46 protein-coding genes are annotated in these 52,127 nt (G+C 65.3%); 21 read left to right on the plus strand and 25 right to left on the minus strand.

Going from position 1 to position 52,127, the window contains the following annotated elements:
- Window positions 1-126 precede the first annotated feature (126 nt).
- The 4 genes from V8U06_RS26625 (at window position 127) to V8U06_RS26640 (ending at window position 3,830) form a co-directional block, all read left to right on the plus strand.
- Window positions 127-927, plus strand: a complete 801-nt coding sequence (locus V8U06_RS26625) for an aldolase/citrate lyase family protein (RefSeq protein WP_427143247.1) — start codon at window positions 127-129, stop codon at window positions 925-927.
- A gap of 177 nt (window positions 928-1,104) precedes the next feature.
- Complete coding sequence (gene phaZ / locus V8U06_RS26630) at window positions 1,105-2,394, plus strand: polyhydroxyalkanoate depolymerase (RefSeq protein ID WP_427143248.1); 1,290 nt, start codon at window positions 1,105-1,107, stop codon at window positions 2,392-2,394.
- Between the two features lie 128 nt (window positions 2,395-2,522).
- On the plus strand, window positions 2,523-2,957 hold the full coding sequence (locus V8U06_RS26635; protein WP_226921466.1) for a DUF2852 domain-containing protein: 435 nt from the start codon (window positions 2,523-2,525) through the stop codon (window positions 2,955-2,957).
- 111 nt (window positions 2,958-3,068) lie between these two features.
- Window positions 3,069-3,830 (plus strand): M48 family metallopeptidase, encoded by a 762-nt coding sequence (locus V8U06_RS26640; protein WP_427143249.1) that lies wholly within the window; start codon window positions 3,069-3,071, stop codon window positions 3,828-3,830.
- Window positions 3,831-3,857: 27 nt separating this feature from the next.
- Here V8U06_RS26640 and V8U06_RS26645 read toward each other — a convergent pair whose 3' ends face one another.
- Complete coding sequence (locus V8U06_RS26645) at window positions 3,858-4,052, minus strand: YqaE/Pmp3 family membrane protein (protein WP_119257967.1); 195 nt, start codon at window positions 4,050-4,052, stop codon at window positions 3,858-3,860.
- Between the two features lie 142 nt (window positions 4,053-4,194).
- Between V8U06_RS26645 and V8U06_RS26650 the strand changes: the two genes are divergently transcribed.
- From V8U06_RS26650 to V8U06_RS26670, 5 genes are read left to right on the plus strand one after another with little or no spacing between them, the layout of a single operon-like run.
- Window positions 4,195-4,869, plus strand: a complete 675-nt coding sequence (locus V8U06_RS26650) for a phosphoribosylanthranilate isomerase (protein WP_427143250.1) — start codon at window positions 4,195-4,197, stop codon at window positions 4,867-4,869.
- Window positions 4,866-6,086 (plus strand): tryptophan synthase subunit beta, encoded by a 1,221-nt coding sequence (gene trpB, locus V8U06_RS26655; protein ID WP_427143251.1) that lies wholly within the window; start codon window positions 4,866-4,868, stop codon window positions 6,084-6,086. Before V8U06_RS26650 ends, trpB begins: the two co-directional genes overlap by 4 nt.
- 1 nt (window position 6,087) lies before the next feature.
- A complete protein-coding gene (gene trpA / locus V8U06_RS26660; protein ID WP_427143252.1) occupies window positions 6,088-6,927 on the plus strand; it encodes a tryptophan synthase subunit alpha in 840 nt (279 codons plus the stop codon).
- A 42-nt stretch (window positions 6,928-6,969) separates the two neighbouring features.
- The gene (accD, locus tag V8U06_RS26665; protein ID WP_226921446.1) at window positions 6,970-7,875 is read left to right on the plus strand and encodes an acetyl-CoA carboxylase, carboxyltransferase subunit beta; all 906 of its coding nucleotides are present in this window, start codon (window positions 6,970-6,972) and stop codon (window positions 7,873-7,875) included.
- A 4-nt stretch (window positions 7,876-7,879) separates the two neighbouring features.
- Window positions 7,880-9,223 (plus strand): bifunctional folylpolyglutamate synthase/dihydrofolate synthase, encoded by a 1,344-nt coding sequence (locus V8U06_RS26670; RefSeq protein WP_427143253.1) that lies wholly within the window; start codon window positions 7,880-7,882, stop codon window positions 9,221-9,223.
- A 56-nt stretch (window positions 9,224-9,279) separates the two neighbouring features.
- Here V8U06_RS26670 and trxA read toward each other — a convergent pair whose 3' ends face one another.
- From trxA to V8U06_RS26730, 12 genes are all read right to left on the minus strand, one after another.
- On the minus strand, window positions 9,280-9,600 hold the full coding sequence (gene trxA, locus V8U06_RS26675) for a thioredoxin (protein ID WP_226921442.1): 321 nt from the start codon (window positions 9,598-9,600) through the stop codon (window positions 9,280-9,282).
- A 107-nt stretch (window positions 9,601-9,707) separates the two neighbouring features.
- Entirely contained in the window at window positions 9,708-13,280 is a 3,573-nt protein-coding gene (gene addA, locus V8U06_RS26680) for a double-strand break repair helicase AddA (RefSeq protein WP_427143254.1), read from the minus strand.
- The gene (addB, locus tag V8U06_RS26685; RefSeq protein WP_427143255.1) at window positions 13,273-16,455 is read right to left on the minus strand and encodes a double-strand break repair protein AddB; all 3,183 of its coding nucleotides are present in this window, start codon (window positions 16,453-16,455) and stop codon (window positions 13,273-13,275) included. The genes addA and addB overlap by 8 nt, the downstream gene beginning before the upstream one ends.
- Window positions 16,452-17,186, minus strand: a complete 735-nt coding sequence (locus V8U06_RS26690) for a nucleotidyltransferase family protein (protein WP_427143256.1) — start codon at window positions 17,184-17,186, stop codon at window positions 16,452-16,454. The genes addB and V8U06_RS26690 overlap by 4 nt, the downstream gene beginning before the upstream one ends.
- 12 nt (window positions 17,187-17,198) lie before the next feature.
- Entirely contained in the window at window positions 17,199-18,695 is a 1,497-nt protein-coding gene (tsaE, locus tag V8U06_RS26695; protein WP_427143257.1) for a tRNA (adenosine(37)-N6)-threonylcarbamoyltransferase complex ATPase subunit type 1 TsaE, read from the minus strand.
- Between the two features lie 7 nt (window positions 18,696-18,702).
- The gene (locus V8U06_RS26700; RefSeq protein ID WP_427143258.1) at window positions 18,703-21,153 is read right to left on the minus strand and encodes an ATP-binding protein; all 2,451 of its coding nucleotides are present in this window, start codon (window positions 21,151-21,153) and stop codon (window positions 18,703-18,705) included.
- 291 nt (window positions 21,154-21,444) lie between these two features.
- Window positions 21,445-22,845, minus strand: a complete 1,401-nt coding sequence (gene ahcY / locus V8U06_RS26705) for an adenosylhomocysteinase (RefSeq protein ID WP_427143259.1) — start codon at window positions 22,843-22,845, stop codon at window positions 21,445-21,447.
- Between the two features lie 107 nt (window positions 22,846-22,952).
- Window positions 22,953-23,225: an HPr family phosphocarrier protein gene (locus V8U06_RS26710; protein WP_427143260.1), complete on the minus strand. Its 273-nt coding sequence runs from the start codon at window positions 23,223-23,225 to the stop codon at window positions 22,953-22,955.
- 15 nt (window positions 23,226-23,240) lie between these two features.
- Window positions 23,241-23,642: a PTS sugar transporter subunit IIA gene (locus tag V8U06_RS26715; protein WP_226921428.1), complete on the minus strand. Its 402-nt coding sequence runs from the start codon at window positions 23,640-23,642 to the stop codon at window positions 23,241-23,243.
- A gap of 151 nt (window positions 23,643-23,793) precedes the next feature.
- Window positions 23,794-24,249 carry an HPr kinase/phosphorylase gene (locus V8U06_RS26720; RefSeq protein ID WP_427143261.1) on the minus strand — a complete coding sequence of 152 codons (456 nt, stop codon included), beginning with the start codon at window positions 24,247-24,249 and terminating at the stop codon, window positions 23,794-23,796.
- The gene (locus V8U06_RS26725) at window positions 24,246-26,063 is read right to left on the minus strand and encodes a stimulus-sensing domain-containing protein (protein ID WP_427143262.1); all 1,818 of its coding nucleotides are present in this window, start codon (window positions 26,061-26,063) and stop codon (window positions 24,246-24,248) included. The genes V8U06_RS26720 and V8U06_RS26725 overlap by 4 nt, the downstream gene beginning before the upstream one ends.
- 58 nt (window positions 26,064-26,121) lie before the next feature.
- Complete coding sequence (locus tag V8U06_RS26730; protein WP_226921423.1) at window positions 26,122-26,853, minus strand: response regulator transcription factor; 732 nt, start codon at window positions 26,851-26,853, stop codon at window positions 26,122-26,124.
- Window positions 26,854-27,167: 314 nt separating this feature from the next.
- On the opposite strand from V8U06_RS26730, the gene V8U06_RS26735 reads away from it, so the two are divergent.
- The 4 genes from V8U06_RS26735 (at window position 27,168) to V8U06_RS26750 (ending at window position 30,573) form a co-directional block, all read left to right on the plus strand.
- Window positions 27,168-28,778, plus strand: a complete 1,611-nt coding sequence (locus V8U06_RS26735) for a phosphoenolpyruvate carboxykinase (RefSeq protein WP_427143263.1) — start codon at window positions 27,168-27,170, stop codon at window positions 28,776-28,778.
- Window positions 28,779-28,893: 115 nt separating this feature from the next.
- Entirely contained in the window at window positions 28,894-29,328 is a 435-nt protein-coding gene (gene arfB / locus V8U06_RS26740) for an alternative ribosome rescue aminoacyl-tRNA hydrolase ArfB (protein WP_226921419.1), read from the plus strand.
- A gap of 106 nt (window positions 29,329-29,434) precedes the next feature.
- Window positions 29,435-29,950 carry a peptidoglycan-binding protein LysM gene (lysM, locus tag V8U06_RS26745; protein ID WP_226921417.1) on the plus strand — a complete coding sequence of 172 codons (516 nt, stop codon included), beginning with the start codon at window positions 29,435-29,437 and terminating at the stop codon, window positions 29,948-29,950.
- Window positions 29,950-30,573, plus strand: a complete 624-nt coding sequence (locus V8U06_RS26750) for an alpha-ketoglutarate-dependent dioxygenase AlkB (RefSeq protein WP_427143264.1) — start codon at window positions 29,950-29,952, stop codon at window positions 30,571-30,573. Before lysM ends, V8U06_RS26750 begins: the two co-directional genes overlap by 1 nt.
- Window positions 30,574-30,579: 6 nt before the next feature.
- Here V8U06_RS26750 and coaA read toward each other — a convergent pair whose 3' ends face one another.
- The 7 genes from coaA to hisB are packed head-to-tail and all read right to left on the minus strand — an operon-like array spanning window position 30,580 to window position 35,154.
- Entirely contained in the window at window positions 30,580-31,575 is a 996-nt protein-coding gene (gene coaA, locus V8U06_RS26755) for a type I pantothenate kinase (protein WP_427143265.1), read from the minus strand.
- A complete protein-coding gene (locus tag V8U06_RS26760; RefSeq protein WP_427143266.1) occupies window positions 31,575-31,895 on the minus strand; it encodes a phosphoribosyl-ATP diphosphatase in 321 nt (106 codons plus the stop codon). Before V8U06_RS26760 ends, coaA begins: the two co-directional genes overlap by 1 nt.
- 9 nt (window positions 31,896-31,904) lie before the next feature.
- Entirely contained in the window at window positions 31,905-32,681 is a 777-nt protein-coding gene (gene hisF, locus V8U06_RS26765; RefSeq protein ID WP_427143267.1) for an imidazole glycerol phosphate synthase subunit HisF, read from the minus strand.
- The gene (gene hisA / locus V8U06_RS26770; protein ID WP_427143268.1) at window positions 32,678-33,421 is read right to left on the minus strand and encodes a 1-(5-phosphoribosyl)-5-[(5-phosphoribosylamino)methylideneamino]imidazole-4-carboxamide isomerase; all 744 of its coding nucleotides are present in this window, start codon (window positions 33,419-33,421) and stop codon (window positions 32,678-32,680) included. Before hisA ends, hisF begins: the two co-directional genes overlap by 4 nt.
- A gap of 1 nt (window position 33,422) precedes the next feature.
- Window positions 33,423-34,064: an imidazole glycerol phosphate synthase subunit HisH gene (hisH, locus tag V8U06_RS26775; RefSeq protein WP_427143269.1), complete on the minus strand. Its 642-nt coding sequence runs from the start codon at window positions 34,062-34,064 to the stop codon at window positions 33,423-33,425.
- 4 nt (window positions 34,065-34,068) lie between these two features.
- Window positions 34,069-34,536, minus strand: a complete 468-nt coding sequence (locus V8U06_RS26780) for a DUF2628 domain-containing protein (protein ID WP_427143270.1) — start codon at window positions 34,534-34,536, stop codon at window positions 34,069-34,071.
- Window positions 34,537-34,560: 24 nt separating this feature from the next.
- Window positions 34,561-35,154 (minus strand): imidazoleglycerol-phosphate dehydratase HisB, encoded by a 594-nt coding sequence (hisB, locus tag V8U06_RS26785; RefSeq protein WP_427143271.1) that lies wholly within the window; start codon window positions 35,152-35,154, stop codon window positions 34,561-34,563.
- Window positions 35,155-35,489: 335 nt separating this feature from the next.
- Between hisB and hslV the strand changes: the two genes are divergently transcribed.
- The 5 genes from hslV to V8U06_RS26810 all read left to right on the plus strand — a co-directional run bounded on the left by hslV (window position 35,490) and on the right by V8U06_RS26810 (window position 40,497).
- On the plus strand, window positions 35,490-36,050 hold the full coding sequence (hslV, locus tag V8U06_RS26790; protein WP_226921400.1) for an ATP-dependent protease subunit HslV: 561 nt from the start codon (window positions 35,490-35,492) through the stop codon (window positions 36,048-36,050).
- Entirely contained in the window at window positions 36,037-36,531 is a 495-nt protein-coding gene (locus V8U06_RS26795) for a GNAT family N-acetyltransferase (RefSeq protein WP_427143272.1), read from the plus strand. The genes hslV and V8U06_RS26795 overlap by 14 nt, the downstream gene beginning before the upstream one ends.
- A gap of 14 nt (window positions 36,532-36,545) precedes the next feature.
- Window positions 36,546-37,850, plus strand: coding sequence for an ATP-dependent protease ATPase subunit HslU (gene hslU / locus V8U06_RS26800; protein ID WP_427143273.1), 1,305 nt, complete (start codon window positions 36,546-36,548; stop codon window positions 37,848-37,850).
- Window positions 37,851-38,034: 184 nt separating this feature from the next.
- A complete protein-coding gene (locus V8U06_RS26805) occupies window positions 38,035-38,982 on the plus strand; it encodes a DUF1402 family protein (RefSeq protein ID WP_427143274.1) in 948 nt (315 codons plus the stop codon).
- Window positions 38,983-39,087: 105 nt separating this feature from the next.
- Complete coding sequence (locus V8U06_RS26810; RefSeq protein WP_427143275.1) at window positions 39,088-40,497, plus strand: cytochrome P450; 1,410 nt, start codon at window positions 39,088-39,090, stop codon at window positions 40,495-40,497.
- On the opposite strand, the gene V8U06_RS26815 is transcribed toward V8U06_RS26810, so the two are convergent.
- A complete protein-coding gene (locus V8U06_RS26815) occupies window positions 40,442-40,987 on the minus strand; it encodes a hypothetical protein (protein WP_226921390.1) in 546 nt (181 codons plus the stop codon). The two genes, V8U06_RS26810 and V8U06_RS26815, sit on opposite strands and share 56 nt — an antisense overlap.
- Before the next feature lie 124 nt (window positions 40,988-41,111).
- Here V8U06_RS26815 and V8U06_RS26820 point away from each other — a divergent pair, with 124 nt between their 5' ends.
- Window positions 41,112-43,118: a hydantoinase/oxoprolinase N-terminal domain-containing protein gene (locus V8U06_RS26820; protein WP_427143276.1), complete on the plus strand. Its 2,007-nt coding sequence runs from the start codon at window positions 41,112-41,114 to the stop codon at window positions 43,116-43,118.
- A 238-nt stretch (window positions 43,119-43,356) separates the two neighbouring features.
- On the plus strand, window positions 43,357-45,525 hold the full coding sequence (locus V8U06_RS26825; RefSeq protein WP_427143277.1) for a malate synthase G: 2,169 nt from the start codon (window positions 43,357-43,359) through the stop codon (window positions 45,523-45,525).
- A gap of 148 nt (window positions 45,526-45,673) precedes the next feature.
- On the opposite strand, the gene V8U06_RS26830 is transcribed toward V8U06_RS26825, so the two are convergent.
- Window positions 45,674-46,336: a L,D-transpeptidase gene (locus V8U06_RS26830; RefSeq protein ID WP_226921384.1), complete on the minus strand. Its 663-nt coding sequence runs from the start codon at window positions 46,334-46,336 to the stop codon at window positions 45,674-45,676.
- Window positions 46,337-46,708: 372 nt separating this feature from the next.
- On the opposite strand from V8U06_RS26830, the gene V8U06_RS26835 reads away from it, so the two are divergent.
- Window positions 46,709-47,239 carry an MmcB family DNA repair protein gene (locus V8U06_RS26835; protein WP_427143278.1) on the plus strand — a complete coding sequence of 177 codons (531 nt, stop codon included), beginning with the start codon at window positions 46,709-46,711 and terminating at the stop codon, window positions 47,237-47,239.
- On the opposite strand, the gene V8U06_RS26840 is transcribed toward V8U06_RS26835, so the two are convergent.
- From V8U06_RS26840 to hrpB, 3 genes are all read right to left on the minus strand, one after another.
- Window positions 47,240-47,809 carry an ActR/PrrA/RegA family redox response regulator transcription factor gene (locus tag V8U06_RS26840; protein WP_226921378.1) on the minus strand — a complete coding sequence of 190 codons (570 nt, stop codon included), beginning with the start codon at window positions 47,807-47,809 and terminating at the stop codon, window positions 47,240-47,242.
- A 76-nt stretch (window positions 47,810-47,885) separates the two neighbouring features.
- A complete protein-coding gene (locus tag V8U06_RS26845) occupies window positions 47,886-49,187 on the minus strand; it encodes an ActS/PrrB/RegB family redox-sensitive histidine kinase (RefSeq protein WP_226921376.1) in 1,302 nt (433 codons plus the stop codon).
- A 120-nt stretch (window positions 49,188-49,307) separates the two neighbouring features.
- Window positions 49,308-51,779, minus strand: a complete 2,472-nt coding sequence (hrpB, locus tag V8U06_RS26850; RefSeq protein ID WP_427143279.1) for an ATP-dependent helicase HrpB — start codon at window positions 51,777-51,779, stop codon at window positions 49,308-49,310.
- Between the last annotated feature and the right edge of the window lie 348 nt (window positions 51,780-52,127).

The raw sequence follows: 52,127 nt of genomic DNA on the forward strand, positions 1-52,127 counted from the left end.
CCAGGTACGGCATCGAGGAGTTCACCGAGATCAAGTATGTCTGCCTCGGCGGCATCGCCTGAGCCGACAATGCTGAAAGACCCGGCCGGCATTTGCCGGCCGGTTTCGTTTCGAGAGGAAAGATCCGTGGCAGCACCGAAAAACACCTTCAAGGCCGCGCTTCGCGACGGCCGGTTCCAGCTTGGCCTGTGGGCGGCGCTCGGCAGCGCCTATGCGGCGGAAGTCCTCTCCACCAGCGGCTATGACTGGCTGCTGATCGATGGTGAACACGGGCCGAACGACATGCCGCTGATCAGCGCCCAGATCGGCGCCCTGCGTCATTCGCCGACCCATGCCATGGTGCGCCCGCCGATGGGCGAGGCCTGGATCCTCAAGCAATTGCTTGATCAGGGCGCCCAGACCTTCCTCATTCCCATGGTCGAATCGGCCGAGGAGGCGAAGGCCCTGGTGCGTGCGTTGCGCTATCCGCCGCACGGCATTCGCGGTGTCGGCGCCGGCCTCGGCCGCGCCAGCGATTTCGGCCGCATTCCGGATTACATCACCACGGCCAACGAGGAGGTCTGCCTCATCGTGCAGGTGGAAAACCGGGCCGGGCTTGCGGCGGTCGACGAGATCGCCGCCGTGGAAGGCGTCGACGGCATCTTCATCGGCCCGTCGGATCTTGCCGCCGACATGGGCCATCTCGGCAATCCCGGCGCGCCGGAGGTCCTGGCGGCCATCACGCATATCTTCGAGCGCACGAAGGCGCACGGCAAGGCGCGCGGCATCATGACGGTCTCGCTGCCGCAGGCCGAGGTTTACCGCGATCTCGGCGCGGACTTCCTGGCGATCGGCACCGACGTCAACTGCCTCGTTTCGGCGGTGGAAGGACTTCGCCGCAGCTTCCTCGGCGAAGCGGCGAGCGAACGGCGCGGCGGCGGCTACTGAGCCCTTTCCTGCCCCGGATACGTTCATGTCCGCGAAAGGTTCACAGGTTTAGGATGCTCTCGTGGCGTGTTGCCACGCAGCGAAAACATGTTAGTGTTTTCGCATCTGCGGAAACCGGGTGACGACGGTGCAGAGGGTCTAGGCCCCGCGCTTTGGGAAAATGGGGTAACGCGTCCGATGTATTATCAGCTGTACGAACTGAACCATGCGGTGATGGCGCCCTGGCGCGCCGTGGCGGACCAGATGCGGATCGCCTTCCGCAACCCGCTCAATCCGCTGTCGCATACCTATTTCGGCCGCACCATGGCCGCCGGCTTCGAGGTGCTCGAGCGCACGACGCGGCGCTACGGCAAGCCCGAATTCGACCTGCCCACCACCGTCATCGACGGCCAGAGCGTTTCCGTTCATGAAAAGGTCGTCTGGCAGCGCCCCTTCTGCAATCTCATCCATTTCGAGCGCTGTTTGCCGGCCGGCCACCGCAAGGATCCGAAAATCCTGATCGTGGCGCCGATGTCCGGCCACTATGCGACGCTGCTGCGCGGCACCGTCGAGGCGCTGCTGCCCCATGCCGAAGTGCATATCACCGACTGGGTGGATGCGCGCATGGTGCCGCTGTCCGAAGGCGCTTTCGATCTCGACGACTATATCGACTACGTCATCCAGATGCTGCATGCGCTGGGGCCGGATACCCATGTCGTCGCCGTCTGCCAGCCGGCGGTGCCGGTTCTTGCGGCCGTTTCCGTCATGGAAGCCGACAACGATCCGCTTTCGCCCTCCACGATGACGCTGATGGGCGGCCCCATCGATACGCGCATCAATCCGACGGCGGTCAACAAGCTCGCCAAGGAAAAGCCGATCGACTGGTTCCGCGACAATGTCATCATGCCGGTTCCGTGGCCGCAGCCGGGTGTCATGCGCATGGTCTATCCGGGCTTCCTGCAGCTCTCCGGTTTCATGTCGATGAATCTCGACCGCCATGTCGTCGCGCACAAGGAGTTCTTCGCCCATCTCGTGAAGAACGACGGCGACGCGGCCGAAAAGCATCGCGATTTCTATGACGAGTATCTTGCCGTCATGGATCTGACGGCCGAATTCTATCTGCAGACGGTGGAAACCGTGTTCATGCGCCATGCCCTGCCGAAGGGCGAGATGATGCATCGCGACCGCCGCGTCGATACGACGGCCATCCGCAAGGTGGCGCTGCTCACGGTCGAGGGCGAGAACGACGACATTTCCGGCGTCGGCCAGACAGAGGCGGCACAGACCATCTGCACGAACATCCCGGACGACATGCGCATGCATTACGTTCAGCCGGATGTCGGTCACTATGGTGTCTTCAACGGTTCGCGCTTCCGCAAGGAGATCGCGCCGCGCATCCTGTCCTTCATCGACCAGCACGGCAAGGCCACGAAGGCAAAGCCGGTGCCGCGCGTCATCAAGGGCGGCAAGGCTGGCGGCGCCGCCTGATTTTTGAGGCTCGTTTCAGGCACTTGCCCGATTCTGTCGGGCATTGCCTTGAACGCCAGGGGCACTCTGCCCACATCGGATTCACCGGAAACCGGAGTGGTTTCCGCCGATCGTGAGGAAGATTGCACATGAACCAGTCAGCACTGATCCGTCCGGACTGGACGCCTGCGACCATCGCCCTGATGGTGCTCGGCTTCGTGGTGTTCTGGCCGCTCGGCCTTGCCATGCTTGCCTACATCATCTTCGGCGACCGCCTGAAAAACTTCAAGAAAGACGCCAACGACACCGTGGACGGCATGTTCGCCTCCTGCCGCGGCAAGTTCCGTGGCGGCCGTCACGCCGCCTTCCGCAGCGCCACCGGCAATGTCGCCTTTGACGACTGGCGTGACGCCGAGCTTGCCCGCCTCGACGAGGAGCGTCGCAAGCTGGACGAAATGCGCGAGGAGTTCGACACCTACAGCCGCGAACTGCGCCGCGCCAAGGACCAGGAGGATTTCGACCGCTTCATGCGCGAACGCCGCGCCAAGGGCCAGGGCGACGTCCCGGGTTTCCCCGCGACCTGACAACCGCCGTCAGACAAACGGACTTCGCGGAAAACAGCATCGCCGGCGCCTCGTGCGCCGGTTTTTCGTGAAAGCGTTTCAGCCCGCGCCGAATCGGCTATGAAAGGCAGCATGTTTTCCCTGGCTCGCAAGCCCCGCAAGGCCCTGAAGACCCCGCCTCCGCCCGAACGGCGCGAGATCGACGTCAATGGCAGGGCCCTGCCGCTCACCATCAAGCGGGACTTGCGCGCCACGCGCCTGACGCTGCGCATCGAGCCGGGCGGACGGGCGTTGCGCATGACGGTGCCGAACGGCATCGCCGAGCGGGAAATCCGCGACTTCCTCACCCGCCATCAGGGTTGGCTGATGACGAAACTGGCGAAGTTCCGCTCGCGGAACGAGCTGGAGGATGGCGGTTACGTCATGATCCGCGGCGTCGCCCACCGCATCGAGGCGACCGGCAAGCTGCGCGGGCTCACCGAAGCCGTGGTCGTCGACGACGAGGCGGTGCTGCGCGTCGGCGGCATGGAGGAGAGCATCCCCCGTCGCATCAGCGATTTTCTGAAGAAGGAAGCGCGGCTGGAACTGGACAGGCTCGTTGCGGTCCATGCCGGGCGCATCGGAAAGCGGGTGAAGTCGCTGACGCTGCGCGACACCCGAAGCCGCTGGGGCTCCTGCTCGGCGGATGGCGCACTCAGCTTCTCCTGGCGTATCGCCATGGCGCCGCCTCACGTCATCGATTATCTCGCGGCGCACGAAGTGGCGCATCTTCGCGAGATGAACCATAGCCCGGCCTTCTGGTCGCTTTGCGAACAGCTCTGCCCGACGACGGAAGAGGCCAAGCGCTGGCTCAAGCGCAACGGCAGCCTGCTGCACGCCGTCGATTTCGGCTGATTTTCGCTCGGACCGAGGGAGGGTATGTCAGCGCCGGTCTGCCAGCGCCTCGCGGATCTTCCTGTCCGTATTGTACTGCCCCAGCGCGTAGACCGCCCAGATGGCGGCCGGCAGCCATCCGATCAGCGTCACCTGCAGGATGAGGCAGATGATGCCGGCGATGGGCCGTCCGATGGTGAAGAAAACGAGAAAGGGCAGCAGGATGGCAATGATGAGCCGCATGGTGATCTCCGGTCTTGGTCTCCCCTCCATATGGGCGCGGCGACGGGCCATGCAAGATGCCGCGCAAGGGTGCCGGTTTCGGGCTTTCTGCCGCCGTCTTTCGGCTCGACTCTTCCGGTGATTCGTGCGACTCCCTGCCATCATGACACTCGACATCAAAATCTGCGGGCTGAAGACCGAAGAGGCCGTCGACAAGGCCATCGCGCTCGGCGCCAGCCATATCGGCTTCATCTTCTTCCCGAAGAGCCCACGCAATATCGAGCCCTCCGATGCCGGCCGCCTTGCTGCGCGCGCGCGCGGCAAGGCCAAGATCGTCGCCGTGACGGTCAATGCCGACAGCGATACGCTCGACGAGATCGTCGACCAGCTTTCGCCCGACATGCTCCAGCTGCACGGCAGCGAGAGCCCGGAGCGCGTGCTCACCGTCAAGGCGGTCTACGGTCTGCCGGTCATCAAGGCCTTTTCCGTCCGCGAGGCGGACGATCTGAAGAGGATCGACCCGTATATCGGCATCGCCGACCGGTTCCTCTTCGATGCCAAGCCGCCGGCAGGCTCCGAGCTTCCGGGCGGCAACGGGGTTTCCTTCGACTGGAACCTCATGCATCTGCTTGACGAAAGCGTGGATTACATGCTTTCGGGTGGGCTGAACAAGGATAACCTCGCCGAGGCCATCCGGCTGACCGGCGCGCCGGGCATCGACGCCAGTTCGGGGGTCGAGAGTGCACCGGGCGTCAAGGACCTCGGCCTGATGGAAGCGTTTTTTGAAGCGGCGCGAAACGCGGAGCGCGAGACCGCCGGCGCAGGGAGAGGCAAGTGAACCAGTCACCCAACCTGAATTCGTACCGCGAGGGTCCGGACGAGGACGGCCGTTTCGGCATTTTCGGGGGCCGCTTCGTCGCTGAAACGCTGATGCCGCTGATCCTCGACCTGCAGGACGAGTGGAACAAGGCCAAGACCGACCCGGCCTTCCAGGCGGAACTGAAGGACCTTGGCGCCCATTATATCGGCCGCCCGAGCCCGCTCTATTATGCCGAACGCCTGACACAGCATCTCGGTGGCGCGAAGATCTACTTCAAGCGCGAGGAGCTGAACCACACCGGCTCGCACAAGATCAACAACTGCATCGGCCAGATCCTGCTCGCCAAGCGCATGGGCAAGACGCGCATCATCGCGGAAACCGGCGCCGGCCAGCACGGCGTGGCTTCGGCCACCGTCGCCGCGCGCTTCGGCCTGCCTTGCGTCGTCTACATGGGCGCGACCGACGTCGAGCGCCAGGCGCCGAACGTCTTCCGCATGAAGCTCCTCGGCGCCGAGGTGAAGCCGGTGACAGCCGGCAGCGGTACGCTGAAGGACGCCATGAACGAGGCGTTGCGCGACTGGGTTACCAATGTCGAGAACACCTACTACCTGATCGGCACCGCTGCCGGCCCGCATCCCTATCCGGAGCTGGTGCGCGAGTTCCAGGCCGTCATCGGCACGGAAGCGCGCGAGCAGCTGCTCGCCGCCGAAGGCCGTCTGCCGGACATGGTGATCGCCGCCGTCGGCGGTGGCTCCAACGCCATCGGTATTTTCCATCCGTTCCTTGACGACAAGAGCGTCCAGATCGTCGGCGTCGAAGCCGGCGGCAAGGGCCTCGACGGCGATCTGCACTGCGCGTCGCTGACGGCGGGTTCGCCCGGCGTGCTGCACGGCAACCGCACCTACCTGCTGCAGGACGCGGACGGCCAGATCAAGGAAGGCCACTCCATTTCCGCCGGTCTCGATTATCCCGGCATCGGTCCGGAACATGCCTGGCTGCATCAGATCGGCCGTGCCGAATATGTCCCGATCATGGACGATGAGGCGCTGGAAGCCTTCCAGCTTCTGACCAAGCTCGAAGGCATCATCCCGGCGCTGGAACCGAGCCATGCCATCGCCGAAGTGATCAAGCGTGCGCCCAAGATGGGCAAGGACCAGATCATCCTGATGAACCTCTCCGGCCGCGGCGACAAGGATATCTTCACCGTCGGCAAGATCCTCGGCATGGAGCTCTAAGATGACCGCACGCATGGACAAACGCTTTGCGGATCTCGCCGCCGAAGGCCGCCCGGCCCTCGTCACCTATTTCATGGGCGGCGACCCGGATTATGCGAGCTCGCTGGAGATCATGAAGGCGCTGCCGAAGGCAGGCTCCGACGTCATCGAGCTCGGCATGCCCTTCTCCGACCCGATGGCCGATGGCCCGGCGATCCAGGTGGCCGGCCAGCGCGCCCTTGCCGGCGGCCAGACGCTCGCCAAGACGATCCAGATGGCCCGCGACTTCCGCAAGACGGATGACGCGACTCCGATCGTGCTGATGGGCTACTACAACCCGATCTACATCTACGGCGTCGACCGCTTCCTCGACGAGGCGCTTGAAGCGGGCATCGACGGCCTGATCGTCGTCGACCTTCCGCCGGAAATGGATGACGAGCTATGCATTCCGGCGCTCGCCAAGGGCATCAACTTCATCCGTCTCGCGACGCCGACGACGGATGAGAAGCGCCTTCCGACGGTCCTCAAGAATACGTCGGGCTTCGTCTATTATGTCTCGATGAACGGTATCACCGGTTCGGCGCTGCCGGATCCCTCGCTTGTCGGCGGGGCTGTGGGCCGCATCAAGGCGCATACGAAGCTGCCGGTCTGCGTCGGTTTCGGCGTCAAGACGGCCGAGCATGCCCGCGCCATCGGCGCCTCGGCGGATGGCGTCGTCGTCGGTACCGCCATCGTCAACCAGATCGCCTCCAGCCTGACGGCGGATGGCAAGGCCAGCGCCGCCACCGTTGCCGGCGTCGAGACGCTGGTCATGAGCCTTGCCTCGGGCGTGCGTGCGTCGCGCCTTGCGGCGGCGGAGTAAAGTTCCCACATGGGAACCACCATTGAAACGGGAGTCTAGACCGTGAACTGGATCACGAATTACGTTCGGCCGAAGATCAATTCGATGCTTGGCCGTCCCAACCGGGATGTACCGGACAATCTCTGGATCAAGTGCCCGGAAACCGGCGAGATGGTGTTCCACCGCGATCTCGAGGAAAACAAGTGGGTCATCCCGGCTTCGGGCTACCACATGAAGATGCCGGCGAAGGCTCGCCTGAAGGACCTCTTCGACGACGGCGTCTTCGAGGCCCTGCAGCAGCCGAAGGTGGCGCAGGACCCGTTGAAGTTCCGCGATTCCAAGAAGTACACGGATCGCCTGAAGGACAGCCGCGCCAAGACCGAGCTGGAAGACACCATCGTCGCCGGCGTCGGCAAGGTGCGCGGCCTCAAGCTCGTTGCCGTCGTGCACGAGTTCAACTTCATGGGCGGTTCGCTCGGCATTGCCGCCGGCGAAGCGATCATCAAGGCCTTCGAGCGCGCAATCGCCGAGAAGTGCCCGCTCGTCATGTTCCCCGCCTCGGGCGGCGCGCGCATGCAGGAAGGCATCCTTTCGCTGATGCAGCTTCCCCGCACCACGGTCGCCGTGGAAATGCTGAAGGAAGCCGGTCTTCCCTATGTCGTCGTGCTCACCAACCCGACGACGGGTGGCGTGACGGCCTCCTACGCCATGCTGGGCGATATCCATCTCGCCGAGCCGGGCGCAGAAATCTGCTTTGCCGGCAAGCGCGTCATCGAGCAGACCATCCGCGAAAAGCTGCCCGAAGGCTTCCAGACATCGGAATACCTTCTTGAGCACGGCATGGTCGACATGGTCGTCAAGCGCCATGACATTCCCGATACGCTCGCCCGCCTTCTGAAGATTCTTCTGAAGAAGCCCGCGGCCGCCTCAGTCGCAACGAACGGCGCCCTCGCCATCGCGGCGCAGTAAATCCATGAGCATGGTGGCGGCCAGCGAAGCGGCAGCGGAGATCGAGAAGCTTCTCGGTCTCCATCCCAAGGGGTTCGATCTTTCGCTGGACCGCATCACGCGGCTGCTCGCCGCGCTCGGCGATCCGCACTTGAAACTGCCGCCGGTCATCCATGTGGCCGGCACCAATGGCAAGGGCTCCGTCACCGCCTTCTGCCGCTCGATCCTGGAAGCCGAGGGCCTCAGCGTCCACGTCCACACTTCGCCGCATCTCGTCAACTGGCACGAACGCTACCGCCTCGGTGTTGCGGGCGGCCGTGGCCGTTTCGTCGAGGATGCCGTCCTTGCCGATGCCGTGCGCCGCGTGGCGGCGGCCAATGGCGGGGAGAAGATCACGGTCTTCGAAATCCTGACGGCGGTCACTTTCCTGCTCTTTTCCGAACATCCCGCCGACGTGGCGATCATCGAGGTCGGCCTCGGCGGCCGTTTCGACGCGACGAATGTCATTCCGCGCCCGGCCGTTTCCATCATCATGCCCATTTCGCTCGATCATCAGGCCTATCTCGGCGACCGCGTCGAACTGATCGCGGCGGAAAAGGCCGGCATCATGAAGCGCGGTACGCCCGTGGTCATCGGCTTCCAGACGGAGGATGCGGCCCGCGACGTGCTGATCGAGACGGCCGAACGGCTCGGCTGCCCGCATGCCGTCTATGGCCAGGATTTCATGGCGCATGAGGAATATGGCCGCCTCGTCTACCAGGACGAATTCGGCCTTGCCGATCTGCCGCTGCCGCGCCTGCCGGGCCGGCATCAATATGCCAATGCCGCCGCGGCGATCCGCGCCGTCAAGGCGGCCGGTCTGCCGATTACAGAGCATGCTATGGAACTTGGCCTTTCCCGCGTGGAATGGCCGGGACGCCTGCAGCGGCTGACGGACGGGGCGCTCGCGCAACTGGCCCCGCGCGGCAGCGAGATCTGGGTCGACGGCGGGCACAATCCGGGCGCCGGTCAGGTCATTGCCGAAACCATGGCGAATTTCGAGGAGCGCGAAGCGCGCCCGCTCTTCCTCGTCACGGGCATGATCAACACCAAGGATCCGGTCGGCTATTTCGAGCCCTTCCGTGGCCTTGCCGAGCGTGTCTTCACGGTGCCGATCCGGGGTTCCGATGCCGGCCTCGATCCGGTGGCGCTTGCCGGCGATGCGGCCCGCGCCGGCCTCGAGGTCGAACCGCTCTCGACGGTCGCCGAGGCGCTGGCCGCAATCAGCCGCATCACCGCGGAAGATGCGGTGCCGCCGCGTATTCTCGTCGGCGGTTCGCTATACCTCGTCGGCGATGTGCTGGCCGACAACGGCACCCCGCCCACCTGACACAACAAAAAGCCCGGCGCGAAGGCCGGGCTCTATGATGATATCGCGAAAGGCGATCAGGCTGCGCTGGAAATCCAGCTGGCAAGGGCCGTCTTCGGTGCAGCACCAACCTTGATGTCGGCCACTTCACCGCCCTTGAACACGGCGAGCGTCGGGATGGAGCGCACGCCATAGGCTGCGGCCAGTTCCGGGTTTTCGTCGATGTTGAGCTTGGCGACCTTCACCTTGCCGGCGAGTTCGGTCGAGATCTCTTCCAGCGCGGGCGCGATCATCTTGCACGGGCCGCACCATTCGGCCCAGAAATCGACGACGACCGGCTCTGCGGAATTGAGGACTTCGGCCTCGAAGTTGGACTGGTCGACTTTTACGGTAGCCATGAGGCTCTCCTTGAAGGGGTGATCGTTGGAGTGAATGTGATGCCGCCGGTGCCCGATTTCAAGGTCCGGCCGGACAGGCCGGGCGGCGGATCGTCCCGTCCGGTATCTCACTTTGAACCGAGTTCGGCAAGGCTTGCGTCCATCAGATCGGCTTCAAGCCAGAAGGCTTTTGCCGCTTCCGTATAGATCAGCCCGCAGCGGATTTCGCGGCCGGGATAGAGCGGGGCGAGGATCGCGCGGTAGATCGCAAGCTGTGCACGATGCTCGTACGGGATCTCCTCCGCCCGGGTCGGCGGCACGCGGTTGGTCTTGAAATCGACGATCTCGACCGTGGTTGGCGTCACCGCCATGCGGTCGATGCGACCGGAGACGGCATAGTCCCGCCGCCCGAGCGTCAGCGTTCCCATGATCGAAACCTCTGCCCGCGCCGCGGAGGAAAACACCGCCGTCAGGCTCTCGTCGTCGATCACGGAAAGCGCGGCATTCACGAGAGAACGGCGTGCGCTTTCCGGCCAATGCGCCGCGGCCCGGTCCAGATAGCGCTCTGCCGCCGCCGGTCGCTCCGCCGGATCGAAGGACGGCAGCACCTGCAGGAAGCGGTGCAGAATGCGTCCCCGCTCCAGCGCCAGGCCCGCGCCCGGCGCACCGCGCCTGCGGCCGAAAAGGGCCGAGGGAACCATGAGATCGGCGGCATCCGTCTCGATCACCGCGGCTGCGCCGGAGGGGCTGAGCGGTCGGGGCAGGGCTTTCTGCGGGGGCAGGGGGCGCCCCAGCGCCTCGGGCAGGACGGTCTCCGCTTCCTGCGTCACGGCGGTCTCGTCAGCAGCCGCGAGCGTCGCCGCGCCGGCTTCGCGCCAGGCAAAGCCCGGCCAGCTCTCGCCGCGGGTGGCAAAGGTCGTCGCCACGCATCGTTCGCCCTCGGTGGAAAGCGCCGTGGCGATCATCGGGTGCCAGGTGTCCTTGTTCTCCTGCTTGCCGCGGTAACCGCAGACCACCAGCCGATCGGCGGCGCGTGTCATCGCCACATAGAGCAGGCGGCGGTATTCCTCCTCCGCACCCGCCTTGATGCGCTCGGCGTCTTCCGCCGTCAGCGTGTTGCCGAGGTCCTTCAGCGGCAGCCAGGCCGGCAGGCCGGTGGAACTGTCTGCTGCCGAGAGAAAGCGGAGCTGCGGCATGTGGCTGGGGCTGAACGGCTTTGCCCCGCCGTCCACGAGGAAGACGACCGGCGCCTCCAGTCCCTTGGCGGCATGCACGGTCATGATACGGATTTCGCCGCGCGCCTTGTCCTGTTCGCGTTTGACGGTCGGCGCCTCCAGTTCCAGCGTCGAGACGAAGGCCTGCAGGCCGGGCAGGCCGTTCTCCTCCTGCTCCAGCGCGAAGGTCAGGAATTCGTCGATGATCTCACCGGCCTCGGTCCCGAGCCGTGCCAGGAACGCTCGTCGTCCACCGCCCGCGCCGAGGATACGGGCATAGAATTCGTGCACCGGCTGGCTGCGCGCATCGCGGATCGCGCCCCGGAGGCGATCGAGGACGGGGGCCAGCGCCGCCTCCGTTTCCGGTGCTTCCTGCAGCCTTGCCCAGAGGCTCTGCCGTTCCGCGCGCCGGGCCGCGAGCGCGAACAGCGTCTCTTCGCCAAGGCCGAACAGCGGGCTCTTCAGCAGCGCCGCCAGCGAAAGGTCGTCCTCCGGCAGCACGGCGAAGCGGCCGAGCGCCATCAGGTCCTGCACGGCGATGTGCCTCGTCAGCACCAGCCGGTCGGCACCGGCGACGGGCAGGTTGTGGCGCTGCTTCAGGGTGCGGGTCAGCGCGTTGACGAAGGCATCGCGCTTGCGCACCAGCACGATCACGTCGCCGGCCTGCATCGGTCGGGCCCTGCCTTTTTCGGTCACCGTCTCGCGGCCGATCCAGCCGGCGAGCGTATCGGCGATGCGCCGCGCCAGCACGTTGATCGGCGCTTCCTCGGCAACGGCGTCGAAGGGCGCCGTCCAGTCCTCCTCGTCCAGTCCCGGCGGGGCGGCGATCACGTCCCAGATATCCACCGCACCCGGCTCGCGTCCGCGATTGGAGGCATGCACCACCTCGCCGCCGTCGGGCGAGAGGCCCCGGGCATTGGCGGGATCGAGGAACACCCGGTCGACGGCCGACAGCACGTCCCGCGTCGAGCGGAAGGAAAGCAGCAGCCGGATCGGGCTGAAGGCGGTCTCCGCCGCCGCGGTGCGGCGGGAAACCGCCCGGCCCTCCTCGGCGAAGCGTTCCGGCCGGGCGCCCTGGAAGGAATAGATCGACTGCTTTTCATCGCCCACGGCGAAGATCGTGCGGCCGCTTCGCCGCGCTGTTTCGCCGGCGAAGAAATCGTCCGTCAGGGCCTTCACGATCTGCCATTGGCGCGGGCTGGTGTCCTGCGCCTCGTCGACGAGGATATGGTCGATGCCCTGGTCGAGCTTGTAATGCACCCAGGCGCTGACCTGGTCACGGGTCAGAAGCGCGGCCGTACGATCGATCAGGTCGTCGAAATCGAGCAGGCTGCGCATGCGCTTCAGGTCTTCGTAGTCACCGATCAGCCGCTCGGCGATCACGAGCGCGGCCTGCGTCGCCTCGACCATGCGCAGGCGCCGCAGCCGGTCGTCGCAGGCGATTACATGGGCCTGTGCGGCAAGCAGCGCCGCCTCGAAATGCGGCGCGCTGTCGCGGACTTTCTTGGAGAGGAACGAGCGGTCGAGGCTCCGCGGTGCACCGGTGCTGGTGAAGAAGAGATCGACGAGCGCCGCCTGCCGCGTTGCGCCGTCGGTCATCCGCCCCGCCGCGCGAAGTCCTGCCGCCGATGTTTTCACCGTGTCGCTGCCAAGGGTTTCCGCCGCGGCGAGATAGGCATCGAGCGTGGCGCCCTCCAGCCCGTCCAGCGGCCAGAAGGCGGCAAGCATGTCTTCCTCGGTCTCGTCGGGGCCCAGCCCCGTTTCCCGACGCAATGCCGCCTCGGCTCCACCCGCTTCCGCCGAAGCGTCGAGGAAGGCGCGGATCGGCCCGCGGCTGGCGACGATGTCGTTGATCAGCCGTTCCAGACCGGTGTCGTCGGCAATGTCGAGCACGGCGGCGAAGGCGTCGGCAAGCGCCGGGTCGTCCTCGCTCGCCGTGGCGGTAAGGAGGGTGCGGCGCGCATCGGCAAGCAGCACCGCCGCCGCCCGGTCGTCGAGCACGGAGAAATGCCCCGCGACATTGGCTTCCAGCGGAAACTGGTGCAGCAGCGCCTCCGAGAAGGCGTGGATGGTCTGGATCTTCAACCCGCCCGGGGTTTCCAGCGCCCGGGCGAAAAGACGGCGTGCCTCGGCGAGCTTGAAACTGTCGGGTCGCTTCCCCTCGATCGCCGCCACCCGGTCGGAGAGGGCCTCGTCGGAGAGCGTCGCCCATTCGGCCAGCCGTTCGAAGACGCGGTTCGACATCTCGGAGGCGGCGGCCTTGGTATAGGTCAGGCACAGGATGGCCGAGGGCCGGCAGCCGGCGAGCAACAGGCGGATGACGCGTTGCGTCAGCACATGGGTCTTGCCGGAACCGGCATTGGCTGAAACCCAGGCCGAGCGGCCGGGATCGGAGGCGAGCGCCTGTTTCTCGGCGGTCCAGCCCAGCCAGGCGGCGGGATCGGCGGAGGCGGGCCGGTCTTCGCCGGACGTTTCGTTCTCAAGCATCCTCGTCCTCCCCGCTGCTGTCGGCGGACGACCATTCGGCAACGCGCGCCAGATGGTCGTATTCCCCGCCATAGGCCCGTTCCTGTTCGGGAATGACGCGCGACTTGAAGCCGAAACGCCCCTCGATCAGGCCGGTCAGCAGTTTTTCAAGGTTCTGCAGGGATTCTTCCGCCAGTTCCACCGCCGATTTCGGCACGGAGGTGGATGATTTCGCCTGCTCGTTGTTGACCTGTTCGGCCTTGAACCGTTCGCCGGGTTTGAGCCGTACATAGAGAAGGTTCGCCGGCTCGCGCAGGCCCGGCCCGCGGAACGCACCGCGCCGAAGCGCCGCCGCTTCCAGCGAAAGCTGCGGGTCAAGCAAGGCGCGGGCGACCTTCAGCGACGGCGTGCTGCCCGTCTTGTAGTCGATGAGGTCGGCGCGCCCGTCGGGCAGGATGTCGATGCGGTCGGCAATGCCGGTCAGGCGGATGCCGGCAACGGAAAGATCGAGCGAGGCCGGCACTTCCGTCAGGCTGTCGCGGATGCTGCCTGCCCGCTGTTCATGCCACTGCACGAAGGCGCGCGCGACGGCGGCAAAACGCGGACGCCAGACGGCATCGATATGCGGCGGCAGGGCGACCGCGGCGAATTCTTCGCGCAGGATGCGATCGATGCGCGCCAGCGGTTCACCGGATGCCGCCTCCCGCACGAAGCGGTCGACGATGCGGTGGTAAAGCGAGCCGCGTTCGGCCGGCCCGGGATCAAGATTGAAGGGCGCGATGGGGTCGAGGCGCAGGATATGCCGGGCATAGATGGCATAGGGGTCGCGGCGCAGCCTTCCGACCTCGCTGAAGGAATATTTGCGCGGTTGCAGTTCGGCGGGGGGAAAGGGCTCCGGGCGCGGTGCGATGGGCACCGGCGGGCTTCTGTCGATCGCTCCCGTCCACCGGATCAGGCTCTTGCCGCGGGCGCGCAGGTCCTGCGCCAAAGCGGGTCCGCCAACGGCGATGAGGCGCTGCAGCCAGCGCGAAGCGACGGTCGGAGCGGTGCCGTTGCGCAGCGCCCGCGTCAGCACCAGCTTCGGCGTTCCGGCCGCCATTTGCAGGTCATGGCCGAGCTGGCCGATGCGCCGTTCGGGTGGCTCCAGCCCGATCTCCACTTTCATGATACGGGAAAGGAAGGCGTCGTTCGCCGCCTGACCCGGCCAGGTGCCCTCGTTGAGGCCGCCGACGATCACCGTATCGACACTCTGCAGGCGCGATTCGAGCGCGCCGAAGATGAAGACGCGCGGATGGCGCATCGACCGCGGCTTGACGCTCTCGCTCGCCCCCAGCGCCTCGATAATGTCGCACCATTGCGGCCCGTCGGCCTCGATCTGGCCGTCCGTCTCGATCACGCTTTTGAGGAGGGTCGCCAGGCTGTCGCCCGCCTCGCCGGACCAGAGCGCCGCAAGGTCGCCGCGCTCGTCCGCGACGACCGCCTCCAGCGCCCGTCCGGTCCGCTCCGCCCAGTCGGCGAGCGGCAGCTTGGCGGAGAACCGCCGTCCCGTGCGGCTCTGGTGCAGCAGCATGCCGGCCAGCGGTTCGACGGCCTCGGCGATTCGGCGGGCGAGATCGAGGGCGAGCGGCATTGCCGTTTCCGGCAGGGCGGTGCGCCAGACGGGAGGATGGCGATCCTCCGCCTGCCGGGCGATGGCGCCTGCGAGCAGCGGTTCGAGCATGGAAATGTCGATCTCTGCGGTGCCGCCGCGCAGCGCGGTCAGTTCCAGGGCGGTCACCGCCACATGCAGCTCTTCCAGCGGCAGGCCGAAGCGGGCCAGAGGATGCTTCAGCAGCGCAACCAGCGGCACCGGATCGCCGGGGCGTAGCGCCGCGTCGACGAGCAGTCGCAGCAGCGTTCCCTGCGGGGTCGAGAGGAGCGGCGTGCCGGCCGAATCGTCCGCCTCGATGCCGAAGCGGGCCAGCTCCGCCGCCACCCGCCGGCCGAGCGCGCGGTCGGGCGTGATCAGCGCGGCCTGCGCGTCGTCGCTTTCCTCCAGGGCAAGGCGGAGCGCGATGGCGATAGCCAGCGCCTCTTCCCGCTCGTTCGCCGCTTCCACCAGCGAGACCTCGCGGAAGGCCGCGGCCGTCAGGGTGGGATCGAGTGTGCCGCGAACCTCCCCCCAGCCGGCCGTCGCCTGCGTCGGCAGGAAGGCGCTGGAGAGGATTCTTGCGCGGTATTCCAGCGCCTCGGGTGGATCGCCGAGCGGTTCGACGTCGTCGCGGCTGCAGCCCATGCGGGCGAGCAGACGGTGAAGGCCGTATTGCGGATGACTGCGCGCCGCCGAATCGGGTCTCTGCGCGCCGTCGCCGCCCTGGTGGCCGACGAGCAGCCATTCGCTGTCGGACATGAACCGGTCGAGGCCGGGCAGGATGACGACGCCGTTCGGCAGGCGCGCTACGGCGGCGATCAATCCGGCCGTCGCGGGAATGGAGCCCGTGGAGCCGGCGATGATGACGGGGCCGGCGGGTGGGGAATGGCGATACCGTTCCGTCTCGGCGTGCAGCGTCGCATTGCGCCGCAGCGACGGCGAGGAACGGCTGAGTTCGGCAAGCCGCGCCGGCCAGTAGACGCTGGCGATGGTCAGGAATTCGGCGGTGAGCTGCCACCAGAGCGCATGGTTGGAAACGTCGAGGTTTTCCAGCGCCGACCAGTCGAGTTCCTCCGTCTCCATCGCGTCCATGATCTCGGCGAGGTTGCGGGCAAGCCAGACGGCATCGGCCGGGCTTGCCGGCGCCACCAATGGGCTCTCCGCATGCACGGCGGTGACGGCGGTCGGCAGCCGGTTGCGCCAGGCGAGTACGAGCCGGGCAAGCTCCAGAAGCCGTGTCGGGCCGGAGAGCGGCTCGGCCATGTCGAGAAGCGCCGGCGCGACCTCGTCGAAGAAGCCGCTGTCGTCATCCGTCTCGCCGAGCGCGCGGATGGTGGGAAGGATTGCCGACCGTCCGCCGAAGAGATCGACGAATTCCGAGCGGATGACACGGGCCGAACGGCGCGTCGGGACGTAGATCGTCACATCGGCCAGCGCCAATGGATCGGCGGGATCGTAGGTGAAGCCGGGAACGAGCCGACCATCGATGAGGCTGGTCGCGACCGTTTTCAGGAAGGGCAGGCTCGCGGGGATCGAGAAGATGCGCCCGCCCCGACCGCCCGTCATGCCGCCGCCTCGCGGTACGTGCCGATGACGGCTTCCGCCGCGCCGATGGCGTCCGGCGTGCCCACGGTGATCCAGTGCCCTTCCAGCATGAGGCCGAAGAGCCGGCCTTTCTCGATGGCGCGGTCGAAATAGATGTTGAGGTTGAAGGCGTCGTCCGGCGCATCGTCGAAGAGCGCCGGCATCATGGCGATGGCGCCGGCATAGACCACCGGATTGCCGCTCTCCTCGCTGTAGCGCGCGAGGCGGCCTTTGCCATCCATCGAAAAGTCCTTCTTGCCATTGTGGCCCGTCGTGTCTTCCAGCTTCACGCAGAGCATCAGCATGTCCATGCTGTCAGGATCGAAGGCGTCCGAAAGCCGCTGGAGGTTGGTCTCCTCGCCGGGCGTCTCGCCAATCCAGAAGAGATCGGCATTCATGACGAGCACGGGGCCGCGGCCAAGCAGTTTCAGGCCCTTGGCAAGCCCGCCGCCGGAATTCATCAGCCGGTCCGTCTCGTCGGAGAGGATGATTTCCGGTGCCGTCCGGTTTGCCAGATGCGTTTTCATCTGGTCGGCGAAATGGTGCACGTTGACGACGGTGCGTTTCACGCCCGCTTCCGCCAGCGCATCGAGCCCGTAGTCGATCATCGGCTTTCCGGCGATCGGCACCAGCGGCTTTGGCATCGTATCGGTGATGGGGCGCAGGCGCGTTCCAAGGCCGGCGGCCAGCATCATGGCGTCTTCGATCTTCATGTCAGGCTCGCGCTATGATTCGGTCGCGAGGATTCCAGCCTTTTCACACCAGTCGCGCAAGGGGGCGAGATCGGGATGGGCGAGCGCCCGCGTGAGGTTGCGGAAGGTGCGCGGCATGTGGCGCATATAGGCCGGCTTGCCGTCGCGCTGCATCAGGCGCACCCAGATGCCGACGAGCTTGCAGTTGCGCTGCGCCGCCATGACGTGCCAGTCGCGCAGGAACCTGTCGCGGTCGAATCCGGCTTCCTTTTCACGCAGCGCGAGATAGTGGCCCAGCACGCCGTCCGCCACGTCGTCGGGCATGTCGACGCGCGCATCCTGCACCAGCGAGGCGACGTCATAGGCCGAGGGGCCGATCATCGCATCCTGGAAGTCGATGATGCCGACCCGGTCGGTGCCGATCGCGTCCGGCCGCCAGATGATGTTCGGCGAATGGAAGTCGCGCAGCAGCAGATTGTGCTCGGCCGTCGAAAGGCTGGCGATCAGAGCGTCCCAGATGCCGACATAGGCGCGCCGCTCCTCTTCGCTCGCCGGCGTGCCGCGTTTCCAGGGCAGGTACCAGTCGGTCAGAAGGCTCACCTCGATCTGCATGGCATCGCGATCGAAATCGGGAACGGTGTGGACGATGCCCTCCGCCACCGGAAGGTCGCGGGTGAACGCCGCGCCATGCAGATGGGCAAGACAGGCGGCGCTTTCGCGGTAGCGCTCGGCAATCGGCGCGCCTTCCGCGTTCAGCACGCCGTCGCTGCCGAGGTCCTCGATCAGCAGGATGCCCTGCTCGATATCCGCCTCGTGAATGGCCGGGGCGCGAAGGCCGCGCGCGACGAGGTGTCTGCCGACCGCGATGAACGGTTTCACATCCTCGGCGATATGGGCGATCTGCTGGTAATATTTGCCATGGGCGAGGATCGGGCCGGGTGCGTGGCGCGGCGCATCCATCAGCACGAAGCGCTGGCCAGCGGCATGGACATGTTCGTAGGCACGCACCGAGGCATCGCCCGTCAGGTGCCGCCGTGTCGCGTCGCGATAGCCGGCCTCGTCGAGGAAGGCGCGGATGGCCAGCGAGCGGCGGATGCGGGCCAGTGCCGCGTCGGGAGCGTCGATGGAAACACGCCGTCCGTCGCCCTCGTGCACGAAGGAGAGCGAAATTCCCACCGCCGGCAGGGCGCCAAAACCTTTTTCCGGCCATTCGACCAGACAGACGCCGTCGGAAAGTGCCTCGTCGAAGCCGAGTTCGTCGATCTCGGCGGCATCGGCGATGCGGTAGAGATCGAAATGGGCGACGGGAAGCCTGAGGTCGTAGCTCTGGACCAGCGTGAAGGTCGGGCTCGGCACTTCCAGATAGGCATCGTCGGCGATCGCCCGGATCAGCGCGCGTGAAAAGGTCGATTTGCCTGCGCCGAGGTCGCCCGACAGGGCAATATAGTCACCACGCCTGACGGCGAGCGCCATGTCTTCGCCGAAGCGGATGGTGGCGGCTTCGTCGGGAAGGACGATGTCGAACGCCATGGACGGCCTATTCCGCCGCTGCGAAGGAGGTCATCGTCGCGGAGGGAATGCGCACGGTGACATGGGTGCCGCGGCCTTCCTGGCTGTCGATGGAGACGGTGCCGTGGTGCAGGCTGACGAAGCTTTCCACGATGGAAAGGCCGAGGCCCGCGCCGCCGTGGCGGCCGTGGCTCTCGAAGCGGTCGAACACCGTCTTCAGCACATCCTGCGGAATGCCCGGCCCCCGGTCGGAAACCGTGAAGACGAGGTCGCGGCCCTCGCGCCAGCATCTCAGACCGATGGAGCTGCCTTCCGGCGCGAAATTCGCGGCATTGCTCAAGAGCTTGATGAGAATCTGCTTGAGCCGCTGCTGGTCGGCGACGATGGTGCCGAGATTGTCCGGTGCGGTGATTTCCAGCGTCACCTGCGCGTCGTGCAGCCGGTCGGCGAACTGCATGGAGACGTCGTCGAGCAGGTCCGTCAGATTGATCTCGGTATAGTCGAGTTCCATGATGCCGGCATCGACGGTCGCAAGGTCGAGAATGTCGTTGACGATGGTGAGCAGCACCGCCGAGGACGTTGCGATGTGATCGACATATTCGGACTGACGGTCGTTGAGCTCGCCCATGGTCGGCGTCTTCAAGAGGTCCGCAAAGCCGATGATGTTGGTCAGCGGCGAGCGCAGCTCGTAGGAGACGTGCTGGACGAAATCGTTCTTCAACGCATCCGCCTTGCGCAACGCCTCGTTCTTCTCCGTGAGCGCACGGCTGACGCGCACGCTGTCGGTGACGTTGACGAAGGTCAGCATCGTCTGCGCGTTGGAAAGCGGAATGACCGCGAAATCGAGGATGAGGCCGGTGCGCAGCTCCAGGACGCCCTGGCACGAGGGCCGCTCGTCGTCGAAGCTGGTGATCATGTGCGCAAAGCGCTTCCAGCCGTCCGGCTTGTCGTAGGACGGGGTGCAGGCCTGCTCGATGGCGCGGATATGCGTGCCGGATGTCGCCTCGGCCTCGCTGATGCCCCACAGTGCCCGGAAAGCGGGGTTGGAGAGGCGGATGCGTCCGTCCGGACTGAACACCGCGACGCCTTCGGCGAGGTGGTCGATCGTCTCGTCCTGCACCTGCACCAGCGTGTTGTAGCGCGTTTCGAGATCGACCTTCTCGGTCAGGTTCTCGAAGACCCAGGTGGCGCCGCCCTGGGGGCGGGCGGTGGCGAAGACGCGCAACGTCTGGCCGTTCGGCAGGTGCCAGAGGTCGGTCTGCGTGTCGATGGCGCGGTAGACGGAAAGGGCGTTTTCCTTCCACTGCTTCCAGTTCAGCTGTTCGGGCAGCTTGCCGGCGGCGCGCAGCCGATCGAGCAGCTCGCCATTGCCGGGCTTGCCCTCGAGGAAGGCCATGTCGACCTCCCACATGTGCTGGAAGGCCTGGTTGTAGAATTGCAGGCGCTGGTCGCCGTCGAAGATGGCGACCGGGGTCGCCAGATGATCGAGCGTTTCGGCATGGCTCTTCAGCGTGCGCACCAGTTCCTCGCGCACCGCCTCGACATCGGAGACGTTGACGGCGATGCCGGCCGAGCCTGTTGCGCTTCTGGTGTCGACCACGTCGAAGAAGCTGCGGTTGCCGTGCACCACGGTAGAGATCTTGTCGCGGAAGGGCGTGTCGTAGCTGCTGGTGGCGCGGATCTTTTCGCGCGCGATGGTCGGCAGCAGCTCGCGGCCCTCGGTGACGGCGCCGGCGGCGTCCTTGGCCTCGACGGCCTCGGCATAGGCCTCGTTCACCCAGGCGAGCGAGCCGTCGGCAGTGCGCTGCCAGACGGGCAGGTCGATCTGGTCGAGCAGGCCCTGCAGCGTGGTGAGCGCGGCGACGAGCCGGTCGCGCTCGAGCTTCAGCTCGGCGGCTTCCGCGCGAAGGTTGTTGAGCGCCACGAAGCGCACGAAGGCCTGCCCCCCGGAAACGCGCCCCTGGGCTTCCAGCACTTCCTCGCGGCTGGTTTCCACGATGAGGTCGAAGCTCTGGGCCTGAGAGCGCAGCTTCTCGACGGCGCGCTCGATCTCGCCAGCGGAGGTCGGCTTCAGCCAGCGACCGAAGGCGAGGAAATCGCGGTCGGCCTGCGGCGCGCCGGTTTCCGGCGGCAGCTGGCCCAGAAATTCCGGCTTGCCGGAAAGGCCGTCCCACATGACGATGCGGCGGTTCTTGTCGCCGATTAGCGCCTGCAGGCGGGAGACGTTGTGGCGGGCGTCGGAAAGATGCGCGCGCAATTCGCGGTGCTCGGCCTCCATGCGGCCGCGCTGGCGGATCATCCAGAGAGCGGAGATCATCGCCGCCGACATCACGCCGAGCAGCATGGAACCGGTCACGACTTCGGTGGTGGCGAGATAGGCATTGGCAGCATGGGCCGGGCCGGCGAGGGCGAGCGACGTCAGTGCCGAGCCGGCCGCCAGAAGGCGCCTGCCGCGGCTCGTCAACCAACCGTTAACCATATTTTTATTTTGCGCAAACGTATGCGCCGTATCCCGCTCCGGCAGGGTGAAAACCTGCCCGGAACGGCCTCGTTCTTTGTCCGACATCATCCCCGGTATGTCTCCGTCCGTTTGCCGCCTGATCGACAAGACATCCCGATCCGGCGCGCAAGGGTCCGCATCTCCGCGCCGAATCAATGCCTTAAACGATACTTGTTTCCCGAATCGTCGGGAAGGGACGGGCCCAAAAAAGAGGCGGCGCGCCTTGTCAAGCGCGCCGCCTCTAGATGTTGTGGATAATCCGGGTAAGGATCAGTACCTGTAGTGCTCGGCCTTGAACGGACCCTGCGTCGTGACGCCGATATAGCCGGCCTGTTCTTCGGAAAGTTCCGTAAGACGGGCGCCGAGCTTGGCGAGGTGCAGGCGGGCAACCTTCTCGTCGAGCTGCTTGGGCAGGACGTAGACTTCGTTCTTGTACTCGTCGCCCTTGGTGTAGAGCTCGATCTGGGCCAGGACCTGGTTCGAGAACGAAGCGGACATGACGAAGGACGGATGGCCGGTGGCGTTGCCGAGGTTGAGCAGGCGGCCTTCCGACAGAAGGATCATGCGGTTGCCCTTCGGGAACTCGATCATGTCGACCTGGGGCTTGATGTTCGTCCACTTGAGATTGCGCAGCGAAGCGACCTGAATCTCGTTGTCGAAGTGGCCGATATTGCCGACGATCGCCATGTCCTTCATCTCGCGCATGTGCTCGAGGCGGATGACGTCCTTGTTGCCGGTCGTGGTGATGAAGATGTCGGCGCTGGAGACGACGTCTTCGAGCTGCACGACTTCAAAACCGTCCATGGCGGCCTGCAGGGCGCAGATCGGGTCGATTTCCGTGACCTTGACGCGGGCGCCGGCGCCACGCAGCGAGGCAGCGGAGCCCTTGCCGACGTCGCCATAACCGCAGACGACGGCGACCTTGCCGGCCATCATCACGTCGGTGCCGCGGCGGATGCCGTCGACCAGCGATTCCTTGCAGCCGTACTTGTTGTCGAACTTCGACTTGGTGACCGAGTCGTTGACGTTGATCGCCGGGAAGGGAAGGAGGCCCTTCTGCTGCAGCTGGTAGAGGCGGTTGACGCCGGTGGTCGTTTCTTCGGTCACGCCCTGGATGGCGTCGCGCTGCTTGGTGAACCAGCCCGGGGAGGCGGCGAGGCGCTTCTTGATCTGGGCGAAGAGGATTTCCTCTTCTTCCGAACCCGGGTTCACCAGGATGTTCTCGCCGGCTTCGGCGCGCGCGCCGAGCAGGATGTACATCGTGGCGTCGCCGCCGTCGTCGAGGATCATGTTGGAGAGGCCGCCATCGGCCCACTGGAAGATCTTGTCGGTGTATTCCCAGTATTCGGTGAGGGTTTCACCCTTCACGGCATAGACCGGGATGCCGGCGGCGGCGATCGCGGCGGCGGCATGGTCCTGCGTGGAGAAGATGTTGCACGAGGCCCAGCGGACGTCGGCGCCGAGCGCGACCAGCGTCTCGATGAGAACGGCGGTCTGGATGGTCATATGCAGCGAGCCGGTGATGCGCGCGCCCTTGAGGGGCTTGGAAGCGCCGAACTCTTCGCGGCAGGCCATCAGACCCGGCATTTCCGTTTCGGCGATCTGAATTTCCTTGCGGCCGAAATCGGCAAGCGCGATGTCGGCGACGTGGTAGTCCTTCGTATTGGTCATGAGATCTCCAGCCTTGTGGCTCTGTTTGATGGCGCTTCCTATCAGGAAACGCCGGCTGGAGCAACCGGATATAAAGAAGTCTTTATATCCTTATATTAACGGAAGGCTTACATCTCCTCGCCGAAGCGGTCGGCGATCAGCGCGTCGAGCGCGTCGAGCACCTGCTGCGCCTGGACGCCCGTCGCCGTGACGAGCACGCTGCAGCCCGGGCTGGCGGCCAGCATCATCAGGCCCATGATCGAGGTGCCGCCCACCGTCATGCCGTCCTTGGACACGGTCACTTCCGCGTCGTAGCCGTCGACCGTCTGCACGAACTTCGCCGAGGCACGGGCATGCAGGCCCCGCTTGTTGATGATGAGAAGCTCTTTCGAGACGGTCATGGGCGGCAGGGAACCTTACTTGCCGCTGAGGACGCGGCTTGCCACGTTGATATATTTGCGGCCCGCCTCGGAGGCGTCGATCAGCGCCTTTTCCATGTTGTTCTCGCCGCGGACGCCCGCGAGCTTGATCAGCATGGGCAGGTTGACGCCGGCGATCACCTCGATGCCGTTGCCGGTCATGACGGAGATGGCGAGGTTCGACGGCGTGCCGCCGAACATGTCGGTGAGGATGATGACGCCATGGCCCTGATCGGCTTTCATCACCGCTTCCAGGATATCCTGGCGCCGCTGGTCCATGTCGTCCTCGGGACCGATGCAGACGGTCTCGATGGCCTTTTGTGGACCGACGACATGTTCGAGGGCGTGCCGGAATTCCTCCGCCAGCTTGCCATGGGTGACAAGCACCAGTCCGATCATCAGCAGTCGCTCCAGTTTCCCAACTCAAAACGGACGGCCGAATATCGCAATGCAACAATTCCGTCCACCGTTGGGGTGGCCATCATGTCAATGAAAAGCCCAAGTGCAAGCCAAAAATAGCCGATTTCGCTTTTTGCGGGCCCCATTTCGCTCACGCAGCGAGGATTTCCGGGTGGATTGCGACCAAAGTGGAGAAGGCGGTGCAGCCGGCAAAGAGCGGCAGCCGGGTCAGCGGCAGCGGGCGGCCGGGCAGGATTTCGACGGTTTCGCCCTCCGGTGCAAGCCGCTCGGCAAAGGGCGGCTCGACGAGGCGGATCGCCCGTTGCAGCACCGCCGCCTCGATGGTCTCGACGCTGACGATGCCGGCGCCACGCACCTCCGCCAGCCCGGCGATGCTGGCCGGTGCGCGGGCGACGAGGCGGCCGCCCGCATTGCTGACGAGGACCTGGTCGTCGCTGACGAGAGCGGCGAACAGTCCGCGGCTGCGGGCTTCCTCGATGCAGTGGAGGGCGATGGCGCTCTTGCCGGCGCCGGAGGGGCCGAGGAACAGGAGCCCCGTCGTGCCGATCACGATTGCCGTCCCGTGCACGTTGGGGGCGGCGGTCATTTTTGCGGACCCGCGGGCAGGGCGAGGGTGAAGCGGGCGCCGGCGAGGGTGCCGGTCGTCTTGTCGACGATGTTGTCCGCCTTCAGCGTGCCGCCATGGGCTTCGGCGATCTGGCGGGAGATCGACAGGCCGAGGCCGGAATTCTGGCCGAAGTCTTCGCTGGCCGGACGGTCGGTGTAGAATCGCTCGAAGATGCGGTCGATGTCTTCGGCCTGGATGCCGGGGCCGTTGTCTTCGACCTGGATGATGCAGCGGTCGTTGCGGCCGCGCGACAGACGCACGACGATGCGCCCGCCGGGATCCGGCACGAAGGAGCGGGCATTCTCGATGAGGTTGGTGACGATCTGGCCGATGCGCAGCTCGTAGCCGGAAATCTCGAATTTCGTCTTCGGATTGTCCTTCCGGTCGACGACGAAGTCGAGGATGACGGGCTTCTTGCGCGTGTTGACCTGACGGGAAATGTCGATGAGGTCGCCGAGGAGCTTTTCGAGGTCGACGGTGCGTGCGTCGCTGCGGGCGAGTTCCGCATCGAGGCGCGAGGCGTCGGAGATGTCGCTGATCAGGCGATCGAGGCGGCGGACGTCGTGCTGGATGATGTCCAGCAGCCGCTTCTTGGAATCGTCCGTGCGGGCGAGCGGAAGCGTCTCCACGGCGCTGCGCAGCGAGGTCAGCGGGTTCTTCAGTTCATGGCTGACATCGGCGGCGAAACTCTCGATCGCGTCGATGCGGTCGTAGAGCGCCGTCGTCATCTGGCGCAGCGCGATGGAAAGATTGCCGATCTCGTCCTGGCGGACGGAGAAGTCGGGAATTTCCTCGCGTTCCTTGGCCCCGCGCCGCACGCGGATCGCCGCTGCCGAAAGCCGGCGCAGCGGATTGGCGATGGTCGAGGACAGAAGCAGCGACAGCGCGATGTTGACGAGGCCGGCGACGCCGGCGACGCGCATGATGGCAAGGCGTTCGGCATGCACGATCTTGTCGATGTCGCCCGCCTGCGTCGACAAGAGCAGCACGCCGAGCACAGCGCGGAAGCGCTGTACGGGCACGGCGACCGAAACGATCAGCTCCCCCTTGTCGTTGACGCGCACGACGGCGCCGCGCACGCCCGTCAGCGCATTCATCACTTCCGGATAGATCGAGCCGTCGCCGCCGGGCGCTTCCTTGTATTGCGGCAGGTTGCTCGGCTGCAGGATGCGGTTGAACCAGACATTCATACGCTCGATCAGGCTGGTGCTTTCCGGCTCCACCGGCGGCAGGTCGAAGCGCAGCACCTGGCCCTGCGTATAGAGGTGGCGCGAATCGAGCAGCAGGTTGGCGTCGGTGTCGTAGATGCGGGCGCGGGTGCGCGTCGGCGAGATCAGCCGCCTGAGGACGGGCGCGACGCGTTCCGGATTGATCGGGAATTCCAGGTCCTCGTCGCCCGGCAGCGGCGTGATGCTCTGGCCGGCCTGAAGCTCCAGCAGTTTTTCGGGATCGATGGTGATGGAGTTGGTGTCCACCGAGGCCGAGGCGGAAATCGCCCCGGCGATGATCTCGCCCTGGGTCAGAAGGCTCTCGACGCGCGCGTCGATCAGGCCCTCACGGAACTGGTTGAGATAGAGGATGCCCGCGACGAGCACGACCAGCGCGACGAGATTGAAGAAGAGGATACGGCGCGTAAGGCTGGAAAAGACCGCGTTGCCGAAGATGCGGCGCGCCAGGGTGAAGGGATGGGTCCAGCGGCGTCCGGCGCGCGGCGCGGGCCGGCCCTCGGCGTCGTCTCCATCCTTTTCCGGCACGGTCTGCGACAAGCGGCAACATCCTTCATGCGGCGGCATCGCGCCGCCCACCGCGGCATGCCATCGCTGCCGCGGTCGATGCAAGCGAATTTACGCCTCAGGCGCTCTCGCGGAAGCGATAGCCGACGCCGTAGAGCGTTTCGATCATGTCGAAGTCGGTGTCGACCATCTTGAACTTCTTGCGCAGCCGCTTGATGTGGCTGTCGATGGTGCGGTCGTCGACATAGACCTGCTCGTCATAGGCCGCGTCCATCAGCGAATCGCGACTCTTGACCACGCCGGGGCGCTGGGCGAGCGAATGCAGGATGAGGAATTCCGTGACGGTCAGCGTCACCGGCTCGCCCTTCCAGGTGCAGGTGTGGCGCTCCTGGTCCATGACGAGCTGGCCGCGCTCCAGCGAGCGGGCGGCGACCTCTCCGGCCTTTGCCGCACCGCCGGCGGTGCCGGCGGAGGCCGCGGCTTCGCGGCTCGAGGCCCGACGCAGGATCGCCTTGACGCGCTCCACCAGCAGGCGCTGCGAGAACGGCTTGGTGATGAAGTCGTCGGCGCCCATCTTCAGGCCGAACAGCTCGTCGATTTCCTCGTCCTTGGAGGTGAGGAAGATGACCGGGATGTCCGACTTCTGGCGCAGGCGGCGCAACAGCTCCATGCCGTCCATGCGCGGCATCTTGATGTCGAAGATGGCAAGATGCGGCGGGCGGGCCAGAAGGCCGTCGAGAGCGGACGCGCCGTCCGTATAGGTCTCGACCTTGTAGCCTTCCGCCTCCAGGGCGATCGACACGGATGTCAAGATATTCCGGTCGTCGTCTACGAGTGCGATCGTCTGCATCCTGCTGGTCTCCATATTCATAGGCGCCTTTCCCGACCTCGGATCGTCTTCCTGTCCTGGATGAATGAAGCGCCTCTCTGGGGGTAAAGGTGGAACAAATTGTGGCGAAGATAACGGGAGACGTTTCAGCGGCACTTTTCGAGTCGTTTTTAAATCGATTATTCAACCGATTAAAAAAGTAAGATAATTATTTAAATCGATTAATTAATTGATATCATTGCCTAATTTCCATTTCCCTCTTGTTTTTGTGACAGTCGCAGATTAGTTTCCGCAAAACTTCACCTGGCTCTTCGTCCACGGAGGAAATCTGGACCATGCAGGAACTCGGCGTTCGCAACCCCGCTCTGGGGCTCACCGCGATGGGCATCCACACCAACGGCACGGTCCGGTACAACTTTGCAGCAGAAGCGCTCTATGAAGAGGCGCTCGGCCGCGGCGAAGCCGTCAAGACCGCTCATGGCGCCCTTCGCGCGCTCACCGGCCAGCACACCGGCCGCTCGCCGAAGGACAAGTTCGTCGTGCACGACGAAAACACCGAGAACGCCATCTGGTGGGACAACAACAAGGCCGTCTCGCGGGAGCACTTCGATGCGCTCTACGCCGACATGCTGGCCCATGCCGGCGGCCGCGACCTCTTCGTGCAGGACCTCATCGGCGGTGCCGACACCGAATATGCGCTGCCGACCCGCGTCGTCACCGAGCTTGCTTGGCATTCGCTGTTCATCCGCAACCTGCTCATCCGCCCGGAAGAGAAGGATCTGGCCGGCTTCGCCCCGAAGCTGACGATCATCGACCTGCCGACCTTCAAGGCCGATCCGGCCCGTCACGGCGCGCGCACCGAGACCATGATCGCCTGCGACCTGACGCGCGGCATCGTTCTCATCGCCGGCACCTACTATGCCGGTGAAATGAAGAAGTCGGTCTTCACCGTGCTCAACTGGCTGCTGCCGTCGAAAAAGGTCATGCCGATGCACTGCTCGGCCAATGTCGGTCCGGCCGGCGATGCCGCCGTGTTCTTCGGCCTGTCGGGCACCGGCAAGACCACGCTGTCCGCCGACCCGACCCGCACGCTCATCGGCGACGACGAGCATGGCTGGGGCGAAAACGGCATCTTCAACTTCGAGGGTGGCTGCTACGCCAAGACGATCCGTCTTTCGGCCGAAGCCGAGCCGGAAATCTATGCCACGACCCAGCGTTTCGGCACCGTGCTTGAAAACGTCGTGCTCGACGCCCAGGGCGTTCCGGACTTCAACGACGGTTCGCTGACGGAAAACACCCGTTGCGCCTATCCGCTGCACTTCATTCCGAATGCCAGCGAGACCGGCCGTGCACCGCATCCGAAGACGATCATCATGCTGACGGCCGATGCCTTCGGCGTGATGCCGCCGATCGCCAAGCTGACGCCCGACCAGGCCATGTACCACTTCCTCTCCGGCTACACCGCCAAGGTCGCCGGCACGGAACGCGGCGTGACCGAGCCGGAAGCCACCTTCTCGACCTGCTTCGGCGCCCCCTTCATGCCGCGTCATCCGACCGTCTACGGCAACCTCCTGAAGGAACTCATCGCCGAGCACGGCGTCGATTGCTGGCTGGTCAACACCGGCTGGACGGGCGGCGCCTATGGCGAAGGCCGCCGCATGCCGATCAAGGCGACCCGCACCCTGCTTGCCGCCGCGCTCGACGGCTCGCTGAAGGACGCCCTCTTCCGCCGCGACGACAATTTCGGCTTCCAGGTTCCGGTTTCGGTTCCCGGCGTCGACACCAAGATCCTCGACCCGCGCTCGACCTGGGCCAATGGCGCCGCTTACGACAAGCAGGCCCAGAAGCTCGTCGACATGTTCATCGCGAACTTCGAGAAGTTCGAGGACCAGGTGGACGGCAGCGTTCGCGACGCCGCCCCCGGCCTGAAGGTCGCTGCCGAGTAAGATTTCGGTAATGATTCACGTGAAACCCGGCCCCTCGAAGGCCGGGTTTTTCGTTTCCGGCGCCGGCTTCCCGTTTGCCTGTCTCGCCGCTAAAACGGGCGGGAAAGGAACAGCCATGGCCAGTGACCCGCTTCATATCAACGCCACGATCACCCTTGCCGGCTGGGAACTGACGGAGCAGTTCGTGCTGGCCGGCGGTCCGGGCGGGCAGAACGTCAACAAGGTGTCGACGGCCGTCCAGCTCTTCTTCGACCTGCGCAATTCGCCCTCGCTCAGCGAGCGCATCAAGGCGAATGCGGAAAAGCTCGCCGGCCGCAAGGTCTCCAAGGAAGGCGTGCTGCTGATCGAGGCCAACCGCTTCCGCAGCCAGGAGCGCAACCGCGAGGACGCGCGCGAGCGGCTGAAGGAGCTGATTCTCAAGGCTGCCGAGCCGCCACCGCCGCCACGGCGGAAAACCAAGCCGACGAAGGGGTCGATCGAACGCCGGCTCAAGGCGAAGTCCGGACGCTCCGACGTGAAGCGCATGCGGGCCAAGCCGAACGGCGAATGATCGCCGCAACTTGGCCGTTTATGGATGGGAAGAAAACGAAACCTTTCCTTTACAGGAAGGCTCTGCTTTAGTTCGCAAAACAAGACCAAGAACGGGAGATTGGACCATGGGTCTCTTCAGCTTTATCAAGAACGCCGGCAAGAAGCTCGGCATCGGCGACGACGAGGAAGCGCCGGCGGCCGAAGCGGTCAAGAAGGAGCTCGATTCCTTCGATCTCGGCACGCAAAATGTCGCGGTGTCCGTCGAAGGCGACAAATGCGTGCTGAAGGGTGTCGTGGCTGACCAGACGGCCTTTGAAAAGGCGGTCATCGCCGTCGGCAACACGCTCGGCATCTCCAAGGTGGAAGCCGCCGATCTCAAGGTCGTGGCGCCGGATTCGGGCCTCAAGTTCACGCAGGCCGACATGGCGGATCTCATCAAGGCTTCTGCGCCCGCCACCGAGCCTGTGCTCTACACCGTCAAGAAGGGCGACAATCTCTGGAAGATCGCCGAATCCCACTACGGCAAGGGCAAGGGCGCCAAGCACACCCTAATCTTCGACGCCAACCGGCCGATGCTGTCCCACCCGGACAAGATCTATCCCGGCCAGGTCCTGCGCATCCCGGACCTCTCGGAAGCCTGATGGCGACCGCCGAGCGCGGCCTCGCCCCGGGGCTGCGCTACCTCCCCGATCATTTCGACCGCGCGGCGCAGGAAGCGCTTGCGGCTGCCATCCGTCAAGTGGTGACGGAGGCGCCGCTCTTCGTGCCGCGCATGCCGAAGACGGGAAAGCCCATGTCGGTCCGCATGACCAATTGCGGATCGCTCGGCTGGGTGACGGACAAGGAGCGCGGCTACCGCTATCAGCCGACGCATCCTGAAACCGGCCGTGCCTGGCCAGCCATTCCCGATGCGCTGCTGGCGCTGTGGGACGCGGTCTCCGGCTATGACAAGCCGCCCGAAGCGTGCCTCGTCAATTTCTACGATCCCGACGCGAAGATGGGGCTGCATCAGGACCGCGACGAAAATGAATTCGGCGCTCCTGTCGTCTCGGTATCCCTTGGCGATCAGTGCCTGTTCCGCGTCGGCGGTGTCTCGCGGAGCGATCCGACCCGGTCGTTTCGCCTGTCGAGCGGCGATGTCTTCGTCTTTGGCGGAGAAAGCCGGCTGATCTTCCACGGCGTCGACCGGATCTATCCGGATACCTCGACGCTTCTGAAGAAGACGGGGCGCATCAATCTGACGCTCCGGCGGGTCAACCCGTAAGCCGGCTTACAATTTGCGCAGCGCCACCGTTTCGATGAGGTGGTTCTTGCCCTTCTGCAGGATCAGGTCGGCGCGCGGGCGCGTCGGCAGGATGTTCTGGTGCAGGTTCTTCAGGTTGATGTTGTGCCAGAGCCCCTCGGCGATGGCGAGGGCCGCGGTTTCGCTGATCGTCGCATAGCGATGGAAGTAGGAATCCGGGTTCTTGAAGGCCGTTTCGCGCAGGCGCATGAAGCGCTCGACATACCAGTTGTGGATCAGTGCCTCTTCCGCGTCGATATAGATCGAGAAATCGAAGAAATCCGAGACCATCGGCACGATCTTGCCGTCCGCCGGCAGGTTGCGCGACTGCAGCACGTTGATGCCCTCGAAGATGAGGATGTCCGGCCGGTCGATGGTGCGGGAGGCATTCGGCAGCACGTCATAGGTCAGATGCGAATACATCGGCGCCTTGACGTCCTTCTTGCCGGCCTTGATGGCCGAGAGGAAGCGCAGGAGCGCGCCGATGTCGTAGCTCTCCGGAAAACCCTTGCGGTCCATCATGTTTTCACGCTGGAGCACGGCATTGGGATAGAGGAAGCCATCGGTCGTCACCAGATCGACCTTGGGGCTGGAGGGCCAGCGCGACAGGAGTTCCATCAGGATACGCGCGGTGGTCGACTTGCCGACCGCGACGGATCCGGCAATGCCGATGACGAAGGGCGTCTTGGCCTCGTCGGAAAGGCTGAGGAATTGCTTGCGCTGCTCGAAGAGCATCTGCGAGGATTCGACATGGGCCGAAAGCAGGCGCGAGAGCGAGAGATAGATGCGCCGGACCTCGTCGAGATCGATGGGGTCGTTGAGCGAGCGCAGGCGCTGGACCTCGTCGCCCGCCAGGGTCAGCGGCGTGTCGGCCCGGAAATGGGCCCATTCGTCGGCGGTGAAGAAGCGGTAGGGCGAATAATCGCGGTTACCGAAGTCGTCCGGAATATCCGCCTGGTCCTTGTCACGCGCTGCCTGAATCATCAACTCTTCCGGCTGGCCTTTTCCGCAAGGCCGGACTGGCCTGTGCGCCGTTCCAGCTCCCCCATGACATCTTGTAACGGGACGCCGCCGATTTTCAATACGACCATGAGATGATAGAGCAAATCGGCCGTTTCGCTCGTCAATTCGGCCTTTTTGCCCTCGATGGCCGCGATAACGGTCTCGACGGCCTCTTCTCCGAGCTTTTTTGCTGCTTTCTGCTGTCCGGCCGCAACCAGCTTGGCCGTCCAGCTTTCCGCGGCATCGGCCGCGGCGCGGGCCGCGACGATGGCTTCCAGATCGGCGAGGGTGAAGGTGCTCATGGGTATTCCTCAGTCGAGCCGCATGGCGATGCCATGATCGGCCATGTAGCGCTTGGCCTCGCCCACGGTATAGGTGCCGAAGTGGAAGATCGAGGCGGCCAGAACCGCCGTCGCATGGCCGTCGCGCACGCCTTCGACGAGATGGTCGAGAGTGCCGACGCCGCCGGAGGCGATGACGGGGACGCTGACGCGGTCCGCGATCGTGCGGGTCAGGGCGATGTCGTAGCCGCCCTTCTGGCCGTCGCGGTCCATGGAGGTGAGCAGCAGTTCGCCCGCGCCGCGCTCCACCATCTTCTCGGCAAAGGCGACGGCGTCGATGCCGGTCGCCTTGCGGCCGCCATGGGTGAAGATCTCCCAGCGGTCTTCCTCGCCTTCGGCGGAGACCTTCTTGGAATCGATGGAGACGACGATGCACTGGTTGCCGAACTTGTCGGCGGCCTCGGCAACGAAGTCCGGGTTGGAGACGGCGGCCGAATTGATCGACACCTTGTCCGCGCCGGCCAGCAGCAGCTTGCGGATATCGGCGACCGCGCGCACGCCGCCACCGACGGTGAGCGGCATGAAGCAATGGTCGGCCGTGCGCGCCACGACGTCGAAGATCGTGTCGCGATTGTCGGAGGAGGCGGTGATGTCGAGGAAGCAGAGTTCGTCGGCACCGGCCGCGTCGTAGGTCTTGGCCGATTCGACGGGGTCGCCGGCATCGACCAGATTGACGAAGCTGACGCCCTTGACGACGCGGCCGTCCTTGACGTCGAGGCAGGGAATGACGCGGGCCTTGAGGGTCATGCTGCACGTCCTTTCGCGTCGCGGATCGCGGCCAGCGCTTCCGCGGGGTCGATGCGTCCGTCATAGAGCGCCCTGCCGGAAATCGCACCTTCCAGCTTGCGGGCGTCAGGAGCGACGAGGCGGCGGATATCGTCCATCGAGGCGAGGCCGCCGGAGGCGATGACGGGGATGGAGACGGCGTCGGCCAGTTCCAGCGTCGAGGCCCAGTTGATGCCCGCCAGGATGCCGTCGCGGTCGATGTCGGTATAGATGATCGCGGCGACGCCCGCGCCCTCGAATTTCTTCGCAAGCTCGATCACCCCGAGTTCGGAGGCTTCCGCCCAGCCCTCGACGGCGACCTTGCCGCCCTTGGCGTCGATGCCGACGGCAACCTTTCCGGGGAATTTTCTGCAGGCCTCGATGACGAGGGCAGGGTCGCGCACGGCGACGGTGCCGAGAATGACGCGCGAGAGCCCGCGCGACAGCCAGCTTTCGATATGATCCAGCGTGCGAATGCCGCCGCCCAGCTGCACCGGGTTCTTCGTCGCCTTGAGGATGGCGTCGACGGCGGCGCCATTGACGCTTTCCCCTGCGAAGGCGCCGTTGAGGTCGACGACGTGCAGCCATTCAAAACCCTGGTCCTCGAAGGCTTTCGCCTGCGCGGCCGGATCGGGATTGTAGACGGTGGCCTGGTCCATGTCGCCGAGCTTGAGGCGAACGCACTGGCCGTCTTTCAGGTCGATGGCGGGAAAGAGGATCATGTCAGGGCTTCCAGCGCAGGAAATTGGTGATGAGGGCAAGGCCGAGCGTCTGGCTCTTTTCCGGGTGGAACTGCGCGCCGGCCTTGTTGCCGTTGGCGACGAAGGCGGTCATCGGCCCGCCGTAATCGACGGCCGCGACCACGTCGTCGGGGTTTTCCGCGGCAAGGTGGTAGGAATGCACGAAATAGGCATGCAGCGTTTCCGGGATGCCGTCGAAGAGCGGGTGCGGGCGCTTGCGGTCGAGCGTGTTCCAGCCGATCTGCGGGATTTTCAGCGCCGGGTCACCGGGCGTCATCTTCACGACGTCGCCCTTGATCCAGCCGAGGCCGTCCGTGACCGTCTTTTCCAGCCCCTGCGAGGACATCAGCTGCATGCCGACGCAGATGCCGAGGAACGGGCGGGCCTTGGCTTCGACGGTATCGCGAAGGGACTCCACCATGCCGGGCACGGCGTCGAGGCCGCGGCGGCAATCGGCATAGGCGCCGACACCGGGCAGCACGATGCGGTCGGCGGAAGCGACCCGCTCGGCCTTATCGGTGAGGTCGATTTCGGCGGGGATGCCGGCTTCGCGGGCGGCCCGCTCGAAGGCCTTTGTGGCCGAGCGCAGATTGCCCGAGCCATAGTCGATGATCGCAACGCGCATTCCGTTATCCTTCCTTGAAACCGACGAGGCCGAGCATGGGAGCGTGCCGGCGCCCTGAGGTTTCGGAGGCTGGCAAGGAGACGTTGCGACGCGTCTCCGGTTCGCCGGCCATGATGTCCATGTAGTAGATTTCTTCCGCCGTTTCCCGGTCGGGAGCCGAGATGACGGCATCGACCGCCCAGCCTCTCCGCTTGAGGTCGGCGACGATCACCGTCGGACCTTCAAGCGCGACGAGGAGATTGGTCGCAAAACAGAGGCCGAGGCCGGCAAGGCCGAAGACCGAATGATCGATGATCGCCGCGCCGAGCGCCTCGATTGCGAAGACGAGGGCGGCGGCCAGCCAGGCGCGATGCCACAGCAGCCACAGATAGGGCAGGAAGAAAGCGATCCACGAAAAACGGTCGCGGATGATCCGGGCGTCTTCGTCCTGGGATTTTGCACCCGGCGGTATCAGAACAAGGAACGTGGCCATGACGGCCTCCAGCTGTGCCTCTGGTCAGGCCAGCGTGCCCTTCGTCGAGGGAACGCGGCCTGCCTGGCGGGGATCGATCTCGGTCGCGATGCGCAGCACGCGTGCGACGGCCTTGAAGCACGTCTCCGAGATATGATGGTTGTTCGCGCCGTAGATGTTCTGGATATGCAGCGTGATGCCGGCGTGCTGGGCAAGCGCCTGGAAGAATTCGCGCACCAACTCGGTATCGAAGGTGCCGATCTTCGGGGCGGAGAAGGCGACGTTCCAGACGAGGAAGGGACGGCCGGAGACATCAACGGCGGCGCGCGTCATCGTCTCGTCCATGGCAAGGTCGAGCGAGGCGTATCGCGTGATGCCGCGCCGGTCGCCCAAGGCCTTGGCGATGGCTTGGCCGATGGCGATGCCCGTATCCTCGACCGTGTGGTGGTCGTCGATATGCAGGTCGCCTTCGGCCTTGATGTCCATGTCGATGAGCGAATGTCGCGACAGCTGCTCGAGCATGTGATCGAAGAAGCCAACGCCCGTCGAAATGGTCGACGCGCCGGTGCCGTCGATATCGACGGTAACCGAAATGTTGGTCTCGTTCGTCTTGCGCGAAACGCTGGCGGTACGGCTCATGGGTTTCTCCGGGTATGACCGCCGCTCCTTAACAGGGCTGTCACGAAAAGGCCAGTCTTTCGCGGGTCCTCGACGCAGGGCGGATGACCCGGCGCGCGGCACTGCCGGATGGATGGAAAGGTCCGACGAGCCGGACGAAAGGGTTGGCCTCGAAGCGGCGAGGGGCGGAGCGACGAAGGAGGCTCTCCTTTGGCCGGGCCCCCTTGTCTCCTCCGGCTCCGGCGCGCGTTTGCAATTGCCAAACCGCTGCTTACATAGGACACAACGAAGCCGCCTCGTTGGCGGTGCCTCGCCCGGTTCTCCGGGCCTGAAAGGTCCATCCAAAAGGTCCATCGATGAGTGAACACGATCCCTACGCTTCCATGCACGCCACGACGATCATCACCGTCCGCAAGGACGGCAAGGTGGTGATGGCGGGTGACGGCCAGGTCAGCCTTGGCCAGACGGTGATGAAGAGCAATGCGCGCAAGGTGCGCCGCCTCGCCAAGGGCGATGTCATCGCCGGTTTTGCCGGCGCGACCGCCGATGCCTTCACGCTGCTCGAACGGCTCGAATCCAAGCTCGAGCAATATCCCGACCAGCTGATGCGCGCCGCCGTGGAGCTTGCCAAGGACTGGCGCACCGACCGCTACCTGCGCCGGCTCGAAGCGATGATGCTGGTCGCCGACAAGTCCGTCACGCTGGCGCTGACCGGCAATGGCGACGTCCTGGAGCCCGAGCACGGCACCATGGCCATCGGTTCGGGCGGCAATTACGCCTATGCCGCGGCCCGCGCGCTGATGGACACCGACAGATCTGCCGAGGAGATCGCGCGGCGCGCCATGCAGATCGCCGGCGACATCTGCGTCTACACCAACCACAATGTCGTGGTGGAAACGCTGGATGCCGACCGCTGAGGCCTATGCCTTCCGGCCGGTGACGGCCGACGACCTGCCGATGCTGGAACGCTGGCTGAACGCGCCGCATGTCCGGCGCTGGTGGGGTGAGCCGGCTAAGGAAGTCGCCGGCATCGCGGACGATTTCGACGATCCCGCGATGGAGTCCTTCATCGTTCTGCATGCCGGCATGCCCTTCGCCTATCTGCAATCCTACCGGATCGCGGCGGACGATTTTTCCTTCGGCGACCGACCGGAGCGCACCGTCGGCATCGACCAGTTCATCGGCCCAGCCGACATGGTCGGCATCGGCCACGGGCCGGCGATGATCGATGCCTTTGCGGCCAGGGTCTTCAACGAGGGTGTGGAGCGGATCGTGCTCGATCCCCACCCGGACAATGCGCATGCCATCCGGGCCTATGAAAAGGCCGGATTCCATGCTTTCGATCAACGCATGACAGAGGACGGCCCGGCGCTGATGATGGCCCGGGACCGTTGCTAGAAACGGAAAAGCCCATGTCCAATTTTTCGCCCCGCGAGATCGTCTCCGAACTCGACCGCTACATTATCGGCCAGCACGACGCCAAGCGCGCCGTCGCCATCGCCCTGCGCAATCGCTGGCGCCGCCATCAGCTCGAGCCGGACCTGCGCGACGAGGTGATGCCGAAGAACATCCTGATGATCGGCCCGACAGGCGTCGGCAAGACGGAGATCTCGCGCCGCCTGGCAAAACTTGCCGGCGCGCCCTTCGTCAAGGTCGAGGCGACCAAGTTCACCGAAGTCGGATATGTCGGCCGCGATGTCGAGCAGATCGTGCGCGACCTCGTCGAGGTTGGTATCGGTCTGGTGCGCGAAAAGAAGCGCGCCGAGGTGACGGCCAAGGCCCATATGAATGCCGAGGAACGGGTGCTCGACGCCCTCGTCGGCGCCACCGCCTCGCCGGCGACGCGCGACAGTTTCCGCAAGAAGCTGCGCAACAACGAACTGGATGACAAGGAAATCGAGATCGATGTCGCCGACAGCGGCACGCCCGGCGGTTTCGAGATCCCCGGCATGCCGGGCGCCAATATCGGCGTCCTGAACCTTTCCGAAATGTTCGGCAAGGCGATGGGCGGGCGCACCAAGAAGGTTCGGACGACGGTGAAGGATAGCTACAAGGTCCTGATCGACGACGAATCCGACAAGCTGCTCGACAACGAGCAGATCCAGCGCGAGGCCATCCGCTCGGCCGAGAACGACGGCATCGTCTTCATCGACGAGATCGACAAGATCGCCGCGCGCGATGGCGGCATGGGCGCGGGCGTCTCCCGCGAGGGCGTGCAGCGTGACCTGTTGCCGCTCGTCGAGGGCACGACGGTGGCGACCAAGTACGGGCCGGTGAAGACGGACCACATCCTCTTCATCGCCTCGGGCGCCTTCCATGTCTCCAAGCCCTCCGACCTCCTGCCGGAGCTTCAGGGCCGCCTGCCGATCCGCGTCGAGCTGCGCGCCCTCACCAAGGAGGACTTCCGCCGCATCCTGACGGAGACGGAGGCAAGCCTCATTCGCCAGTACAAGGCGCTGATGGGCACGGAAAGCGTCGAGCTGGAGTTTACCGAGGACGGCATCGACGCCCTGGCCGATGTGGCAGTGCAGCTCAATTCCAGCGTCGAGAACATCGGCGCGCGGCGGCTGCAGACGGTGATGGAACGGGTGCTCGACGAGATCTCCTTCGAGGCGCCCGACAAGGCCGGCAACCGGCTCGTCATCGATGCCGAATACGTGCGCAAGCATGTCGGCGCACTGGCGGCCAACACGGACCTCTCGCGCTACATTCTGTGACGTTTCGGCACCGGTGGTTGTCTGTGAGCCACCGGTGCCGCATTTTTGAGGAGCGTGCCCCTCGACAGGCGGGGCGGGGCGGCCTTAAGCCTTTGCCGCGCGCTTTGGCATCATTCCGACATGATTGTTCTGCATCGGTCGTCGCCATCCGCCGACAGATTTGACCAGACGGGAACCGGAAATCGTGCGACAGCTCTTGCCTGTGCTTGCCCTTGCAGCCGCTCTTTTTGTCCAGAGCCAGACGACGGCGCTGGCCATCGACGTCGTGCCGCCGGGCAACCGCAATGCCGAGCAGCCGAACATTCCGGGTGCTTCCGTGCGCCGCACCAAGGCAGGCAAGACCTCCTTCGACGCGAAATACGAGAAGGTGCGCGACCTCATCGCCAATGACGGCCAGCTGACCGGCAAGATCAAGTCGGTCGCTGCCAGATACGGCATCAACCCGATCCACATGGTCGGCGCCATCGTCGGTGAGCACACCTACAATGTCGACGCCTATGACCGGCTGCAGAGCTACTATGTGAAGGCTGCGTCCTATACCGGCAGCTTCCGCTTCGCCTATGAGGGCGAAGAGGTCGCAGACTTCGTGGCCCGCCCGGAATTTTCGCAGTGCGCGTCCAAGAAGGGCTCCTATGCGCTGTGGATCTGCCGCGAATCGGTGTGGAACCGCAGCTTCAAGGGGCGCACGGTGGGCGGTACGTCCTTCCCCAACAACCGCTTCAGCGCGGTCTTCTTCCAGCCTTTCTATGCCGGTCAGACCTTCGGCCTCGGCCAGATCAATCCGCTGACGGCCCTCACGCTGACCGACGACGTAGCGCGCATCTCCGGCTACGACCGGCTCGACGAGAAGGATGCGGCCGGCGTCTACCAGGCGATCATGGATCCCGATATCTCGCTCGCCTACATGGCCGCCTCGATCCGCCGCTCGATCGACGCCTACAAGAAGATCGCCGGCGTCGATATCTCGAAGAATCCGGGCCTGACCGCGACGCTCTACAATATCGGCAATCCCGATGCGCGCGCCGCCGCCTTCGCCTCCCGCCGCGCGGCGGGCGAGGTAACCTGGCCGGAAGAGAACTATTACGGCTGGCTGATCAACGAGAAGCTGGCGGACCTCCAGGGCCTGCTCTAGTTTTTCGCGGCGACCGCGCGAAACCCCACGCACTTTTGCGGGATTTGTTCTAATTTCCGCCTTTCTGGCGACCCACCATGAGGGCCGATTCCAAGGAGGCAGATGATGGACATGCGTCCCGAGCCGTTCGAGCCGCCGGCACCGATTCCCCGCACGGTGCCGCCTTCGATGCTCGAGATCATCCGCACCGTGTTCCGCAATCCGCTGGAGCTCTGGGGCGAACCCTCCTACACGCTGCCCTGGCTCAAGACGAGTTTCGTCGGCGAAAAGACGCTGATCGCCAACGACCCCGGCCTCATCAAGCACCTGCTGGTCGACAACGCCGCCAACTACAAGATGGCGGTGGTGCGTCAGCTCGTGCTGCGGCCGATCCTGCGCGACGGGCTGCTGACGGCGGAGGGGGCCGTCTGGCGCCGCTCGCGCAAGGCCGTCGCGCCGATCTTCACCCCGCGCCATGCCAAGGGCTTCGCCAGCCAGATGCTGGCGCAATCGGAGCTCTATGTGGAGAAATATGCCGGCAGCGACGGCGGGGTCTTCGACATCGGCAACGACATGACGGAACTCGCTTTCGCGATTCTCTCCGAAACCCTGTTTTCCGGCGAGATCGCCACGGAAACCGACAATTTCGCCGATGACGTGGACGACCTGCTGCACACGATGGGCCGTGTCGATCCGATGGACCTCCTGCGCGCGCCGTCCTGGGTGCCGCGCGTGACGCGCATCGGCGGCACGAAGGTGATGGCGAAGTTCCGCCGCATCGTTCGCGACACGATGGAACTGCGCCGCAAGCGCATGGAGCGCGAGGGCGACGCCGCGCCCAGCGATTTCCTGACACTTCTCCTGCGCGTCGCCGGGCCGGATGGCCTGACCATCGAGGAGGTGGAGGACAACATCCTCACCTTCATCGGTGCGGGACACGAGACGACCGCGCGGGCGCTCGCCTGGACGCTCTATTGTGTCGCCAACAGCCCGCATGTGCGCGAGGCGATGGAAGAGGAGATCGACCGGGTGCTGGCAAGCGGGGCCGAGCCGGTCGACTGGCTCGACCTCATGCCCTGGACCCGGGCAGCCTTCGAGGAGGCCCTGCGGCTCTATCCGCCGGCGCCGTCGATCAACCGTGCGGCCATCGCAGACGATTCGTGGACGAGCCCGGAGGGCGAGCGGATCGATATTCCCGCCGGCATCACCGTGCTCGTCCTGCCCTGGACGCTGCATCGCCATACGCTGCTCTGGAACAAGCCGCGTGCCTTCATGCCGGAACGCTTCCTGCCGGAGAACCGCGACGCCATCCACCGTTTCCAGTACCTGCCCTTCGGCGTCGGCCCGCGGGTGTGCATCGGCGCGACCTTCGCCATGCAGGAGGCGATCATCGCGCTCGGCGTGCTGATGCGCCGCTTCCGCTTCGACATGACGGCCGAGACGACGGCCTGGCCGGTGCAGCGCCTGACGACGCAGCCGGCTAACGGGCTGATGTTGAGGGTGACGGCTCGTCCGCGCGTTTCTTCGATTTCTTGATCGTCTTGATCGAGGCGCAGGTCGCCTCCGGATTCTTGCAGGGCTGGTAGACCACGATCTCGCTGCCGCTGCCGTCGTCCCAGATGGCCTGTATGGCAATCGTCTGCGCTTCGCCCGGCTTCAGGGCGATGTAGAGCCAGTTCTGGCTCTCGTCAGACGGCAGGTTGAAGGGCAGTTCCGGATCGCAGCTTGCCATCGGGAAGGTCTTGTCCAGCGCGTCGGAATTGATCGAATAGCGCACTTCCTTGAGCCGGCAATGCATGGTCTGCAGGGCCGTGAAATAGATCAGCTGCTGATCGGCGAATTCGCGGAACTGCACCCAGCCGGTCTGCTTGTTGGCGTCCAGCATCGCCTTGTAGATGGCGACGTCGGGAATCTGCGCCTTGTATTCCTCCCCGTCCTCTTCCTGCGCTGAAGCGGCGCCGGCGAAAAGCGCGGAGCCGAGGAGTAGGGCAGCCAGAAGCGGCTTTCGGAAGGGAAGGTCGGTCACTGGGTGGCTCCTCGTTCTTTCACCTGATGTCGCCGGTGGAATGGTGGCAATTGGCCCGGACATGCAATAACACCATTCAAGGCCCGCTTTGGAAAGAGACGGCGGGCGGTACGGAAGAATTCTCGTGGCAGACCATTTGTTACTCGGCATCGATACCGGCGGCACCTATACGGACGCCGTACTCTACAGCGAAACGGCGGGTGTCGTGGCCCGCGCCAAGGCCCTGACCACCCGCCACGACCTTGCGGTCGGCATTTCCGGCGCGGTGGAGGCGGTGCTGGAACAGGCGAAGGCGCCGGTTTCCGCCATCGGTCTTGTCTCCCTCTCGACCACGCTTGCCACGAATGCGCTGGTGGAAGGGCAGGGTGGGCGCGCCGGCCTCGTCATGATCGGCTTCGGCCCGGAAGACCTGAAGCGCGACGGCCTTGCCGACGCGCTCGGCAATGACCCCGTGCTCTTCCTGCCTGGCGGTCACAACGTTCATGGCAGCGAGACGCCGCTCGACATGACGGCGCTGGACGAGGCCCTGCCGACCCTTTCGCAGAGCGTTTCCTCCTTCGCCGTCGCCGGCTATTTCGCCGTGCGCAACCCGGCGCATGAGGAGCGCGTGCGTGATCGCATCCGCGCCGTCTCGCATCTGCCGGTCACCTGCAGCCACGAGCTTTCCTCCAAGCTCGGCGGACCGCGCCGGGCACTGACGACATTGCTGAATGCCCGCCTCGTCTCGATGATCGACCGGCTGATCGGCGCCTGCGAGGATTTCCTCGACCGCCGCGGCATCCATGTGCCGATGATGGTGGTGCGCGGCGACGGCGCGCTGATCTCGGCGGCCGAGGCGCGCCTGCGCCCCATCGAGACGATCCTGTCCGGGCCGGCGGCAAGTCTGGTCGGCGCGCGCCACCTGACCGGTCTCGACAATGCCGTGGTCTCCGATATCGGCGGCACGACGACCGACGTCGCGGTGCTCGACGGTGGCCGGCCGAAGCTGGATGCGGACGGTGCCGTCGTCGGCGGCTACCGCACCATGGTTGAAGCGGTCGCCATGCGCACCTTCGGCCTCGGTGGCGATTCGGAAGTGCGCATCGATGACCGCGGCCTCAAGGCGAAGATCGACCTCGGGCCACGCCGCTTCATGCCGCTCAGCCTCGCCTCGGCGCTGCATCCCGAGGCCGTGATCCCGGTGCTGGAACGGCAGATCCGTGCGCCCCATGCCGGCCGGCATGACGGGCGCTTTGCCGTGCGCACGGGCGTGCCGGAGCGGTTGGCCAGCGGTCTCCAGCCACAGGAACAGGCGCTTTACGAAAAGATCGGCGCGGTGCCGCTGCCGCTCGACGGGCTGCTCGCCTCCACCCTGCAGAAGGCGACGCTCGACCGGCTGGTGGCGCGTGGCCTCGTGCATATCTGCGGCGTCACGCCGTCGGATGCCATGCATGTGCTCGGCGGGCAGGGCCAGTGGGATGCCGTGGCCGCCCGCCTCGGCCTCGAGCTTGCCGCCCGCACCAAGGATGGCACCGGCCGCCCCATTGCCGAGACGGCGGAAGACCTGGCACATCTGCTGGTCGACCGGCTGACGCGACAGTCCTCGGACGTCATTCTCTCCGCCTGTCTTGCCGATGACGGTGTCGCCTCCGTCGATCCGGCCAGCTCCACCTCGGTCGACCGCGCGCTGCACCGCCGGCCGGGCATCGTGCAGTTCCGCATCGCACTCGACCGGCCGCTCGTTGGCCTCGGTGCGTCTGCGCCGGTCTATTATCCGGCTATCGCCGATATGCTCGGCGCCGAATCCGCCATTCCGGCCGATGCCGGCGTTGCCAATGCCGTCGGCGCTGTCGTCGGTCAGGTGCGCACCGCCGTCACGGTGTTCGTCACCATGCCGGAGGAGGGCATCTACATCGTGGGTGGGGCGGGCGAAAGCGCGCGCCTTGTCGACGAGGCGGAGGCTTTCTCGCTCGCCAAGGAGCGGGCGGTGACGGCGGCCCTTCATTCCGCGCGCGCCAACGGTGCCGACGAGCCGGTCGTGACCCTTGCGGAGGAGATCGACGCGCCCGAGGTGGAAGGCCGTCGCAAGCTGATGGAGGCGCGGTTTACCGCGACGGCCAGCGGCCGGCCGCGGATCGCGGAAGACGCGTGAAAGCCTGCCGGGGCTTTTGAGCAGAACAAAGGTAAGCCGTTGAAGACGATGGGCTATCGTCCCCAATCCGGGGACGATGACGACGGGCGAAACATGGCGTGCCGCCGCCTTAAAGTATGATTTTTTCCCGAGCGGAATAAATTCTTTATGCTCTTGCCGAATTGACTATGCGTCAAAGCTCCTGAAAGTGGCAGCATTCGGGATACTCCCCATCCCCGCCCTTCGGAGAGCTTTTCAAATGACCTATACGGAAAAAGCCGGTCTTTCGATCGATAACGCCCTTTATGATTTCCTCGTCAAGGAGGCGCTTCCCGGCACGGGCGTGGATGCGGACCGGTACTTCTCCGATTTCTCGGCCATCGTGCACGATCTGGCGCCGGAAAACCGCGCACTGCTCGCCAAGCGCGATGCGCTGCAGGAAAAGCTCGATGCCTGGTACCGCGCCAACGGCGCGCCGGTGGACATGGCGGCTTACGAAGCCTTCCTCCGCGAGATCGGCTATCTGCTGCCCGAGGGTGGCGACTTCCAGGTGACGACCGACAATGTCGACCCGGAGATCGCAGTCGTTGCCGGTCCGCAGCTCGTCGTTCCCGTCATGAACGCGCGTTATGCGCTGAACGCCGCCAATGCGCGCTGGGGCTCCCTCTACGACGCGCTCTACGGCACGGATGCGATTTCGGATGCGGACGGCGCGGAAAAGGGCAAGGGCTACAACCCCAAGCGCGGTGCGAAGGTCATCGCCTGGGCGCGCGGCTTCCTCGATGACAGCGCGCCGCTTTCCGGCGCCTCCTGGCGCGATGCGGCCGGTCTTTCCATCGAAGGCGGCGCGCTCGTCGTCGCGCTGACGAGCGGCGGCAAGACGGGCCTTGCGGATGCGGGCAAGTTTGCCGGCTATCGCGGCGACGCGGCGGCGCCGACCCATGTTCTTCTCAGCAACAACGGCCTGCATATCGACATCCAGATCGACGCCTCCACGCCGACCGGCAAGGACGATGCGGCGCATATTTCCGATATCGCCATCGAATCGGCCCTGACCGCCATCATGGACTGCGAGGATTCGGTCGCTGCCGTCGATGCCGAGGACAAGGTTCTCGTCTATCGCAACTGGCTCGGCCTGATGAAGGGCGACCTTTCGGAAGAGGTCGTCAAGGGCGGCAAGAGCATCACGCGCCGGCTGAACCCCGATCGCGCCTATACCGCGCCCGATGGCTCGGCTCTCTCATTGCCGGCCCGTTCGCTGATGCTGGTGCGCAATGTCGGTCACCTCATGACCAATCCGGCGATCCTCGACCGCGACGGCAACGAGGTCCCCGAGGGCATCATGGACGCCATGGTCACGGCGCTGATCGCACTCAACGACGTCGGCCCGAATGGCCGTCGCCAGAATTCGCGTGCCGGCTCCATGTATGTCGTCAAGCCGAAGATGCATGGCCCCGAAGAAGTCGCGTTCGCTTCCAAGCTGTTCGGCCGCGTCGAAGCCGCCGTCGGCATGGCGCCCAACACCATGAAGATGGGCATCATGGATGAGGAGCGCCGCACGACGATCAACCTCAAGGAAGCGATTCGCGCCGCCAAGGAGCGCGTCGTCTTCATCAACACGGGCTTCCTGGACCGCACCGGCGACGAGATTCACACGTCGATGGAAGCGGGTCCGATGATCCGCAAGGGCGACATGAAGCAGGCCGCCTGGATCGGCGCCTACGAGAACTGGAACGTCGATATCGGCCTCGAATGCGGCCTGTCCGGCCATGCGCAGATCGGCAAGGGCATGTGGGCCATGCCCGACCTGATGGCCGCCATGCTGGAGCAGAAGATCGCCCATCCGAAGGCCGGCGCCAACACCGCCTGGGTGCCCTCGCCGACGGCCGCGACGCTGCATGCGACGCACTACCACAAGGTTAACGTCGCCGAGGTTCAGGCTTCGCTCCGTTCGCGCCCGCGTGCCAAGCTCTCCGACATCCTCTCGGTCCCGGTCGCGGTTCGTCCGAACTGGACCCCGGAGGAAATCCAGCGCGAACTCGACAACAACGCCCAGGGCATCCTCGGCTACGTCGTGCGCTGGATCGACCAGGGCGTCGGCTGCTCGAAGGTTCCGGACATCAACAATGTCGGCCTGATGGAAGACCGTGCGACGCTGCGCATCTCCGCCCAGCACCTTGCCAACTGGCTGCACCACGGCGTCATCACCGAGGCACAGATCCTCGAAACGATGCAGCGCATGGCCGCCGTCGTCGACGGGCAGAATGCGGGCGATCCGCTCTACCGGAACATGGCCGGCAACTTCGACAATTCCATCGCCTTCCAGGCGGCCGTCGAGCTGGTGCTGAAGGGCCGCGAACAGCCGAACGGCTACACCGAACCGGTCCTGCACCGCCGCCGGCTGGAGCTGAAGGCCGCAGCAGGCTGAAGAGGCCGGGGTCGCCGGACCGCTTGAGCGGTCCGGTCCTCAGAGCGTCTGGAAGAGCGCTCGCCGCCCAGGAGCGCGGAACACACCTCAAACGAAAGAAGCCGCCGGAGCGATCCGGCGGCTTCTTCTATGTAAGATCGGTTGTCGCTTACTGCTGGACGACGACGCGGGCGCTCGTGCCGGGACGGACGCGCTTGTAGAGGTCGATGATGTCCTGGTTCATCAGGCGGATGCAGCCCGACGACGCGGCCGTGCCGATGGAAGCCCATTCCGGCGTGCCGTGCAGGCGGAACAGCGTGTCCTGGCCCTTGTCGTTGAAGAGGTACATGGCGCGTGCGCCGAGCGGGTTCTTCAGGCCCGGGCCCATGCCGTCCTTGACATAGCGGGCGACGTCGGGACGACGTGCCGCCATTTCCTTCGGCGGGTGCCAGGTCGGCCATTCCTGCTTCCAGGCGATATAGGCCTCACCCTGCCAGGCAAAGCCCTGCTTGCCGACGCCGATGCCGTAGCGAACGGCCTTGCCGCCGGGCAGCACGTAATAAAGGAAGCGGTTCGGCGTGTTGACGATGATCGTGCCGGGCTTTTCCTTGGTCGCGTAGTCGACGATCTGGCGGTGGAACTTGGTGTTCACCTTGCTGATCGGAATCGCGGGCAGGGCATAGCCGTTGTCCTCAACAGCGCCATAGTCCGATGTAAAGATAGCATTGGTCGCCACCTTTTCGCCCGGAACGGACGTGGAGGAAGAAGAGCAACCGGCGAGCGTGACGGCTGCTGCGAGGCCGCACAGAAGGAGGGCATTGCGGAAGCGCATGTGATTCTCTTGATAAGGAATTAAGAAGTTCTGTCGCGCAGAACTTTCATCGATCATGGTTTATTTTCGATTAAACCGGTCAATGCAAGCGTGTGCGCTGCGGTGCGGGCCTGCGCATAAGCAAAAAGCCCGGTGATTGTTTTTTTGCAACAACAATGCCCGGTCCCAGCCGCTTTCGCCCTGCCCGATCCCATGCCAAGCACGCCCGCGCCGGCCGTTCAATGGTCTTGCCGCCGTCTGCGCTAAAGCCGCACAGGAACTCCGTGTCGCGGTTAATGAAGTCTTCCGGCATTCGCGAATCAGGGCTTCGGCTTAACTTTTTGCCCGATCGGCGAGGGTTCGCGATAAACTGCGATTCGCCGAGGTTTCCCGATGACGATCGTTTCCCTGCACAATGACAATCCCCTGCTCGACGGTCGCCAGTCCGACCGTGCCATGATGGTGCGCCGCGGCGTGCAGCGCATGCTGATGGAGATGCGCCATGCGGTGCTGCCGGAACTGACGCTGGCCAGCGGCCGGCGCGCCGATCTCATCAGTCTCTCCGACAAGGGCGAGATCTGGATCGTCGAGATCAAGACGTCGATCGAGGATTTTCGCGTCGACCGCAAATGGCCGGACTATCGCCGGCATTGCGACCGGCTGTTCTTCGCCACCCACAAGGACGTGCCGCTGGATATCTTCCCGGAAGACTGCGGCCTCATCCTGTCCGACGGATACGGCGCGCATATGCTGCGCGAAGCGCCGGAGCACAAATTGCCGGCGCCGACGCGCAAGGCCGTGACCTTCGCTTTCGCCCGCGTCGCCGCGGGTCGCCTGTTGCTGGCGGAATTCGCGATGGACAGCCGCAACGACGGGCCGGATATCTCCGCCATCGTCGCAGGCCGGCGGGACGATCCGGCCTGATTACTTCGGTGCGCGCTTGGCGAGGATGCGCTGCAGCGTGCGGCGGTGCATGTTGAGACGGCGCGCCGTCTCCGAGACGTTTCGCTCGCACATCTCGTAGACCCGCTGGATATGCTCCCAGCGCACCCGGTCGGCCGACATCGGGTTCTCGGGCAGTTCCACCTTCTCGCCCGGGCGCTGCGTCAGCGCGGCAAAGATGTCGTCGGCATCGGCGGGCTTGGCGAGATAATCGACGGCGCCGAGCTTCACGGCATTCACCGCGGTCGCGATATTGCCGTAGCCGGTCAGCATGATGATGCGCGTGTCGTCGCGACGCTGGCGGATGGCGGCGATGACGTCGAGGCCGCTGCCGTCGCCGAGGCGCAGGTCCACCACCGCATATTTCGGCGGGTTGGTCTTGGCCTTCGCGATGCCCTCGGCAACCGATTCGGCCGTATCGACGGCAAAGCCGCGCGTTTCCATGGCGCGCGCCAGGCGACGCAGGAACGGGGCGTCGTCATCGACGAGAAGGAGCGAGGGATCGGGGCCGATGTCGTCGGCTGCGGTCTGCGGTGCGTTGTCTTCTGCCATTGTCGTCTTCCGTGGCGTCTGTCCGGCCATTCTTGATGGGGATCAGCTTATCACCCGTAAGGGTGGGCCGGTAAAGTCATTTCGCACCCTTGGCCTCCATGCGGGCCCGCGGCCAATCGACCGAGACCCGCGCGCCGGGCCGGTCGCCGGTGCGGTTGCCGAAGGTCAGTTTGGCGCCGGAGCGCTCCAGCAGCGTCTTGGCGATGAAGAGCCCGAGCCCGAGCCCGCCGGCCCGTTCGTCCTTCTGCCGCTTGGTGACATAGGGGTCGCCGATGCGCTGGAGAATGTCCGCCGCATAGCCGTCGCCGTCGTCCTCGATGACGATCGTAACCCGCTCCGGCGTATGGCCGACGGTGACGGTCACTTCCTCGCGGGCATGGTCCACGGCGTTTTCCAGGAGATTGCCGAGGCCGTAGAGAATGCCGGGATTGCGGTTGCCGACCGGCTCGCCGTTCCGCTCGCCGGTTTCGACGAGGTTGAGCTTGATGCCGAATTCGCGGTGCGGCGCCAGCACCTCTTCCATGAGGGAAGAGAGCGGCAGCACGCGCATATGCGCCTCGTCCTCGGTCGACAGGGTGGTGAGCCGGCGCAGGATGTCGCGGCAACGCTCGCTCTGGCTGCGCAGGAGCTGCACATCTTCCCTGAAGCGTTCGTCGCTGCCCAGCTCCCGCTCCATCTCGCGGGCGACGACGCTGATCGTGGCGAGCGGCGTGCCGAGTTCGTGCGCCGCTGCCGCGGCAAGGCCGTCGAGCTGCGAAAGATGTTTTTCCCGCTGGAGGATGAGTTCCGTCGCTGCCAGCGCATCGGAAAGCTCGGTCGCTTCCTGCGACACGCGGTAGGAATAGAAGGCGGCGAAGGCGGTGGTGGAAACGATGGCGAACCAGAAGCCGGCCGTCAGGATCGGAGGCACCACGAGCAGCGTGCCGGGAAACCAGGGCAACGGAAAGGGCGTGAAGGCCAGCGCCGTGATGCCGGCCACGGCAAGCCCGCCGAGTGTCAGGCTGAAGCGGACCGGCTGCAGGGACGAGGAGATGATGACGGGCACGCAGACGAGCGGCGCGAAGGGATTGGCAAGGCCCCCGGTGATGAAGAGCAGCGCCATCAGCTGGCAGAGGTCGAAGGCGAGCAGCAGGAAGGCCGAGGCCGGCGTGAGGCGGTGGGCCGGCGGGAAGCGCACGGCAAGAAAGAAGTTCACGCCCGCCAGCAGCGCGATCAGCACCGAAGCCGGCAGCAGGGGCAGCGGGAATTCCAGCCACAGCGCCACGACGATGACGCTGATCGTCTGCCCCGCCACGGCCAGCCAGCGCAGGCGGATGAGCGTTTCGAGGCGAAGCCGCCGGCCGGAGCCCTCGAAGTCGATATCCTGGTAGCCTGTCATCCGTCGTCCTCCTGCCGAAGCGCTCCGCGGTTCTTCTGACCGCGCCCGGCGCTTCCGGTCCTTGATATCTCGCAAGTCCGCAATGCCGTCGCGCAGTTTTGCGCGACGCGCCTCTATAAGTCACGTTCCGCGCGGTTTTACCCGCGTCGTCGGCGCGGCCTCGGCCGGGTCCTCCGGCCAGGGGTGCTTGGGGTAACGTCCGCGCATGTCCGCGCGCACGTCCCGCCATGACCCGGCCCAGAAACCGGGCAGATCGCGCGTCGTCTGGATCAGGCGATGGGCGGGCGATTGCAATTCCAGCAGGAGCGGCAATCGTCCCCCGGCAACGGCCGGGTGCTGCTTCAGCCCGAACAGTTCCTGGACGCGGATTTCCAGGACAGGCTCGTCGCCGTCGTAACGGATCGGGTGCCGCTGACCGGTCGGCGCCTCGAAATGGGTGGGGGCAAGGCGAGCCAGATCGCGCTGTACCTCGTAGGGTACCAGCGCCATCAACCCTTCCTGCAGGCTGGTCGGCTTGATGTCGTCGATACCGCGCGTCGTTTCCTGGAAGGGCACGAACCATTCGTCGAGTTGCGCCAGCAGGGCAATGTCGCTGGTGTCGGGCCAGGGCGTTCCGATGGAGCGATGGAGAAAGCCCAGCCGGTCGCGCAGTTGCGCCGCTTCCCGGGGAAAGGAGAGCGCCTGCAGGCCAAGCAGGCGCACGCCCTCGGCCAGCGCCTGCGCGGCTTTCGGTCCGGCCGGGCGGGGCAAGGGGCTTTCCTCCAGAATCATCGCGCCGAGGCGCACGACCCGCCGCGCCCGCACCTGCCGGCTCGCCTTGTCGAAGACGCACTGCTCTTCGCGCACGATCTTGTCGGCAAGGCCGGCTTCCACCGTGGCGCGGTCGATCTCCGCGGCGGCGAGAATGCGCTGACGTCCGGCCTGGCCGGTGAGGTCGGCGACGACGATCATGTCGGCGCCGGCAAGCCGCTCGGTTTCCGGCAATTCTCCGCCCCGTCCGTTCGCCATGACGAAGCGTCCCCTGCCGCCGCGCTGCAAAGCGACGCGGTCGGGAAAGGCATGCATCAGCAGCGCGCCCGGCGTGCTTGCGGCCGGGGGAACGGTCTTGCCGAAACCATCCGCCATGCGTTGCGCCAGCCGCTTGGCCGCTTCCGCCCGTTCCCCGCGCTCGCCGGCAAAGCGCCGCAGCCGATCCTCGATATCGATCGCCGATCCGCCGAGCCCCTGTTCGGTGAGCAGCACGGCAAGCCGGGCGGCGGCGGCCTGTTCCCCGTCCTTGGCCGCGTGGAGAACCATCGCCGCCAGCCGCGGCGGCAAGGCGAGGTCGCGAATGCGTTTGCCTGCCGGCGTCAGTGCGCCGCTGCCGTCGAGCGCGCCGAGAAGACGCAGCAGATTGCGCGCCTCTTCCACCGCCGCGGCCGGTGGCTGGTCGACGAGGCGAAGGTCGGCGGGATCGCCGACGCCCCAATGGGCAAGGTCCAGCATGAAGGAGGAGAGGTCGCTGGAAAGGATCTGCGGCGGCGTGAAGGCTGGCAGTGCCGCCATCTGGCCGGCATGCCAGAGGCGCAGCGCGATACCCGGCTCCGTTCGCCCGGCGCGGCCGGCGCGCTGGTCGGCGGAAGCGCGCGATACCCGCACCGTCTCCAGCCGGGTGATGCCCGTTGCCGCCTCGAAGACCGGCAGGCGTTGAAGGCCGCTGTCGATGACGATGCGCACGCCATCGATGGTGATGGAGGTCTCGGCGATCGAGGTCGCCAGCACGATCTTGCGCGTGCCCGCGGCGGTCGGGCGGATTGCGGCGTCCTGCTCCTTCTGGTCGAGATTGCCGTAAAGCGGCACCACCGTGGTTTCCGCGCCGAAGCGACCTTCCAGCCGCTCGGCGGTGCGGGTTATCTCGGCCTGGCCCGGCAGGAAGGCGAGGATCGATCCGGTTTCGCTGCGATGCGCCTCTAGGATGGCGCGCGCCATTCCATCCTCGATGCGCTCGCCGGCGGGCCGGTCCTGGTAGCGCACGTCGACCGGGAATGTACGGCCTTCGCTGACGATGGCGGGCGGATTGTCGAGCAGCGCCGAGATGCGCTCCACATCGAGCGTCGCCGACATGACGAGGATGCGCAGGTCCTCGCGCAGCGCGGCCTGCACGTCGAGCGCCAGCGCAAGGCCGAAATCGGCGTCGAGCGAGCGCTCGTGGAACTCGTCGAACAGCACGGCCGAAACGCCTGACAGTTCCGGATCGTCGAGGATCATGCGGGCGAAGACGCCCTCCGTCACCACCTCTATACGGGTTTTTGCCGATATGCGGTTGTCGAGCCGCATGCGGTAGCCGACCGTCTCGCCCACCCGTTCACCAAGAAGCGCAGCCATGCGTCCTGCGGCGGCGCGCGCAGCGAGCCGTCGCGGTTCCAGCAGGATGATCTTTCCATCCCCGCGCCAGGCGGCATCGAGCAGGAAGAGCGGCACCAGTGTCGTCTTGCCCGCCCCGGGCGGTGCGGAAAGCACGGCGCGCGTATGCGCGATGAGCGCCTGCCCGAGAGAGGCGAGAACCTCCGACACGGGAAGGCGCGGCAGGCGGTCCGAAACAGGCCCCGTCATTCTGTCGCCCCATCGATCGTGAAGGTGCCTTCTGCAAGGCTGGACATGCGCTTCTCCGCTGCTGTTTCCATGTCTGAATAGCCCGGCGGGGCAGGGCAGAGAAGGGGCGGGGAAGGCGTGTGCGCGTATTGGGGCACGTAAAACGGTGGCGCGAAGAAATTTTACCGCCTGGACAAGATTTCCGGCCCGGTTTCATTCGGTTTTGGTGTCTTTCGACAGGCGAAGACGAAAAATATCGATAAAAATCAATATGTTATAAGTTTTTTGATTTTTTGTGACGGTTTGTGTTGACGGGTAAAAATGTTGGGCCTATAACGCCGCTCATCGAACGAGAGCGGCGGCGCTTCT

The organism is Shinella sp. G-2 (genome assembly GCF_050172695.1).
Lineage (GTDB): Bacteria > Pseudomonadota > Alphaproteobacteria > Rhizobiales > Rhizobiaceae > Shinella.

What these genes read in the sequence shown, in the direction of transcription:
- phaZ (WP_427143248.1), top strand. Translation starts at nt 1,105, where the DNA reads ATGTATTATCAGCTGTACGAACTGAACCATGCGGTGATGGCGCCCTGG.
- V8U06_RS26635 (WP_226921466.1), top strand. Translation starts at nt 2,523, where the DNA reads ATGAACCAGTCAGCACTGATCCGTCCGGACTGGACGCCTGCGACCATC.
- V8U06_RS26640 (WP_427143249.1), top strand. Translation starts at nt 3,069, where the DNA reads ATGTTTTCCCTGGCTCGCAAGCCCCGCAAGGCCCTGAAGACCCCGCCT.
- V8U06_RS26645 (WP_119257967.1), bottom strand. Translation starts at nt 4,052, where the DNA reads ATGCGGCTCATCATTGCCATCCTGCTGCCCTTTCTCGTTTTCTTCACC.
- V8U06_RS26650 (WP_427143250.1), top strand. Translation starts at nt 4,195, where the DNA reads ATGACACTCGACATCAAAATCTGCGGGCTGAAGACCGAAGAGGCCGTC.
- trpA (WP_427143252.1), top strand. Translation starts at nt 6,088, where the DNA reads ATGACCGCACGCATGGACAAACGCTTTGCGGATCTCGCCGCCGAAGGC.
- V8U06_RS26670 (WP_427143253.1), top strand. Translation starts at nt 7,880, where the DNA reads ATGAGCATGGTGGCGGCCAGCGAAGCGGCAGCGGAGATCGAGAAGCTT.
- trxA (WP_226921442.1), bottom strand. Translation starts at nt 9,600, where the DNA reads ATGGCTACCGTAAAAGTCGACCAGTCCAACTTCGAGGCCGAAGTCCTC.
- addA (WP_427143254.1), bottom strand. Translation starts at nt 13,280, where the DNA reads ATGCTTGAGAACGAAACGTCCGGCGAAGACCGGCCCGCCTCCGCCGAT.
- addB (WP_427143255.1), bottom strand. Translation starts at nt 16,455, where the DNA reads ATGACGGGCGGTCGGGGCGGGCGCATCTTCTCGATCCCCGCGAGCCTG.
- V8U06_RS26690 (WP_427143256.1), bottom strand. Translation starts at nt 17,186, where the DNA reads ATGAAGATCGAAGACGCCATGATGCTGGCCGCCGGCCTTGGAACGCGC.
- tsaE (WP_427143257.1), bottom strand. Translation starts at nt 18,695, where the DNA reads ATGGCGTTCGACATCGTCCTTCCCGACGAAGCCGCCACCATCCGCTTC.
- V8U06_RS26700 (WP_427143258.1), bottom strand. Translation starts at nt 21,153, where the DNA reads ATGGTTAACGGTTGGTTGACGAGCCGCGGCAGGCGCCTTCTGGCGGCC.
- ahcY (WP_427143259.1), bottom strand. Translation starts at nt 22,845, where the DNA reads ATGACCAATACGAAGGACTACCACGTCGCCGACATCGCGCTTGCCGAT.
- V8U06_RS26710 (WP_427143260.1), bottom strand. Translation starts at nt 23,225, where the DNA reads ATGACCGTCTCGAAAGAGCTTCTCATCATCAACAAGCGGGGCCTGCAT.
- V8U06_RS26715 (WP_226921428.1), bottom strand. Translation starts at nt 23,642, where the DNA reads ATGATCGGACTGGTGCTTGTCACCCATGGCAAGCTGGCGGAGGAATTC.
- V8U06_RS26720 (WP_427143261.1), bottom strand. Translation starts at nt 24,249, where the DNA reads ATGACCGCCGCCCCCAACGTGCACGGGACGGCAATCGTGATCGGCACG.
- V8U06_RS26725 (WP_427143262.1), bottom strand. Translation starts at nt 26,063, where the DNA reads ATGCCGCCGCATGAAGGATGTTGCCGCTTGTCGCAGACCGTGCCGGAA.
- V8U06_RS26730 (WP_226921423.1), bottom strand. Translation starts at nt 26,853, where the DNA reads ATGCAGACGATCGCACTCGTAGACGACGACCGGAATATCTTGACATCC.
- V8U06_RS26735 (WP_427143263.1), top strand. Translation starts at nt 27,168, where the DNA reads ATGCAGGAACTCGGCGTTCGCAACCCCGCTCTGGGGCTCACCGCGATG.
- arfB (WP_226921419.1), top strand. Translation starts at nt 28,894, where the DNA reads ATGGCCAGTGACCCGCTTCATATCAACGCCACGATCACCCTTGCCGGC.
- lysM (WP_226921417.1), top strand. Translation starts at nt 29,435, where the DNA reads ATGGGTCTCTTCAGCTTTATCAAGAACGCCGGCAAGAAGCTCGGCATC.
- V8U06_RS26750 (WP_427143264.1), top strand. Translation starts at nt 29,950, where the DNA reads ATGGCGACCGCCGAGCGCGGCCTCGCCCCGGGGCTGCGCTACCTCCCC.
- coaA (WP_427143265.1), bottom strand. Translation starts at nt 31,575, where the DNA reads ATGATTCAGGCAGCGCGTGACAAGGACCAGGCGGATATTCCGGACGAC.
- V8U06_RS26760 (WP_427143266.1), bottom strand. Translation starts at nt 31,895, where the DNA reads ATGAGCACCTTCACCCTCGCCGATCTGGAAGCCATCGTCGCGGCCCGC.
- hisF (WP_427143267.1), bottom strand. Translation starts at nt 32,681, where the DNA reads ATGACCCTCAAGGCCCGCGTCATTCCCTGCCTCGACGTCAAGGACGGC.
- hisA (WP_427143268.1), bottom strand. Translation starts at nt 33,421, where the DNA reads ATGATCCTCTTTCCCGCCATCGACCTGAAAGACGGCCAGTGCGTTCGC.
- hisH (WP_427143269.1), bottom strand. Translation starts at nt 34,064, where the DNA reads ATGCGCGTTGCGATCATCGACTATGGCTCGGGCAATCTGCGCTCGGCC.
- V8U06_RS26780 (WP_427143270.1), bottom strand. Translation starts at nt 34,536, where the DNA reads ATGGCCACGTTCCTTGTTCTGATACCGCCGGGTGCAAAATCCCAGGAC.
- hisB (WP_427143271.1), bottom strand. Translation starts at nt 35,154, where the DNA reads ATGAGCCGTACCGCCAGCGTTTCGCGCAAGACGAACGAGACCAACATT.
- hslV (WP_226921400.1), top strand. Translation starts at nt 35,490, where the DNA reads ATGAGTGAACACGATCCCTACGCTTCCATGCACGCCACGACGATCATC.
- V8U06_RS26795 (WP_427143272.1), top strand. Translation starts at nt 36,037, where the DNA reads ATGCCGACCGCTGAGGCCTATGCCTTCCGGCCGGTGACGGCCGACGAC.
- hslU (WP_427143273.1), top strand. Translation starts at nt 36,546, where the DNA reads ATGTCCAATTTTTCGCCCCGCGAGATCGTCTCCGAACTCGACCGCTAC.
- V8U06_RS26810 (WP_427143275.1), top strand. Translation starts at nt 39,088, where the DNA reads ATGGACATGCGTCCCGAGCCGTTCGAGCCGCCGGCACCGATTCCCCGC.
- V8U06_RS26825 (WP_427143277.1), top strand. Translation starts at nt 43,357, where the DNA reads ATGACCTATACGGAAAAAGCCGGTCTTTCGATCGATAACGCCCTTTAT.
- V8U06_RS26830 (WP_226921384.1), bottom strand. Translation starts at nt 46,336, where the DNA reads ATGCGCTTCCGCAATGCCCTCCTTCTGTGCGGCCTCGCAGCAGCCGTC.
- V8U06_RS26835 (WP_427143278.1), top strand. Translation starts at nt 46,709, where the DNA reads ATGACGATCGTTTCCCTGCACAATGACAATCCCCTGCTCGACGGTCGC.
- V8U06_RS26840 (WP_226921378.1), bottom strand. Translation starts at nt 47,809, where the DNA reads ATGGCAGAAGACAACGCACCGCAGACCGCAGCCGACGACATCGGCCCC.
- V8U06_RS26845 (WP_226921376.1), bottom strand. Translation starts at nt 49,187, where the DNA reads ATGACAGGCTACCAGGATATCGACTTCGAGGGCTCCGGCCGGCGGCTT.
- hrpB (WP_427143279.1), bottom strand. Translation starts at nt 51,779, where the DNA reads ATGACGGGGCCTGTTTCGGACCGCCTGCCGCGCCTTCCCGTGTCGGAG.